At 71.8% G+C, this 57671-nt stretch carries 50 protein-coding genes and 3 tRNA genes (2 of these 53 cut by a window edge); 33 read left to right on the top strand and 20 right to left on the bottom strand.

Features of this window, described 5'->3' with window-relative positions; all coding sequences use genetic code 11:
• Window positions 1-1571 carry the 5' portion of a heterodisulfide reductase-related iron-sulfur binding cluster gene (locus ACGFWI_RS31420; RefSeq protein ID WP_393909433.1) on the bottom strand. Its footprint begins 697 nt before the window's first position, so the window shows 1571 of its 2268 coding nt (coding positions 1-1571); it begins with the start codon at window positions 1569-1571; its stop codon lies off the left edge, out of view.
• A gap of 289 nt (window positions 1572-1860) precedes the next feature.
• On the opposite strand from ACGFWI_RS31420, the gene dnaK reads away from it, so the two are divergent.
• The 4 genes from dnaK to ACGFWI_RS31400 are packed head-to-tail and all read left to right on the top strand — an operon-like array spanning window position 1861 to window position 6033.
• Window positions 1861-3720: a molecular chaperone DnaK gene (dnaK, locus tag ACGFWI_RS31415; protein ID WP_393909432.1), complete on the top strand. Its 1860-nt coding sequence runs from the start codon at window positions 1861-1863 to the stop codon at window positions 3718-3720.
• The gene (grpE, locus tag ACGFWI_RS31410) at window positions 3717-4367 is read left to right on the top strand and encodes a nucleotide exchange factor GrpE (protein ID WP_393909431.1); all 651 of its coding nucleotides are present in this window, start codon (window positions 3717-3719) and stop codon (window positions 4365-4367) included. Before dnaK ends, grpE begins: the two co-directional genes overlap by 4 nt.
• A 45-nt stretch (window positions 4368-4412) precedes the next feature.
• Window positions 4413-5579, top strand: coding sequence for a molecular chaperone DnaJ (gene dnaJ / locus ACGFWI_RS31405; RefSeq protein WP_393909430.1), 1167 nt, complete (start codon window positions 4413-4415; stop codon window positions 5577-5579).
• Window position 5580: 1 nt separating this feature from the next.
• The gene (locus tag ACGFWI_RS31400; protein ID WP_393909429.1) at window positions 5581-6033 is read left to right on the top strand and encodes a heat shock protein transcriptional repressor HspR; all 453 of its coding nucleotides are present in this window, start codon (window positions 5581-5583) and stop codon (window positions 6031-6033) included.
• A gap of 139 nt (window positions 6034-6172) precedes the next feature.
• Here the strand turns inward: ACGFWI_RS31400 and ACGFWI_RS31395 are convergent, their stop codons facing one another.
• Both ACGFWI_RS31395 and ACGFWI_RS31390 read right to left on the bottom strand, forming a co-directional pair.
• Window positions 6173-6577 (bottom strand): hypothetical protein, encoded by a 405-nt coding sequence (locus ACGFWI_RS31395; protein WP_393909428.1) that lies wholly within the window; start codon window positions 6575-6577, stop codon window positions 6173-6175.
• Between the two features lie 427 nt (window positions 6578-7004).
• Window positions 7005-7409, bottom strand: a complete 405-nt coding sequence (locus ACGFWI_RS31390) for a pyridoxamine 5'-phosphate oxidase family protein (RefSeq protein ID WP_393909427.1) — start codon at window positions 7407-7409, stop codon at window positions 7005-7007.
• Between the two features lie 314 nt (window positions 7410-7723).
• On the opposite strand from ACGFWI_RS31390, the gene clpB reads away from it, so the two are divergent.
• Both clpB and ACGFWI_RS31380 read left to right on the top strand, forming a co-directional pair.
• Window positions 7724-10354, top strand: a complete 2631-nt coding sequence (gene clpB / locus ACGFWI_RS31385; RefSeq protein WP_393909426.1) for an ATP-dependent chaperone ClpB — start codon at window positions 7724-7726, stop codon at window positions 10352-10354.
• A 150-nt stretch (window positions 10355-10504) separates the two neighbouring features.
• Window positions 10505-11041 carry a YbjN domain-containing protein gene (locus ACGFWI_RS31380; RefSeq protein ID WP_393909425.1) on the top strand — a complete coding sequence of 179 codons (537 nt, stop codon included), beginning with the start codon at window positions 10505-10507 and terminating at the stop codon, window positions 11039-11041.
• 123 nt (window positions 11042-11164) lie between these two features.
• Here ACGFWI_RS31380 and ACGFWI_RS31375 read toward each other — a convergent pair whose 3' ends face one another.
• The gene (locus tag ACGFWI_RS31375) at window positions 11165-12343 is read right to left on the bottom strand and encodes a pyridoxal phosphate-dependent aminotransferase (RefSeq protein WP_393909424.1); all 1179 of its coding nucleotides are present in this window, start codon (window positions 12341-12343) and stop codon (window positions 11165-11167) included.
• 198 nt (window positions 12344-12541) lie between these two features.
• On the opposite strand from ACGFWI_RS31375, the gene ACGFWI_RS31370 reads away from it, so the two are divergent.
• From ACGFWI_RS31370 to ACGFWI_RS31305, 14 genes are all read left to right on the top strand, one after another.
• Window positions 12542-12817: a hypothetical protein gene (locus ACGFWI_RS31370; RefSeq protein WP_393909423.1), complete on the top strand. Its 276-nt coding sequence runs from the start codon at window positions 12542-12544 to the stop codon at window positions 12815-12817.
• Window positions 12818-13139: 322 nt separating this feature from the next.
• Window positions 13140-13661, top strand: coding sequence for a DUF2617 family protein (locus ACGFWI_RS31365; protein WP_393909422.1), 522 nt, complete (start codon window positions 13140-13142; stop codon window positions 13659-13661).
• Window positions 13662-13933: 272 nt separating this feature from the next.
• Window positions 13934-15652, top strand: a complete 1719-nt coding sequence (locus tag ACGFWI_RS31360; protein ID WP_393909421.1) for a polyamine aminopropyltransferase — start codon at window positions 13934-13936, stop codon at window positions 15650-15652.
• A gap of 203 nt (window positions 15653-15855) precedes the next feature.
• The gene (locus ACGFWI_RS31355; protein WP_393909420.1) at window positions 15856-16845 is read left to right on the top strand and encodes an SRPBCC domain-containing protein; all 990 of its coding nucleotides are present in this window, start codon (window positions 15856-15858) and stop codon (window positions 16843-16845) included.
• Between the two features lie 87 nt (window positions 16846-16932).
• On the top strand, window positions 16933-17796 hold the full coding sequence (locus ACGFWI_RS31350) for an aldose 1-epimerase (RefSeq protein WP_393909419.1): 864 nt from the start codon (window positions 16933-16935) through the stop codon (window positions 17794-17796).
• Between the two features lie 10 nt (window positions 17797-17806).
• The gene (gene pyrE, locus ACGFWI_RS31345) at window positions 17807-18349 is read left to right on the top strand and encodes an orotate phosphoribosyltransferase (protein WP_393909418.1); all 543 of its coding nucleotides are present in this window, start codon (window positions 17807-17809) and stop codon (window positions 18347-18349) included.
• Between the two features lie 216 nt (window positions 18350-18565).
• Window positions 18566-19588, top strand: coding sequence for a class II fructose-bisphosphate aldolase (fbaA, locus tag ACGFWI_RS31340; RefSeq protein WP_393909417.1), 1023 nt, complete (start codon window positions 18566-18568; stop codon window positions 19586-19588).
• Between the two features lie 141 nt (window positions 19589-19729).
• Entirely contained in the window at window positions 19730-21295 is a 1566-nt protein-coding gene (locus ACGFWI_RS31335; RefSeq protein ID WP_393909416.1) for an MFS transporter, read from the top strand.
• Window positions 21296-21432: 137 nt separating this feature from the next.
• Entirely contained in the window at window positions 21433-21846 is a 414-nt protein-coding gene (locus tag ACGFWI_RS31330; protein WP_393909415.1) for a DUF3151 domain-containing protein, read from the top strand.
• A 226-nt stretch (window positions 21847-22072) separates the two neighbouring features.
• Window positions 22073-22981, top strand: a complete 909-nt coding sequence (locus ACGFWI_RS31325; RefSeq protein WP_393909414.1) for a tryptophan 2,3-dioxygenase family protein — start codon at window positions 22073-22075, stop codon at window positions 22979-22981.
• Entirely contained in the window at window positions 22974-24314 is a 1341-nt protein-coding gene (gene kynU / locus ACGFWI_RS31320) for a kynureninase (RefSeq protein ID WP_393909413.1), read from the top strand. The genes ACGFWI_RS31325 and kynU overlap by 8 nt, the downstream gene beginning before the upstream one ends.
• The gene (locus ACGFWI_RS31315) at window positions 24311-25093 is read left to right on the top strand and encodes an alpha/beta hydrolase (RefSeq protein WP_393909412.1); all 783 of its coding nucleotides are present in this window, start codon (window positions 24311-24313) and stop codon (window positions 25091-25093) included. The genes kynU and ACGFWI_RS31315 overlap by 4 nt, the downstream gene beginning before the upstream one ends.
• A gap of 115 nt (window positions 25094-25208) precedes the next feature.
• Window positions 25209-26528 carry a sensor histidine kinase gene (locus tag ACGFWI_RS31310; RefSeq protein ID WP_393909445.1) on the top strand — a complete coding sequence of 440 codons (1320 nt, stop codon included), beginning with the start codon at window positions 25209-25211 and terminating at the stop codon, window positions 26526-26528.
• Window positions 26525-27181 carry a response regulator transcription factor gene (locus tag ACGFWI_RS31305; protein ID WP_128509068.1) on the top strand — a complete coding sequence of 219 codons (657 nt, stop codon included), beginning with the start codon at window positions 26525-26527 and terminating at the stop codon, window positions 27179-27181. Before ACGFWI_RS31310 ends, ACGFWI_RS31305 begins: the two co-directional genes overlap by 4 nt.
• Window positions 27182-27256: 75 nt before the next feature.
• Here ACGFWI_RS31305 and ACGFWI_RS31300 read toward each other — a convergent pair whose 3' ends face one another.
• The 3 genes from ACGFWI_RS31300 to ACGFWI_RS31290 all read right to left on the bottom strand — a co-directional run bounded on the left by ACGFWI_RS31300 (window position 27257) and on the right by ACGFWI_RS31290 (window position 30586).
• Complete coding sequence (locus ACGFWI_RS31300; protein ID WP_393909411.1) at window positions 27257-27721, bottom strand: calmodulin-binding protein; 465 nt, start codon at window positions 27719-27721, stop codon at window positions 27257-27259.
• A 280-nt stretch (window positions 27722-28001) separates the two neighbouring features.
• On the bottom strand, window positions 28002-29642 hold the full coding sequence (locus tag ACGFWI_RS31295; protein ID WP_393909410.1) for an ABC transporter permease: 1641 nt from the start codon (window positions 29640-29642) through the stop codon (window positions 28002-28004).
• Window positions 29639-30586 (bottom strand): ATP-binding cassette domain-containing protein, encoded by a 948-nt coding sequence (locus tag ACGFWI_RS31290; RefSeq protein ID WP_393909409.1) that lies wholly within the window; start codon window positions 30584-30586, stop codon window positions 29639-29641. The genes ACGFWI_RS31295 and ACGFWI_RS31290 overlap by 4 nt, the downstream gene beginning before the upstream one ends.
• Window positions 30587-30680: 94 nt before the next feature.
• Between ACGFWI_RS31290 and ACGFWI_RS31285 the strand changes: the two genes are divergently transcribed.
• Complete coding sequence (locus tag ACGFWI_RS31285; protein WP_393909408.1) at window positions 30681-31238, top strand: GbsR/MarR family transcriptional regulator; 558 nt, start codon at window positions 30681-30683, stop codon at window positions 31236-31238.
• Between the two features lie 15 nt (window positions 31239-31253).
• Here ACGFWI_RS31285 and ACGFWI_RS31280 read toward each other — a convergent pair whose 3' ends face one another.
• Complete coding sequence (locus ACGFWI_RS31280; RefSeq protein ID WP_393909444.1) at window positions 31254-32201, bottom strand: hypothetical protein; 948 nt, start codon at window positions 32199-32201, stop codon at window positions 31254-31256.
• Between the two features lie 236 nt (window positions 32202-32437).
• Here ACGFWI_RS31280 and ACGFWI_RS31275 point away from each other — a divergent pair, with 236 nt between their 5' ends.
• A complete protein-coding gene (locus ACGFWI_RS31275; RefSeq protein ID WP_393909407.1) occupies window positions 32438-33724 on the top strand; it encodes an adenylosuccinate synthase in 1287 nt (428 codons plus the stop codon).
• A gap of 78 nt (window positions 33725-33802) precedes the next feature.
• Here the strand turns inward: ACGFWI_RS31275 and ACGFWI_RS31270 are convergent, their stop codons facing one another.
• A complete protein-coding gene (locus ACGFWI_RS31270; protein ID WP_393909406.1) occupies window positions 33803-35617 on the bottom strand; it encodes a serine/threonine-protein kinase in 1815 nt (604 codons plus the stop codon).
• Window positions 35618-35853: 236 nt separating this feature from the next.
• A complete protein-coding gene (locus tag ACGFWI_RS31265) occupies window positions 35854-37617 on the bottom strand; it encodes a serine/threonine-protein kinase (protein ID WP_393909405.1) in 1764 nt (587 codons plus the stop codon).
• A 446-nt stretch (window positions 37618-38063) separates the two neighbouring features.
• Here ACGFWI_RS31265 and ACGFWI_RS31260 point away from each other — a divergent pair, with 446 nt between their 5' ends.
• From ACGFWI_RS31260 to ACGFWI_RS31245, 4 genes are all read left to right on the top strand, one after another.
• Entirely contained in the window at window positions 38064-38858 is a 795-nt protein-coding gene (locus tag ACGFWI_RS31260; protein WP_393909404.1) for a polyphosphate polymerase domain-containing protein, read from the top strand.
• Between the two features lie 318 nt (window positions 38859-39176).
• Window positions 39177-40550, top strand: coding sequence for an aspartate aminotransferase family protein (locus tag ACGFWI_RS31255; protein ID WP_393909403.1), 1374 nt, complete (start codon window positions 39177-39179; stop codon window positions 40548-40550).
• A gap of 162 nt (window positions 40551-40712) precedes the next feature.
• Window positions 40713-41390 carry a GntR family transcriptional regulator gene (locus tag ACGFWI_RS31250; protein ID WP_393909402.1) on the top strand — a complete coding sequence of 226 codons (678 nt, stop codon included), beginning with the start codon at window positions 40713-40715 and terminating at the stop codon, window positions 41388-41390.
• Window positions 41391-41485: 95 nt separating this feature from the next.
• Window positions 41486-42136: a hypothetical protein gene (locus ACGFWI_RS31245; protein WP_393909401.1), complete on the top strand. Its 651-nt coding sequence runs from the start codon at window positions 41486-41488 to the stop codon at window positions 42134-42136.
• Between the two features lie 175 nt (window positions 42137-42311).
• On the opposite strand, the gene ACGFWI_RS31240 is transcribed toward ACGFWI_RS31245, so the two are convergent.
• Window positions 42312-43076, bottom strand: a complete 765-nt coding sequence (locus ACGFWI_RS31240) for an SLATT domain-containing protein (protein WP_393909400.1) — start codon at window positions 43074-43076, stop codon at window positions 42312-42314.
• Window positions 43077-43364: 288 nt separating this feature from the next.
• On the opposite strand from ACGFWI_RS31240, the gene purD reads away from it, so the two are divergent.
• The 3 genes from purD to ACGFWI_RS31225 all read left to right on the top strand — a co-directional run bounded on the left by purD (window position 43365) and on the right by ACGFWI_RS31225 (window position 48683).
• Window positions 43365-44639: a phosphoribosylamine--glycine ligase gene (gene purD, locus ACGFWI_RS31235; protein ID WP_393909399.1), complete on the top strand. Its 1275-nt coding sequence runs from the start codon at window positions 43365-43367 to the stop codon at window positions 44637-44639.
• Window positions 44640-45128: 489 nt separating this feature from the next.
• Window positions 45129-46955 (top strand): hypothetical protein, encoded by a 1827-nt coding sequence (locus ACGFWI_RS31230; protein ID WP_393909398.1) that lies wholly within the window; start codon window positions 45129-45131, stop codon window positions 46953-46955.
• A gap of 246 nt (window positions 46956-47201) precedes the next feature.
• A complete protein-coding gene (locus ACGFWI_RS31225; RefSeq protein WP_393909397.1) occupies window positions 47202-48683 on the top strand; it encodes a N,N-dimethylformamidase beta subunit family domain-containing protein in 1482 nt (493 codons plus the stop codon).
• Between the two features lie 49 nt (window positions 48684-48732).
• Here the strand turns inward: ACGFWI_RS31225 and ACGFWI_RS31220 are convergent, their stop codons facing one another.
• Window positions 48733-49632 (bottom strand): LysR family transcriptional regulator, encoded by a 900-nt coding sequence (locus ACGFWI_RS31220; protein WP_393909396.1) that lies wholly within the window; start codon window positions 49630-49632, stop codon window positions 48733-48735.
• A gap of 101 nt (window positions 49633-49733) precedes the next feature.
• Here ACGFWI_RS31220 and ACGFWI_RS31215 point away from each other — a divergent pair, with 101 nt between their 5' ends.
• Together ACGFWI_RS31215 and ACGFWI_RS31210 are read left to right on the top strand one after the other, a co-directional pair.
• Window positions 49734-51044 (top strand): MFS transporter, encoded by a 1311-nt coding sequence (locus tag ACGFWI_RS31215; RefSeq protein WP_393909395.1) that lies wholly within the window; start codon window positions 49734-49736, stop codon window positions 51042-51044.
• Between the two features lie 97 nt (window positions 51045-51141).
• Window positions 51142-52041 carry a phosphoribosylaminoimidazolesuccinocarboxamide synthase gene (locus tag ACGFWI_RS31210; protein WP_393909394.1) on the top strand — a complete coding sequence of 300 codons (900 nt, stop codon included), beginning with the start codon at window positions 51142-51144 and terminating at the stop codon, window positions 52039-52041.
• 134 nt (window positions 52042-52175) lie between these two features.
• On the opposite strand, the gene ACGFWI_RS31205 is transcribed toward ACGFWI_RS31210, so the two are convergent.
• The 8 genes from ACGFWI_RS31205 to ACGFWI_RS31170 all read right to left on the bottom strand — a co-directional run bounded on the left by ACGFWI_RS31205 (window position 52176) and on the right by ACGFWI_RS31170 (window position 57004).
• Window positions 52176-52248 (bottom strand) — tRNA-Gly (locus ACGFWI_RS31205).
• Window positions 52249-52301: 53 nt separating this feature from the next.
• Window positions 52302-52931, bottom strand: coding sequence for a response regulator transcription factor (locus ACGFWI_RS31200; RefSeq protein ID WP_393909393.1), 630 nt, complete (start codon window positions 52929-52931; stop codon window positions 52302-52304).
• 61 nt (window positions 52932-52992) lie between these two features.
• Window positions 52993-54249, bottom strand: a complete 1257-nt coding sequence (locus ACGFWI_RS31195) for a sensor histidine kinase (protein WP_393909392.1) — start codon at window positions 54247-54249, stop codon at window positions 52993-52995.
• Between the two features lie 38 nt (window positions 54250-54287).
• The gene (locus tag ACGFWI_RS31190; RefSeq protein WP_393909391.1) at window positions 54288-55106 is read right to left on the bottom strand and encodes an ABC transporter permease; all 819 of its coding nucleotides are present in this window, start codon (window positions 55104-55106) and stop codon (window positions 54288-54290) included.
• Entirely contained in the window at window positions 55103-56158 is a 1056-nt protein-coding gene (locus ACGFWI_RS31185) for an ABC transporter ATP-binding protein (RefSeq protein WP_393909390.1), read from the bottom strand. The genes ACGFWI_RS31190 and ACGFWI_RS31185 overlap by 4 nt, the downstream gene beginning before the upstream one ends.
• A gap of 186 nt (window positions 56159-56344) precedes the next feature.
• Window positions 56345-56417: transfer RNA gene (locus ACGFWI_RS31180), tRNA-Gly, on the bottom strand.
• Between the two features lie 74 nt (window positions 56418-56491).
• Window positions 56492-56563 (bottom strand) — tRNA-Gly (locus ACGFWI_RS31175).
• 120 nt (window positions 56564-56683) lie between these two features.
• Window positions 56684-57004: an Lsr2 family protein gene (locus ACGFWI_RS31170; RefSeq protein ID WP_030086195.1), complete on the bottom strand. Its 321-nt coding sequence runs from the start codon at window positions 57002-57004 to the stop codon at window positions 56684-56686.
• A gap of 300 nt (window positions 57005-57304) precedes the next feature.
• Here ACGFWI_RS31170 and purS point away from each other — a divergent pair, with 300 nt between their 5' ends.
• Entirely contained in the window at window positions 57305-57550 is a 246-nt protein-coding gene (gene purS / locus ACGFWI_RS31165) for a phosphoribosylformylglycinamidine synthase subunit PurS (RefSeq protein ID WP_030086196.1), read from the top strand.
• Window positions 57547-57671, top strand: the 5' end (the start) of a protein-coding gene (gene purQ / locus ACGFWI_RS31160) for a phosphoribosylformylglycinamidine synthase subunit PurQ (RefSeq protein WP_393909389.1). The gene runs 556 nt beyond the window's last position; the window shows 125 of its 681 coding nt (coding positions 1-125); the start codon lies at window positions 57547-57549; the stop codon falls past the right edge of the window. Before purS ends, purQ begins: the two co-directional genes overlap by 4 nt.

The raw sequence follows: 57671 nt of genomic DNA, 5'->3' as shown, positions 1-57671 counted from the left end.
GCCGAGTCACCGGTGCAGGCCTCGTCGCCGCCCATGATCGCGAACTTCACGCCCGCGATGTGCAGCAGCTCGGCGAAGGCCTTGGTGGTCTTCTTGGCGCGGTCCTCCAGGGCACCGGCGCAGCCGACCCAGTAGAGGTATTCGACCTCGGTGAGGTCCTCGACGTCCTTGCCGACGACCGGGATCTCGAAGTCGACCTCCTTGGTCCACGCCAGGCGCTGCTTCTTGGCCAGGCCCCAGGGGTTGCCCTTCTTCTCCAGGTTCTTGAGCATCGTGCCCGCCTCGGACGGGAACGAGGACTCGATCATCACCTGGTAGCGGCGCATGTCGACGATGTGGTCGATGTGCTCGATGTCGACCGGGCACTGCTCGACGCAGGCGCCGCAGGTGGTGCAGGACCACAGGACGTCGGGGTCGATGACACCGTTCTCTTCGAGGGTGCCGATCAGCGGGCGCTCGGCCTCGGCCAGCGCGGACGCGGGGACGTCGGCGAGCTGCTCGGCGGTCGCCTGCTCGTTGCCCTCCTCGTCCTTGCCGCCACCCGCGAGCAGGTACGGCGCCTTGGCGTGGGCGTGGTCGCGCAGCGCCATGATCAGCAGCTTGGGCGACAGCGGCTTGCCGGTGTTCCAGGCGGGGCACTGCGACTGGCAGCGGCCGCACTCGGTACAGGTGGAGAAGTCGAGCAGGCCCTTCCAGGAGAAGTGCTCGATCTGGGAGACGCCGAACTGGTCGTCCTCGCTCGGGTCCTCGAAGTCGATCGGCTTGCCCCGGCTGGTCATCGGCTGCAGCGCGCCGAGCGCCACATCGCCGTCCGCCTCACGCTTGAACCAGATGTTGGGGAAGGCCAGGAAGCGGTGCCAGGCGACACCCATGTCCGTCTTCAGCGCGACCGTGATCATCCAGATGAAGGACGTCGCGATCTTGATCCCCGCCACGAGGTACGTGAGGTTCTGGATCGTGCCGAGGCTGAGTCCCTTGAAGGCCGCGATCAGCGGGTACGAGGCGAAGAAGCCGATCTCGTAGCTGTCGACGCCGTGCTGCACACCCTCCAGCGCGCGCAGCGTCATGATGCAGAGGCCGACGATGAGGATGACGGCCTCGACGAAGTAGGCCTGGCCGAAGTTGGAGCCGGCGAAGCGGGACTTGCGGCCGGCCTTGCCGGGCTTGCTCAGCTGACGGATGACGATCAGGGTCACGATGCCCAGCGTCGTCGTCAGGCCGAGGAACTCGGTGAAGACCTCGTACGGCAGCCAGTCGCCGATGACCGGGATCAGCCAGTCGGACTGGAAGAGCTGGCCGATGGCGTTGACGATCGTCAGCAGCAGCGAGAAGAAGCCCACCGCCACGAACCAGTGCGCCACACCGACCACGCCCCAGCGATTCATCCGCGTGTGGCCGAGGAACTCCTTGGCGACGGTGAGGGTGCGCTGTGCGGGGTCGTCCGTGCGGGTACCTGCCGGTACGGGCTGGCCTAGCCGTACGAAGCGGTAGATCTGCAGGATGGCACGGCCGAACAGCGCGACGCCGACCGCGATTAGGACCAGCGACACGATGATCGCGGCGAGTTGCATTGGGGGCTCCTCGAACCTGCGAGAGCGGAAATCTGAGCGGAACTACTAAGCGGTAACTTTTCGGGTCTGCGCTGAGGTTACCCATTCTCCTCTGCGCCATGAAGCCGCCCGGCCGGTGATCTGCGTCGCGAAGGCAACCCTGATTGGACCCTCCGCGTCTTGGGGTGGAACCCTGGTGACGGTAAGCGCGACATAAAACTTGAGCGCACTAGGCTCAGGTCTGTTGACAGGATTTCTTCGGTACTGCACTGTTGAGCCTGTTCCACTCAAGTCAGCTGGAGGAATTGAAATGGCACGTGCGGTCGGCATCGACCTGGGCACGACGAACTCCGTCGTCAGTGTTCTCGAAGGCGGTGAGCCCACCGTCATCACCAACGCCGAGGGCGCCAGGACCACGCCGTCCGTTGTCGCCTTCGCCAAGAACGGCGAGGTGCTGGTCGGCGAGGTCGCGAAGCGCCAGGCGGTCACCAACGTCGACAGGACCATCCGGTCGGTCAAGCGCCACATGGGCACCGACTGGAAGATCGACATCGACAGCAAGGGCTTCAACCCGCAGCAGATGAGCGCCTTCATCCTGCAGAAGCTCAAGCGGGACGCCGAGGCGTATCTGGGCGAGAAGGTCGTCGACGCGGTCATCACCGTTCCGGCCTACTTCAACGACTCCGAGCGCCAGGCCACCAAGGAGGCCGGTGAGATCGCGGGCCTCAACGTCCTGCGTATCGTCAACGAGCCCACCGCGGCCGCCCTGGCCTACGGCCTGGAGAAGGACGACCAGACCATTCTGGTCTTCGACCTCGGTGGCGGCACCTTCGACGTCTCGCTCCTGGAGATCGGCGACGGCGTCGTCGAGGTGAAGGCCACCAACGGCGACAACCACCTCGGTGGTGACGACTGGGACCAGCGCGTCGTCGACTACCTGGTCAAGCAGTTCCAGAACGGCCACGGCGTCGACCTGGGCAAGGACAAGATGGCGCTCCAGCGCCTGCGCGAGGCCGCCGAGAAGGCGAAGATCGAGCTGTCGTCCTCCACCGAGACGACGATCAACCTTCCCTACATCACCGCCTCCGCCGAGGGCCCGCTGCACCTGGACGAGAAGCTCACGCGCTCGCAGTTCCAGCAGCTCACCTCGGACCTCCTGGACCGCTGCAAGACGCCGTTCCACAACGTGATCAAGGACGCGGGTATCAACCTGTCCGAGATCGACCACGTGGTCCTGGTCGGCGGCTCGACCCGGATGCCGGCCGTCGCCGAGATCGTCAAGGAGCTGACCGGCGGCAAGGACGCCAACAAGGGCGTCAACCCGGACGAGGTCGTCGCCATCGGCGCCACCCTCCAGGCCGGTGTCCTGAAGGGTGAGGTCAAGGACGTCCTCCTGCTGGACGTCACCCCGCTGTCCCTTGGTATCGAGACCAAGGGCGGCATCATGACCAAGCTCATCGAGCGCAACACCACGATCCCGACCAAGCGCTCCGAGATCTTCACGACGGCCGAGGACAACCAGCCGTCCGTGCAGATCCAGGTCTACCAGGGCGAGCGCGAGATCGCGGCGTACAACAAGAAGCTCGGGATGTTCGAGCTGACCGGTCTGCCGCCGGCGCCCCGTGGCGTCCCGCAGATCGAGGTCTCCTTCGACATCGACGCCAACGGCATCATGCACGTGACCGCGAAGGACCTGGGCACGGGCAAGGAGCAGAAGATGACCGTCACCGGCGGCTCCTCGCTGCCGAAGGACGAGGTCGACCGGATGCGCCAGGAGGCCGAGAAGTACGCGGACGAGGACCACGCCCGCCGCGAGGCCGCCGAGTCCCGTAACCAGGGCGAGCAGCTCGTCTACCAGACGGAGAAGTTCCTCAAGGACAACGAGGACAAGGTTCCGGGTGACGTGAAGACCGAGGTCGAGGAAGCCGTCACCGAGCTGAAGGAGAAGCTCAAGGGCGAGGACTCGGCCGAGATCCGCACCGCCACCGAGAAGGTCGCGGCCGTCTCCCAGAAGCTGGGCCAGGCCATGTATGCCGACGCCCAGGGTGCGCAGGCCGCCGAGGGTGCCGAGGGTGCCGCCGCCGGTGAGCAGGCCCAGGACGCCGCCGATGACGTCGTGGACGCCGAGATCGTCGACGACGAGAAGCCCAAGAAGGACGGTGCCGCGTGACGGAGGAGACCCCGGGCTTCGACGAGAAGCCCGACGTCCCCTCCGACGCCGCTCCCGAAGACGCGGCGCAGGCCGAGTCCGCCGACAAGGCGGGCTCGGCCCCGGCCGGGGACGTACCGGACGTAGCGCTCCAGGCGCAGCTGGACCAGGTACGTACGGCGCTCAACGAGCGCACGACGGACCTCCAGCGGCTCCAGGCGGAGTACCAGAACTACCGCCGTCGGGTGGAACGGGACCGGGTCACGGTCAAGGAGATCGCCGCGGCGAACCTCCTGTCCGAGCTCCTTCCCACCCTCGACGACGTCGGCCGTGCCCGTGAGCACGGCGAACTGGTCGGCGGCTTCAAGTCGGTGGCCGAATCGCTGGAGACCGTGGTCGCCAAGCTGGGTCTGCAGCAGTTCGGCAAGGAGGGCGAGCCCTTCGACCCGACGATCCACGAGGCGCTGATGCATTCGTACGCACCGGATGTCACCGAGACGACGTGCGTGGCGATCCTGCAGCCCGGGTATCGCATCGGTGAACGAACGATCCGCCCCGCGCGGGTCGCCGTCGCCGAGCCGCAGCCGGGCGCGCAGAGCGCCAAGTCCCCCTCCGACGAGGACGCCAAGGCTTCGGACGAGGAGAACGGTGGCCCGGACGAGGGCTGACGTGAGGGCAGACAGGAAATCCGCGCGGAAGGAGGGACGTCGGGGATGAGCACCAAGGACTTCGTCGAGAAGGACTACTACAAGGTCCTCGGCGTCCCGAAGGACGCCACCGAAGCGGAGATCAAGAAGGCGTACCGCAAGCTCGCCCGCGAGTTCCACCCGGACGCCAACAAGGGCGACGCCAAGGCCGAGGAGCGCTTCAAGGAGATCTCCGAGGCCAACGACATCCTGGGCGACAGCAAGCGCCGCAAGGAGTACGACGAGGCGCGCACGCTGTTCGGCAACGGCGGCTACCGGCCGGGTCCGGCCGGCGGCGGCTCCTTCAACTTCGACCTGGGCGACCTCTTCGGGGGCACGCAGGGTCAGGGCGGCGGGGGCTTCGGCGGCGGGCTCGGGGACGTCTTCGGCGGCCTGTTCAACCGCGGCGGCGCCGGTACGCGTACCCACGCGCGCCGCGGCCAGGACATCGAGTCCGAGGTGACGCTCAGCTTCACCGAGGCGGTGGACGGGGCCACGGTCCCGCTGCGGATGTCCAGCCAGGCGCCGTGCAAGGCGTGCTCGGGCACCGGCGACAAGAACGGGACCCCCCGGGTCTGCCCGACCTGTGTCGGCACCGGCCAGGTCAGCCGGGGCGCGGGCGGCGGCTTCTCGCTCACCGACCCGTGCGCCGACTGCAAGGGCCGGGGCCTGATCGCCCAGGACCCCTGCGAGGTCTGCAAGGGCAGCGGTCGCGCGACCAGTGCCCGCACGATGCAGGTCCGTATCCCCGCGGGCGTCTCCGACGGGCAGCGCATCCGGCTGCGCGGCAAGGGCGCTCCGGGCGAGCAGGGCGGTCCGGCCGGCGATCTGTACGTGGTCGTGCATGTCGACGCCCACCCGGTCTTCGGCCGCAAGGGCGACAACCTCACCATCTCGGTGCCGGTCACCTTCCCGGAGGCCGCCCTGGGCGGCGAGATCAAGGTGCCGACGCTGGGCGGTCCGCCGGTGACGCTGAAGCTGCCGGCCGGCACCCCCAACGGGCGCACCATGCGTGCCCGGGGCAAGGGTGCGACCCGTAAGGACGGCACGCGAGGTGATCTGCTGGTCACCATAGAGGTGCTGGTCCCCGGTGACCTCAGCGACAAGGCGAAGAAGTCGCTGGAGTCCTATCGCGAGGCGACCGCGGGCCCGGACCCGCGGGCAGAGCTGTTCCAGGCCGCGAAGGGAGCTTGAGATGGACAGCCGGGGCGGGCAGCGTCGTAACCCCTATGAACTGACCGAAGAGTCGCCGGTGTATGTCATCTCCGTCGCGGCTCAGCTCTCCGGCCTGCATCCGCAGACCCTTCGTCAGTACGACCGGCTGGGGCTGGTCTCGCCCGACCGCACGGCCGGGCGGGGCCGCCGCTATTCGGCCCGGGACATCGAACTGCTCCGTACGGTGCAGCAGTTGTCCCAGGACGAGGGCATCAACCTCGCCGGCATCAAGCGCATCATCGAGCTGGAGAACCAGGTCGCGGCCCTGCAACAGCGGGTCATCGAGCTGCAGGGCGCCCTGGAGGGCGCGGCCAGCACGATGCAGCAGCGGGAGGCGGCGGTGCACGCCTCCTATCGGCGTGATCTGGTGCCGTATCAGGATGTGCAGCAGACCAGCGCGCTGGTGGTGTGGCGGCCCAAGCGGTCGGAGTGATCCGGCCGGCCGGGGCGTGAGCACCCGGCGCGTGACATGGCAAAGGGCCGGGGAAACCCGGCCCTTGTCGCGTCAGCGGTGTGCGCCGCCCCCGCGGGTGTCTCTCCTGCGTGCGTCCGTCGTCCGCGGCCGCTCCGGCTCAGCAGCCGTTGTACCCCGCCGTCGGCATCGACAGCCTGCGGTGCACATGTGACCTCATCGCCAGGGTGTAGACCGGCTCGTCGAGGTCGGCGGTCTCCAGGCGTACCCCGGCGGCGGCGCACCGCTCGGTGAATTCGGCGGTGCCGTCGATGGCGTTCTCCAGCGCCCGGCGGTTGGGCGTCACGAACACATCCACCAGGCCCTCTTCGACATCGCGCCACAGTGCGCCGTGGTCGGCGCGCAGGTGGTGCAGGCTGAGCCGGCAGGTCAGGTGGTAGTCACGGGCTGCCGCCCACTGTTTGCACATGTCGTGCTGGCTGCGGTCATCGACCAGGAACGGATCCTCGTCCAGCTCGGACAGCGGCATCAGGCAGGCGATCGCCGTCACTCGGACCGAGTTCATCGTGTCCTCCGGGGCGTGGCGACTGTGGGGGCGACGATACCCCCGCGGGTGCCTCGTGGAGGAGGGGCTGTACCGGGCGGCGAAGCGTAACCGCAGGCGTGGCAGATCTTCCAGCCGTCCTGATTGACCGCCAGTTGGCCGCCGCAGCGCGGGCAGAGCTCGGCGTGCGGGTGCGGCCGGGCGGGGGAGGGACGGCGCGGAACGGTCGTCACGATGTGCCATGCCGACGCCATGCGGCCTCCAGCTGCCGTCTTTTGCCTGGGGCAGGCCCGATGCCGTCCGTCGTTGCACGGAGCTGTTCGGTTCCCGTCGCTCTTGAGTACCAGGTGGACGGCGTACAGCGGAGCGGGCGGGTCCGTTTTCGGCCAGGGGGCCAGGGGGCCCCGCCGGTGGGTTCGGCGGACGTTGGGGGCGGCGGGGCCGGCCCTCAGGCCCGCCCCATCGCCTTGGTCACCGCGATCTCGATCATGATGCGATCGGGGTTGGGCGCCGGCGTCCGGCCGTAGCGCTCGGCGTACCGGCCCACCGCGTCGGCCACCGACTCGCTGTCCGTACGCACTCGCGCGATGCCCTCCAGGGTCGCCCAGCGGCCCTTGTCGACCTGGCACACGGCGACGGTGGCGCCGTCCGCCCCGGCGGCGAGGATGTTCTTGACCTTGGCGCTGTCCTTGCGGGTGATGATCCGCGCGATCCGCTGCCCGGCGTCGTAGGTGACGCCTACGGGAACCACATGCGGGGTCCCGTCCGTACGCAGGGTGGTGAGCGTCGGCATCAGGTACTCGCCCCAGAAGGCGAGGTACTCCGGGCTGAGGGCACTGAGGTCATGGGCCATGGGGGCAAGGGTAGTTCGGGGCCCGGGATTCAGCGGAAGCCGGTGGTCTCCAGGTCGAAGGAGAAGGGGCGGGGAGGGGGAGGGGGTTGCCGATGGGCCTCCCCCTCGATCGGCTCGGCCCGGAAGCCCTCGGGTCTCCGGGTGAGCGAGGCTGGGGTGGGTGACCCGGTGGGCGACTCCCTGAACCAACCTTGAGTGGAATAGACTCAACTTATCGCACGCCGGCATGAGCAGGATGTGCCGGTCACCGCACGGACGGGGCCCAGACTGGGCGCAGAGGCTGTTCAGGACGAGTCGAGGAGGATCGCGAGGACGTGGACGCCGAGCTGACCAACAAGAGCCGGGAGGCGCTGAGCGCCGCCAACGAGCGGGCGGTCACCGCCGGGCATGCGGACATGACGTCCGCCCATCTCCTGCTCGCGCTGCTGGCCGGGCAGGACAACGAGAACATCATGGACCTGCTGTCCGCCGTCGAGGCGGATGCCGCCGCACTGCGGAACGGAGCCGAGCGGCAGCTCGCCGCGCTGCCCAGCGTGCAGGGCTCGACCGTCGCGCCGCCGCAGCCGGACCGCGATCTGCTCTCCGCCATCGCGGACGCCACCCAGCGCGCCAAGGAGCTCGGTGACGCCTATGTCTCCACCGAGCACCTCCTCATCGGTATCGCAGCCAAGGGCGGGCGCACCGGCGCTCTGCTGGAACAGCAGGGCGCCTCCGCCAAGAAGCTGCTGGCCGCCTTCGAGGCGAGCCGCGGCGGGCAGCGGGTGTCCAACGCCGATCCGGAGGGCACGTACAAGGCGCTGGAGAAGTTCGGTACGGACTTCACGGCGGCCGCCCGCGAGGGCAAGCTCGACCCGGTCATCGGCCGGGACCACGAGATCCGGCGCGTGGTGCAGGTGCTCTCCCGCCGTACGAAGAACAACCCGGTGCTGATCGGTGAGCCGGGCGTCGGCAAGACCGCCGTCGTCGAGGGGCTGGCGCAGCGCATCGTCAAGGGCGATGTGCCCGAGTCGCTGCGCAACAAGCGGCTGGTCGCGCTCGACCTGGGGGCGATGGTCGCAGGCGCCAAGTACCGCGGTGAGTTCGAGGAGCGGCTGAAGACCGTCCTGGCGGAGATCAAGTCCAGCGAGGGCCGGATCATCACCTTCATCGACGAGCTGCACACCGTCGTGGGCGCGGGCGCCGGCGGCGACTCCTCGATGGACGCCGGCAACATGCTCAAGCCGATGCTCGCCCGTGGTGAGCTGCGGATGGTCGGCGCGACGACGCTGGACGAGTACCGCGAGCGCATCGAGAAGGACCCGGCGCTGGAGCGGCGCTTCCAGCAGGTGCTGGTCGCCGAGCCGACCGTCGAGGACACGGTGGCGATCCTGCGCGGGCTCAAGGGCCGCTACGAGGCCCACCACAAGGTGCAGATCGCGGACTCCGCACTGGTCGCCGCCGCCTCCCTCTCCGACCGCTACATCACCTCCCGCTTCCTGCCCGACAAGGCCATCGACCTGGTCGACGAGGCCGCCTCCCGGCTCCGTATGGAGATCGACTCCTCCCCCGTGGAGATCGACGAGCTCCAGCGCGCCGTGGACCGGCTCAAGATGGAGGAGCTGGCGCTGCGGAACGAGACCGACGCCGGCTCGCTCCAGCGGCTGGAGAAGCTGCGCAAGGACCTCGCCGACAAGGAGGAGGAGCTGCGCGGTCTGACCGCCCGCTGGGAGAAGGAGAAGGAGAGCCTCAACCGGGTCGGTGCGCTCAAGGAGAAGCTCGACGAGCTGCGCGGCCAGGCCGAGCGCGCCCAGCGCGACGGCGACTTCGACACCGCTTCCAAGCTGCTCTATGGCGAGATCCCGGGCGTGGAGCAGGCGCTGGAGGAGGCGGCCGCCGCCGAGGCCGAGCAGGAGGCCTCCAAGGAGTCCATGGTCAAGGAGGAGGTCGGTCCCGACGACATCGCGGACGTGGTCGGCGCCTGGACCGGCATTCCGGCCGGCCGTCTGCTGGAGGGCGAGACCCAGAAGCTCCTGCGGATGGAGGAGGAGCTCGGCAAGCGGCTGATCGGCCAGACCGAGGCCGTCCGGTCGGTGTCGGATGCCGTACGCCGTACCCGCGCCGGCATCGCCGACCCGGACCGGCCCACCGGATCGTTCCTCTTCCTCGGCCCGACCGGTGTCGGCAAGACCGAGCTGGCCAAGGCGCTCGCTGACTTCCTCTTCGACGACGAGCGGGCGATGGTCCGTATCGACATGTCGGAGTACGGCGAGAAGCACAGCGTCGCGCGGCTGGTCGGGGCGCCGCCCGGCTATGTCGGCTACGAGGAGGGCGGCCAGCTGACGGAGGCGGTCCGCCGCCGCCCGTACTCCGTCGTCCTGCTGGACGAGGTCGAGAAGGCCCACCACGACGTCTTCGATGTCCTGCTGCAGGTCCTGGACGACGGCCGGCTCACGGACGGCCAGGGCCGCACGGTCGACTTCCGCAACACCATCCTCATCCTGACCTCCAACCTCGGCTCCACCTTCCTCATGGACCCGCTGCTCAAGGAGGACCAGAAGAAGGAGAAGGTGCTGGAGACGGTCCGGAGCTCCTTCCGGCCCGAATTCCTCAACCGGCTCGACGACGTGGTGGTCTTCCACCCGCTCGGCACGGACCAGCTCCAGCGGATCGCCCGGATCCAGCTCGACCACCTGCAGCGCCGCCTCGGCGACCGCCGTCTGACACTGGACGTCACCGACCGTGCCCTGACCTGGCTCGCCTGGCTCGGCCAGGAACCGGTCATCGACGCCCCCGCCCCGGACCTGTCCTACGGCGCCCGGCCGCTGCGCCGTCTGGTCCAGACGGCCATCGGCGACCCGCTCGCGCGGGCCATCCTGGCGGGCGAGGTGCGGGACGGGGACACCGTGCGGGTGGATGTGGACGGCGATCAGCTGTCGGTGGAGCCGGGCGGGCGGGCCGTGGCCTGACCGGTGCCGGAGGGATACGGCTGCGCGGCCCGGCCGTGTCCCTGATCATTTCCTTGACCGACACCTTGCCCGCATCCGCTCCGTCCCGGGTTGCCAGGACGGGGCGGATGTGGGGGAGGATGGCAGGGACCATACGAAGGGAATTCCACGGTGAGCATCGACCCGTCCTCGATTCCGAATTTCGGGGGCCAGCCCGAACCCGAGCCCTCGGGGCCTGAGGGTCCCGTCGTGCCTGACCAGGACCTGGTCAAGCAGCTCCTCGACCAGATGGAGCTGAAGTACGTCGTCGACGAGGAGGGTGACCTCGCCGCTCCGTGGGAGCAGTTCCGCACGTACTTCATGTTCCGGGGCGAGGAGGAGCAGCAGATCTTCTCCGTCCGTACGTTCTACGACCGTGCCCACGGCATCGACGACAAGTCGAAGCTGCTGGAGGCGATCGACGACTGGAACCGCCGGACGCTGTGGCCCAAGGCCTATACCCACACCCATGACGACGGCACGGTCCGTCTGATCGGTGAGGCATCGATGCTGATCGGCACCGGCGTCTCGCTCGAACACTTTGTGTCGAGCACGGTCAGCTGGGTCCGCGCCTCGATCGAATTCGACAAGTGGATCGTCGAGCAGCTCGGCCTGGAGGCCGAGATCGAAGGCGACTCCGACAAGAAGCAGGGTGACGACGAGGCCTGAGCCCCGTCCGTCCCCCACCCACCCCGCTGCGCGGGCCTCTGGAGCGGTTGGCTCCGGGGGCCCGCGTCTGCGTGTCACGGTCCGGGCGGTCCGGGCGGTGCGGTCTGCGGGGCGCGCGGCCCCTCAGAGCTTCTGCAGACGGCTGACCGCCTCCTCCAGAACCTCCACCTGCTTGCAGAACGCGAAGCGGACGTAGGGCGCGCCCTGGTCCTTGTGGTCGTAGAAGACGGCGTTGGGGATGGCGACGACGCCGGCGCGTTCGGGCAGGGCGCGGCAGAAGGCGAAGCCGTCGTCGTGGCCGAGGGGGCGGATGTCGGTGGTGATGAAGTAGGTGCCGGAGGGGCGGAAGACGCCGAAGCCGGCCTCGGACAGCCCGCGGGCCAGGACGTCGCGCTTCGACCGCAGATCGTCCCGCAGCCGGGTGTAGTAGCTGTCGGGGAGGGCGAGCGCCTCGGCGACGGCGTACTGGAAGGGCCCGGCGGACACATAGGTGAGGAACTGCTTGGCCGAGCGGACGGTGCTGACCAGCTCCGGAGCTGCGGTGACCCAGCCGACCTTCCATCCGGTGAAGGAGAAGGTCTTGCCGGCCGAGCCGATGGTGACGGTGCGCTCGCGCATCCCGGGGAACGACGCGAGGGGGAGGTGCTCGCCCTCGAACACGAGGTGCTCGTAGACCTCGTCGGTGATGACGAGGAGATCGCGCTCGCAGGCCAGACGGGCGATCTCGGCGAGCTCCTCGCGGGACAGCACGGTGCCGGTGGGGTTGTGCGGAGTGTTGAGCAGGATCAGGCGGGTGTCGGCGGTGATGGCGTCCCGGAGTTCGTCCAGGTCGAGGCGGTAGGCACCGGACTCGGGGTCCGCGCGCAGGGTCACCGGGACGCGGCGGCCGCCCGCCAGCGCGATGCAGGCCGCGTACGAGTCGTAGTACGGCTCCAGCGCGATGACCTCGTCGCCCGGCTCCAGCAGCGCCAGCAGGGCGGCGGCGATGGCCTCGGTGGCGCCCGCGGTGACCAGGACCTCGGTGTCGGGGTCGTAGGAGAGTCCGAGGTGTCCGTAGAAGCGCTGCTGATGGGCGGCGACGGCGGTGCGCAGCTCGGGGATGCCGGGGCCGGGTGGGTACTGATTGCCGCGGCCGTCGCGCAGGGCGCGCACCGCTGCCTCCCTGACCTCTTCCGGTCCGTCGGCGTCGGGGAAGCCCTGGCCGAGGTTGATGGAGCCGGTCCGTACGGCGAGTGCCGACATTTCGGCAAAGATCGTGGTGCCGAATTCGGCGAGGCGGCGGTTCAGCAGCGGTCGGTCCATGGGCGCCATCCTCCGTCGAACCTCTGGAATTCCTCAACTGTGCTTTGAGATCCCGAGGGTCGGGCATCAGCCCCGCACGAAAGACAGTGACGGCCGTCGACGAGGACGGTCCCGGCGCGGGACGGCGCCGGAGCGGCGCACCGGGCGCCGGACGGAGCGGGTGCCTCGCTTCGGGGGAGTGAAAGGAGTGTGAGGCAGATGGGGATCGTGATTTTCCTGGTGATCTGCGCAGCGGTGATCGGCCTGGTGGCCCTGGCTTCGCGGGGCGGCGCCGGCGGACGGGGAACCGGTGGCTCTGGCGGCAGCTGGTGGGCCGGCGGTGACGGGGGCTCCGGCCTGGGCGGCGGGCACCACGGCGGCGGGCACCACGGTGGCCACTCGTGCGGCGGCGGTTCCTCGTGCGGAGGAGGCGGCGGCTGCGGTGGCGGTGGCGGTGGTGGTGGCGGTGGCTGCGGTGGCGGCGGCGGCTCCTGAGACGACGGCCCTTCCAACTCCACTTGCACGGAAGGGTAGTTGCTTTCCGCATATGCGCCTGGCGGGTGCTGATGAATTCATCAACACCCGCCAGGCGCTTGGTTGTTGAACAACTGAACTGCAGGGCCCCCGAGCGGATGGAAACCCGGCGAAGATGGGTAAAAGCGCTGTGAGCGACAGGGCTTTCATGATTCCCTCTCCCTGGAGAATCCCCCACGTTCTCCGATCCCACGTGGGCACGAGCCGGCAGGCATTCGGACATCCCAGGCCTTCAACGGGCGGGCCGGCCCACCATTCCACTGCGTGCTTGCGGAGCCGACCCATGCTCACCACTTTGCAGACGGCGTACACCGATACCCGTGCCTCCGACCTGGCCTGGGCGCTGGGCAGGGAACCCCTGCCGGCCCTCGCCGTACTCGATCTCCAACTTCACGGCGCATCGCTGCAGTTGAGACTGCTCGGCGCCTCTCACCAGGTGCTTCTCCAGGAGGAACGCGGCACCTGTTCCGAAACGGTCGCCTGTATGCCGGGCAGCAGCACACCGCTGCCGCTGGGTGTGGCGAAGCGGCTCGGCGACTGGGAATACGAATTCGCCGCCCATGTCGAGACGCTGTCACGAGGCTCTTTCGCGGGGCGTGCACAGGAATTGCTCGCGCTGGTGGCCGAGCATCCGCACGGTCTTGCCGGTACGTTCCCCGGCTCGCCGCACGCCTTCACCGCGATGCTGGCGCAGTGCCAGCAGGGACAGGTCCGCTGGCGGACCTGGCACGCATATCCGCAGGAGGGCCGCCTGGTGGCCACCCGTACCCGCGTGGGCGTAAGGGCGGCGGTCGCGGCGGTCTAGGCCCGCGTCCTTCGTGGGTGAAAGCGGCCGGTCCGGTCGGCAGGAGGGCGTGGGGGCGTGGGCGGTGCGAGGGCGCGAGGGCTGTGCGCCGGGGGCGTGGATGTCTGGTGGGGCGCGGACGGTGTGATGTGCGCGGTCCCACCCGCCGGTGTGGTGCGGATGTGGCACGTGCGCCCCGGGCAATGAAAATGCCCCAACTGACGCGTGTAGCCCGCAGAGTGCACTCGTGTGGGTGACGGAGGGCCACAGGTTCGTCACGTAGCGTTCACTTTATGATCGACCCGCCAGAGCCCGTTCTCACCGGCGTCCCCGGGCTGCCGGAGGCCATGACGCCGGCGCGGTTGCCCGTGCCGACCGGGCTCGGCCGGCTGCTCGTCCTCGCCGTCGTCTTCGTCTGCGCCGCCTGCGGCCTGGTCTACGAACTCGAACTGGTCGCGCTGGCCACGTACTTGGTCGGCGACTCCGTCACCCAGGCGTCGGTCGTGCTGTCCGTCATGGTCTTCGCGATGGGCATCGGTGCGCTGCTCGCCAAGCGGCTGCGCTGCCGGGCCGCGGTCGGCTTCGGCGCGGTCGAGGCCGGTCTTGCGCTGGTCGGCGGCAGCTCCGCGATGGCGCTCTACGCCTGCTTCGCCTGGTTCGGCCAGTCCCGCTCCGCGCTCGTCGGCTTCTCCCTGGCCATCGGCATCCTGATCGGTGCCGAGGTGCCACTGCTGATGACGCTGATCCAGCGGGTGCGCCGGCAGGACGCGGGCGGCGCGGTCGCCGACCTGTTCGCCGCGGACTATGTCGGCGCGCTCGTCGGCGGCCTGGCCTTCCCCTTTCTGCTGCTGCCGAGCTTCGGCCAGCTGACCGGCGCGCTGCTCACCGGCGGTGTCAACGCGGTGGCCGGTGGCGTGCTGGTGCTGTGGCTCTTCCGCCACGATCTGAGCGCCCGCGCCCGCTGGGCGCTGCTCGCCGCCAACGCCCTGGTCCTCGCGCTGCTGGCCGCGGGCATGCTGCTGGCCACGCCGTTCGAACGGGCGGCCCGGCAGGCGGTGTACGGCTCCTCGGCGCGGGTCGCGGTGCAGACCGGCGTCCAGGAAGTGGTGCTGACCGGCGGCACGGGCGCCGGAGCCGGTGCGGGGCGGGGGAGGAAAGGTTCCGGCGGACCGCTGGCGCTGTATCTGGACGGCCGGCTCCGGGTCAGCGCGGAGACCGAATACCGCTACCACGAAGCGCTGGTGCATCCGGCGATGGCGGGCGGCCCGCACGGGCGGGTGCTGGTCCTCGGCGGCGGCGACGGCCTCGCGGTGCGCGAGATCCTCCGCCACCGCTCGGTCCGCTCGGTGACCGTCGTCGAACTCGACCCCGGTGTTCTGCGGCTGGCACGCACCGACCCCGGTCTCTCCCGCCTCAACCACCACTCGCTCAGCGATCCGCGGGTGCATGTGGTCACCGCCGATGCCTTCGACTGGCTGCGGCAGCAGGGCCTGTGCGGCCGGCGGCCGGCGCCGTACGACGTCATCGTCTCCGACCTTCCCGACCCCGGGATCGCCGCGAGCACCAAGCTCTACTCGCAGGAGTTCTACGGCCTGACGGCACGGCTGCTGGCGCCCGACGGGCGGCTGGTGGTGCACGCCGGGCCACCGGTCGAGCGCGCGCGCCTGTATTGGACGGTGGAGTCCACGGTCCGGTCGGTGGGCCTGGCGACCGTGCCGTACCGCCTGGCCGGCCGGCCCGCGTCGTTCTACGGCGGTCCGGACCGCACGGCCGACCCCGTCCCGCCGGTGGACGGCGAGGTGCCCGCCGCAGCGCCGGTGGCCGGCCGGGACCGGTACTGGGGCTTCGTGCTGGCCGCGCGGCACCGGCCGCGGTTCGGTCTGGCGTCCGATGCGCCGCCGCCGGCCGGCCTCACCCCCGAGGAGCTGCAGGCCGGGCGGCGCGGCGAGGCCCGCGACCGACTGCCCGGGCTGCCGGCGTCGACGCTGATGCATCCCCGGTACCTCGACTGAGCGGGTGGGACCGGGGCCGCGCGGCGCCGGTGCGGGGAGGGCGCGGTCGACGCGGGAGCGGTGCCGGGGGCGCGGCGGACGCGGGGGCGGTGCGGGGGGAGGGCGCGGCCGGCATGGGTCCGGTGCGGGGGCCGGGGCCTTTGTGCAGAAAGTTCTGTGCGGTCGGGCACGGGGTGCGGGGGTGCTGGGTAGGCTCCCATGTCATGGAGCATGAGGTGTACGTTCCGTTTCCCGTCGGGACCGTGCGGCAGGCGCTCACCGAGCCGGAGCGGGTGGCGCGCTGTGTCCCGGGAGTCCAGCTCGACGCCGATGCGGCCCCCCGGTCCCCGGTGGGCCGGCTGCGGCTGCGTATCGGAAGCTCCACCATCACCTACCGCGGCACGCTGACGGTCGGCGCCGCCGCGGACGACAGACCCGGCGAGGACGGTGTGGCCCCCACGGTGACCGTCGAGGCGAAGGGCACCGAGGCACGGGGCGACGGGTCGGTCGCGCTGACCCTGGCCGTACGGCTCTCCCCAGCCACCGAGCCCGGTCCCGGTACGACGCTGGCCTGCTCCGGCACGGTCCACGGCGACGGCCGGTTCGCCGAGGTCAGCGACCACTCCGCCGAGACCGCCGGCCGCCGGCTGCTGGACCGCTTCGCGGAGAACCTCGCGGCCGATCTGCGGCAGCGGCCGGTGGCGGGGCAGGGCGTCGACGCTCCGGCCGACGGCGACGGTCCGGCCGGGGGCGCCGCAGAGGTGGCCAAGCCGGGGGTGTTCGACACCGAGGTGCCGCCGCCGTCCCTGGATCCGGGCAGCGACGAGGACGCCATGGAAGCGGCGGACCCCGACGATGCCGCCGAGGACCTCGACGCGGGGGACACCGAGGACCTCGACGCGGGGGACACCGAGGACCTCGACGCGGGGGACGCCGAGGACGCGATCCATGCGGTGCACGATGCGCATCCCGAGCACGCCTACGGCCACGATGCGGACGGCATCGCCCCCGCCGAGGCCGCGCACGCCCGCCGGACGATGATCGGGCGCAGCGCGGAGGAGGTCGACCATGCCCCGCCGCGCGGGCGGTACGCACCGGTGCCCGCGCCCGAGCAGAGCGCCGCCTCGGCGACCCTGCGCTGGGCGGCGCCCGCCGCCGCGGTGGTGCTGGCGTCCGCCGTGGTCGTCGGCCGGGTGCTGCGCCGGCGGCGCTGACCCCGGCGTTCACGGGCGCTGCGGACCGGCTGCGAGCCCGTCCCGGCGTCCCGCGCCGGGCGCCGGGGCACCGCTAGGGTCGGTCCCGTGAGTACCGACAACACCCCGCAGAACGCAGCGTCGGCGCAGGCATCACCAGGCGTACGGCTGGCCGCGGGAGACACCGAACTGACCGTCCATCCGGACAACGGCTGCCGGATCGCCGGCCTCCGTGTCGGCGGTACGGAGCTGCTGCGGCAGGGCGCCAAGTACGGCTGCTTCCCGATGGTTCCGTGGTGCGGCCGGATCGAGCACGGGCAGTTCCGCAACGGGGCCGAACTGCACCAGATGCCGCTCAACGCCGCGCCGCACGCCATCCACGGCACCGGCCGCAACCTCCGCTGGCGGACCGCGCGTTCGAGCGCCACGGAGGCGGTCTTCACCTACGACCTCGCCGATCCGGCGGCGCCCTGGCCGTACCCGGGGCGGGTGACCCAGCTCGTCGAGCTCGCCGCGGACGGCGGCTCGCTCACCCTCACCATGGGCGTCGAGGCGACCGGCGACTCCTTCCCCGCGCAGGCCGGATGGCACCCGTGGTTCCGGCGGAATCTCGGTGAGGGAGGCGAGGACGCACGTCTCGACTTCACGCCCGGGTGGCAGGAGGAGCGGGGCGACGACCATCTCCCGACCGGCCGGCGGATCGTGCCGCAGCCGGGGCCCTGGGACGACTGCTTCGGTATGCCGCAAGGGGTCGAGGCCACCCTCACCTGGCCGGGCCGGCTGGAGCTGAAGATCAGCAGCCGCGCCGAGTGGGCCGTGGTCTACGACGAGCAGGAGGCCGCGGTCTGCGTCGAGCCGCAGTCCGGCCCGCCGAACGGTCTCAACACCCTGCCGCGCCTGGTCACGCCCATCGACCCGCTGGAGATCTCCACGACCTGGAGCTGGCGGAGCCTGTCGGGGGACACCGCCTAAGCTCATGCGCATGAGTGACGACGCGCGCGGCGAGCTGCTGCAGCAGATCAAGGACAAGGCCGTGGTGCACGGCAAGGTGACGCTTTCCTCCGGCAAGGAGGCCGACTACTACATCGACCTGCGCCGGATCACCCTGGACGGCGAGGCCGCGCCGCTGGTCGGTCAGCTGATGCTGGAGATCACCGCCGATCTGGACTACGACGCGGTCGGCGGGCTGACGCTCGGTGCCGACCCGGTCGCGACCTCGATGCTGCACGCCTCCGCCGCACGCGGCGGCCGGCTGGACGCGTTCGTCGTCCGCAAGGCGCAGAAGGCGCACGGGATGCAGCGCCGTATCGAGGGTCCGGACATCAAGGGCCGCCGGGTCCTGGTCGTCGAGGACACCTCCACCACCGGCGGCTCCCCGCTGACCGCCGTCGAGGCGGCGCGTGAGGCGGGCGCCGAGGTCGTTGCGGTGGCAACGATCGTCGACCGGGGTGCCGCGTCCGCCATCGCGGAGGCCGGACTCCCCTACATCACCGGCTACCAGCTCGGCGACCTCGGCCTGAGCTGACGTCGGCCGAGGGGCCGCGCGGAACCGGAAAAGCCGCGCTGAACTGCGGCTTTGTCGACGGGCGGCTGGTTTCACGTGAAACCGGCCGCCCACACTGCGGGACGGCCGGGCGCGGAATGTGGAGCAATTCGCCGAGTCTGGGAAGATGTGCTCGGCGAAGTCCTCGCCCCCTGGTCAGGGCCAAGAACGCAACCCGCATACACAAGGAGCGGACAGATGCCCATCGCAACTCCCGAGGTCTACAACGAGATGCTGGACCGGGCGAAGGCAGGAAAGTTCGCCTACCCGGCCATCAACGTCACGTCGACGCAGACGCTGCACGCCGCGCTGCGCGGGTTCGCCGAGGCCGAGAGCGACGGCATCATCCAGATCTCCACCGGTGGTGCGGAGTTCCTGGGCGGCCAGTACAAGAAGGACATGGTGACCGGCGCGGTCGCGCTCGCCGAGTTCGCGCACATCGTGGCCGAGAAGTACGACGTCACCGTCGCGCTGCACACCGACCACTGCCCGAAGGACAAGCTCGACGGCTACGTACGCCCGCTGCTGGACATCTCCGCGGAGCGCGTCGCCAAGGGCCAGAACCCGCTGTTCCAGTCCCACATGTGGGACGGCTCGGCCGAGAACCTGGCCGACAACCTGGCCATCGGCCAGGAGCTGCTCGCCAAGGCCGCCGCCGCCAAGATCATCCTTGAGGTCGAGATCACCCCGACCGGCGGCGAGGAGGACGGCGTCACCCACGAGATCAACGACGAGCTCTACACCACGGTCGACGACGCGCTGCGCACCGCCGAGGCGCTGGGCCTGGGAGAGAAGGGCCGCTACCTGCTCGCCGCCTCCTTCGGCAATGTCCACGGCGTCTACAAGCCGGGCAATGTGGTGCTCCGCCCCGAGCTGCTGAAGGACCTGCAGGAGGGCGTCGGCGCCAAGTACGGCAAGACCGCCCCCTTCGACTTCGTCTTCCACGGCGGCTCCGGCTCCACCCCGGAGGAGATCGCCATCGCGCTGGAGAACGGCGTGGTCAAGATGAACCTGGACACCGACACCCAGTACGCCTTCACCCGCCCGATCGCGGACCACATGTTCCGTAACTACGACGGTGTGCTGAAGGTCGACGGCGAGGTCGGCAACAAGAAGCACTACGACCCGCGCAGCTGGGGCAAGCTGGCCGAGGCCGGCATGGCCCAGCGCGTCACCCAGGCCTGCGACAACCTGCGCTCCACCGGCACCAAGATCAAGTAAGCGCGGGGCGGCCGCACGGCCGGCTCGCTGCGCACCAGGCTCCGCATCCGCCGGGATGCGGAGCCTGCTGTGTGTCCGGACGCGCTGACCGCCGTGTGCACAGGGCGGGCGAGCGGGCGCGGTTACGGGCATGCTCGCGGTATGAGCGAACCGAGCGCGCCCGGCGCGGTCCGGCTGACCACGGCACAGGGCCGATGGGTGCTGGCGACGGCCGTGCTGGGGTCCGGCATGGCGATGCTCGACAGCACCGTCGTCAATGTCGCACTGCCCAGGATCGGCGAGGACCTCAACGCGGATCTGGCGGTCCTCCAGTGGACCATCACCGCTTACATGCTCACCCTCTCCTCGCTGATCCTGCTGGGCGGAGCCCTCGGCGACCGCTTCGGCCGGCGCCGGGTGTTCGTGATCGGCGTGGTGTGGTTCGCCGCGGCCTCGCTGCTGTGCGGGCTGGCGCCGGATGCCGGGGTGCTGGTCGCGGCCCGGGCGCTGCAGGGCGTCGGCGGAGCGCTGCTCACCCCCGGCTCACTGGCCCTGATCCAGGCCGTCTTCCACCCCGACGACCGGGCGCGGGCGGTCGGCGCCTGGTCGGGGCTCGGCGGCGTGGCCGCGGCGGTCGGCCCGTTCATCGGCGGCTGGCTGGTGGACGGGGCCGGCTGGCGCTGGGTGTTCTTTCTGAACGTGCCGCTGGCGGCGGTGTGCGTACCGGTGGCGCTGCGGCACGTACCCGAGACCCGGGAGCGGGACGCCCGCGAGCGCCGCGGCTTCGATGTGCAGGGCGCGGTGCTGGGGGCGCTGTCGCTGGCCGGGGTGACGTATGCGCTGATCGCCGCGCCGGGCGGGGGCGCCGGGCCCGGCGTGATCATTCCGGCGGTGGCCGGAGTGCTGCTCGGGGTGCTCTTCGTCCATGTCGAGCGGCGGCGGGCGGATCCCATGCTGCCCCCGGCCATCTTCGGCATCCGGCTGTTCTCGGCCGTCAATGCGGTGACGGTGTGTGTCTACGCCGCGTTCGGCGGCTTCTTCTTCCTGGCCGTGCTCCAGCTCCAGGTCGTGGTGGGGTACTCGGCGCTGCAGGCCGGTACCGCGCTGCTGCCCACCACCGTGCTGATGCTGCTGCTGTCCGCCCGCTCCGGACAGCTGGGGCAGCGCATCGGGCCGCGCATTCCGCTCACCGTCGGACCGCTGCTGTGTGCGGCGGGGATGCTGCTGATGATGCGGGTGGGCCAGGGCGCCTCGTACTTCGCCGATGTGCTGCCCGCGCTGGTGGTGCTGGGCGCGGGGATGGTGACGCTGGTCGCACCGCTCACCTCGACGGTGCTGGCGTCGGTGGACGTGGACCGGGCGGGCCTGGCCAGCGGTATCAACAATGCGGCGGCGCGGGCCGCGAGCCTGATGGCGGTGGCCGCACTGCCGCTGCTGGCGGGCATCGGCCCGGAGGCCTACCGCTCGGCGGACGAATTCGGTGCGGCCTTCCAGCGCGCGATGCCGCTGTGTGCGGGCATCCTGGTGGCCGGCGGGCTGATCGGCCTGCTGACCGTGCGCACCAACGTTCTGCGCGCCGAACCGGGTGCCGCGGAGCCGTGCCGGGCGGAGACGACCTACCACTGCGGGGTGAGTGCGCCGCCGCTGGACCCGGGTGAGGTCACGGCCCGGGAGGTGAAGCGGTTGCCGGGTACCGGGGGACCGGAGCGACCGGCCGAGGGCTCTTAGGGCCTGTCCGACGGGCCAGGGCCGGGCGCCCGGAGGGCCGGTCTCCGGCCAGTATCCGCCTTCCGTCCCGTCGCACAAGCGGGGCAAGATCCTGGCCGCTCTCCACCCCGCCCCCGCAACCAGGCAGACTGGGAAGCATGGCCATTCACGAGAACCTCCTCGGGGGACCGCCCCCGACCCATCTGCCCGACGACCCGGAGCCGCGCGAGCTGCTCGCCGCGGGCACGGCACCGTCCGACGTCGCCGCGAAGTACCCGACCTCCTCCCTGGCCTGGGCCCAGCTCGCGGACGACGCCTTCGAACAAGGCCGGGTCGTCGAGTCGTACGCCTACGCCCGCACCGGCTACCACCGCGGCCTGGACTCGCTGCGCCGGGCCGGGTGGAAGGGCCACGGGCCGGTGCCCTTCGAGCACGAGCCCAACCGCGGCTTCCTGCGGGCGCTGCACGCCCTCGCCCGCGCCGCCCAGGCGATCGGCGAGCAGGAGGAGTACGAGCGCTGCTCGACCTTCCTGCGGGACTCCTCGCCGACCGCGGCCGACACCCTCACCTGAGGGCCGCCGCCGGTTCCCCCGGGGAACCACAGCTCCCCCCGCCGGGGAGCGCCGGGCAAGATCAACGGGCCGGCCGCGTGCTCGCGGTCGGCCCTTGCGCGGTCGCTGTCCAGCACGGATGATTTCCAGTGGGCCGGGTCATCCCGCGCCCGAGGGGACCGGGGCTCCCGAGCCGACGAGGAAGGGGCGGACCGCTACCCGGTAGTTCGCACTTGAGGAGTCCCTCATGTCGCAGCCGTCTCCCATCGATTCCGTGGAGAGCGCGTCGACCGCACCCGCAGCGGGTTCCGCACCGGCCGGCGCCGCCGAGTCCGACCCGCCGTTCGCCCCGGATCTCAGCATCGGCAGCAGCAGTACCACCCCGTACGAGGACTATGTCCAGGCGGATGTCCTGACCCACCTGCAGCACCCGCTCTCCGACGACCCCGGCGAGATGGTCTTCCTGGTCACCACCCAGGTCATGGAGCTGTGGTTCACGGTCATCGTCCATGAATGGCACACCGCCGCCGAGGCGCTGCGCCGCGACGATCTGCCGGTGGTGATGGAGGCGCTGCGCCGCTCCACCTACGAGCTGGAGGCGCTGAACGCCGCCTGGAAGCCGCTCGCCCGGCTGACCCCGGCGCAGTTCAACGCCTACCGCAGCGCGCTCGGCGAGGGCTCCGGCTTCCAGTCCGCCATGTACCGGCGGATGGAGTTCCTGCTCGGCGAGAAGTCCGCGTCGATGCTGGTGCCGCACCGCGGGGCCTCGCGGGAGCACGCCGAGCTGGAGAAGGCCCTCCAGGAGCCGAGCCTGTGGGACGAGGTGCTGCGGCTGCTCGCCCGCCGCGGCCACGCCGTGCCCGAGGCCGTGCTCCGGCGGGACCCCGCACTGCGCTACGAGGCGGACCCGGACGTCGAGGCCGTCTGGGCCGGGATCTACGCCGGGTCGCAGGAGTCCGACCTCGTCCGGCTCGGCGAGGCGCTCACCGATGTCGCCGAGCTGGTCTGGCGCTGGCGCAACGACCATCTGGTCGCGACCCGGCGGGCCATGGGGGCGAAGATGGGGACCGGCGGTTCCGCGGGCGTGGCCTGGCTGGAGAAGCGGGCCCGCAAGAACGTCTTCCCCGAGCTGTGGACGGCGCGCAGCCATGTCTGAGACCCCGGAACTCCGCGGCGACGACGGCCTTCACGCGCCCTCCCGTGACATGGCCGCGCGCGCCGCGGAGTGGGACGCCGCCGACCCGCTTGCCGCGGTCCGCGACCGGTTCGTCCTCGACTCCGCGCCCGATCATGCCTCCGGCGATGCCGGGGTCTACCTGGACGGCAACTCCCTCGGTGCGCTGCCCCGTACGGTGCCCGGCCGTCTCGCCGATGTCATCGCCCGCGAGTGGGGCGAGCTGCGCATCCGGTCCTGGACCGAGTCCGGCTGGTGGACCGCGCCCGAGCGGGTCGGCGACAAGATCGCGCCGCTGATCGGGGCGGCACCGGGCCGGGTGGTGGTCGGCGACTCGACCAGCGTCAACCTCTTCAAGGCCGTGGTCGGCGGTGTCCGGATGGCCGGCAAGGGCTGTACGGAGATCCTCGTCGATGCCACCACCTTCCCGACCGACGGCTATATCGCCCGGTCCGCGGCCCGGATGACCGGTCTCGCGGTGCGTCCGGTCGAGCCCGCGCGGATCGCCGACGAGGTCACCGAGCGGACCGCGCTGGCGCTGGTCAACCACGTCGACTACCGCACCGGCCGGCTCAACGACCTGCCCGGCATCACCAACGCGCTGCACTCCGCGGGCGCGCTCGCCGTCTGGGACCTGTGCCACAGCGCCGGCGCGCTGCCGGTCGGCCTCGATGCGCACCACGTCGACCTCGCCGTCGGCTGTACGTACAAGTACCTCAACGGCGGCCCGGGTTCGCCCGCCTACCTCTACGTCCGCGAAAGCCTCCAGGAGCGGTTCGAATCGCCGCTGCCGGGCTGGAACTCGCACGCCGATCCGTTCGCCATGGATCCCGCCTACACCCCCGCCGAGGGCATTTCGCGCGCCCGGGTCGGCACCCCCGACATCCTGTCGCTGCTTGCGCTGGAGGCGGCGCTGGAGGTCTGGGACGGGGTGTCCATCGAGGCCGTACGCACCAAGAGCCTCGCCCTGACCGACTTCTTCCTGGAGTGCGTGACCTCCTACGTGCCGCTGGGCCGGGCCCGCTCCGTCACGCCGTACGACCACCAGCGGCGCGGCAGCCAGGTGTCGCTGGAGTGCTTCCCCAAGCTCTCCGCTTCGGCCGAGCAGGGAGCTGTCCCCATGGCGAGAGAGGTGATGGACGAGCTGATACGGCGCGGGGTGGTCGGCGACTTCCGCCCACCCGACGTGCTGCGCTTCGGCTTCACCCCGCTCTACACCTCCTTCGCGGACGCGGAGCGGGCGGCGTGGGTGCTCGGCGAGGTGTTGCGGGCGCTGCCCGATGTCGAGTCCGGGGCGGCCGGGGCCGACGGGTGAGCGTGGCGGACGAGGAGGCGGCGCTGCTGGGGCTCGCCCCGGTGGCGCCGGACCGGACCGTGGCGTACGGGCCGCATCCGGACCAGATCGTCGACCTGTACCTGCCGCGGGCGGCCGACGGCGGGCGGGCCAGGACGGCGGGCGGCCCGCCGGTCGTCCTCCTGCACGGCGGCTTCTGGCGCGCGGCCTACGACCGCCGCCATCTGTCGCCGCTCGCCGCCGAACTCGCCGGGCGGGGGCTGCCGGTCGCGCTCGCCGAATACCGCAGGGTCGGTGCGGGCGGCGGGGCGCCGCAGACCTTCGAGGACGTCACGGCGGGCATCGCGGCGGCGGTGCGCGAGGTGCCCGGGGGCGGAGCTCCGGTCCTGGTCGGCCACTCCGCGGGCGGCCACCTCGCGCTGCTCGCCGCCGGCCGCCCGGGCACCCCCGTGTCCCGCGTCCTCGCCGTCTCACCGGTCGCCGACCTCGCCCGCGCCCATGCGCTGGGCCTGAGCAACGGCGCGGTCGCCGAGCTGCTCGGCGCCGGGCCCGGCCTCGCGGCGCGCATGGCCGCGGCCGACCCGGCGTGCCATCCGCCCGCCGGTGTCCCGGTCACGATCCTGCACGGCACCGACGACCCCGATGTCCCCCTCGACCTCTCCCGCCGCTACGCCGCCCACAGCCCCGGCACCACGGACCTGCGCGAGCTGCCCGGCGTCGGCCACTACGGCCCCGTCACCCCCGGCAGTCCCAGCTGTCACACACTTGTCGCTCTCCTGCACCGACCATGTAGTACTTGAGGCGGATCCGGGCAGATCCCCACTGGTGGGGACGCCCGGGGGCCCGTCGTTGCTTACCGTTGTCAGCGTGAACGACACGACCCAGTCGCAGAGCAGTCTGCGTTCCGAGGCCCGGATAGCCCATGGCGCACTGCACCGGCTGCGCCAGGACCTGTTCGTCGATGCCTTCGCCTTCCGCCCGATGCCGCCGCTGGAGGACGCCAAGGTGTCCCGGTGGGTGCCGTTCCTGCCGCAGCGGCTGCGGCACTGGATGCGCTGGCTGCCGCATTTCGCCGTCGGCTTCTTCTCGATGTGCGTCTTCCTGGCGAACCTGACCAGCAGCTCCGAGCCCGGGTCGGTGCACTCCGTCCTGGTCACCGGCTTCAGTGCGCTGGTCGCCGCGGGGCCGATGCTCACGCTCTTCCGCCCGGTGGGCGCCTACTGGCTGTCGCTGTCCGCCTTCGTGGTGTCGGCGTTCGTCTATGCGGGCTTCTCCTCTCCGTTCGCCAGCCTCTTCGGGGGCGCCGCCTTTGCCACCCACCTCGCGGTGATGGTCCTCGTGGTGCTGCGCACCCGGCCCCGGCTGGCCATCGAGATGTGGCTGGTCACCTTTGCCCTGTCGGCCGTGGTGACGGCGCTCGTGGGGAAGGACACCGGCGATCTGCCGCCGGTGGCGATCTTCTGCGGAGTGTTGCTGGTCTCCGCCGCCGCGATCCGCGCCTGGCGCGAGGAGCGCCGGCAGGTCGTCGAGAACCGGACCGCCACCGCGGAGGAGCGCTCCCGGCGCACGCTCCTGGAGGAGCGCGCCCTCATCGCCCGTGAGCTGCACGATGTGGTCGCCCACCACATGTCCGTGATCGCCATCCAGGCCGAGGCGGCTCCCTACCGCGTCAAGGACACCCCGCCCGAGCTCGCCACGTCCTTCGCGACGATCCGTGAGAACGCCGTTGCCGCGCTCGCCGAGCTGCGCCGCATCCTCGGTGTGGTCCGCTCCGCGGACCCGGACGCCTTCGCCGAGAGCGATCCGGAGGCCCCGCAGCCGACGCTCGGCAGCCTCGACGCGCTGCTCGCCAGCGTCCGCAGCGCCGGGCTGACCGTCGAGGCGGTGACCACCGGTGCGCCCCGGCCGCTGCCGCAGGGCGTCGAGCTGTCCGCGTACCGGATCGTGCAGGAGGGGTTGAGCAATGCGCTGCGGCACTCGCCGGGCGCCGAGGCGCGGGTGGAGGTCTCCTATGTGCTGGGCGGGCTGGGCGTGCGGATCGTCAATGGTCCGCCGAGCCGGCTGGCCAAACCGTCCCCGGGCGCGGGGCACGGTGTCCTGGGGATGCGGGAGCGGGTACAAATGCTGGGCGGCGAGATGACGGCCGACCGCACCGAGGACGGCGGCTTCGAGGTCGCCGCGTTCATTCCGGTGTCGCACACGGCGGGCGAGACCAGGGCGGGGGGCAAGGCATGATCCGGGTACTGATCGTCGACGACCAGGTGATGGTCCGAGAGGGCTTCTCCGTCCTGCTCAACGCCATGCCGGACATCGAGGTGGTCGGGGAGGCGGTCGACGGCCGCCAGGCGGTGCGCAAGGTCGCGATCCTCAAGCCCGATGTCGTCCTGATGGACATCCGGATGCCGGAGATGAACGGCCTGGAGGCGACCCGCGAGATCGTGGCCGCCGACGCGGACGCCAAGGTCCTGGTGCTGACCACCTTCGATCTGGACGAGTACGTCTACCAAGCGCTGCGCTCCGGGGCCAGCGGCTTCCTGCTCAAGGACGCCTCAGCCGGCCAGCTCGCCGAGGGCGTCCGCATCGTCGCCTCCGGCGAGGCCCTGCTCGCCCCCACCGTCACCAAGCGCCTGATCTCCGAGTTCTCCCGGCTGGGCACCCCTCGTGCCCCCGCCCAGGAGCGCATCGCCGACCTCACGGAGCGCGAGACCGAGGTCCTCGTGCTGGTCGCCCAGGGCCTTTCGAACGGCGAGATCGCCGAGCATCTCGTCGTCGCCGAATCCACGGTGAAGACCCATGTCAGCCGCATTCTGGTGAAGCTGGGGCTGCGCGACCGCACCCAGGCGGCGGTGTTCGCGTACGAGGCCCGGCTGGTGACGCCGGGGGGCTGAGGGCCGCTGCTCCCGGAGGGATGCGGGGCGGCCGCCGGCGGGCGAGGCCCGGCCGGCGGCCCCAAACCCCCGGCCTTACGGCTGGGGCACCTCCCGCACCAGCTTCGAGGTCCACGGGCACCAGATCAGCCCGGGCAGGAACGGGCCGCCGGCCTCGTCCAGATGGTCTTCGACATAGGGCGTGGTGGCGTCACAGACCTCGATGGCGAAGTCGAAGAAGTCGATCGTCTCCGGGCGGAGGTGGAAACTCCAGCGCCAGTTGTACGGGGCGGGGCGCTTGTCGATCCTGCCGATGACATGCGGCTCCGAGTGGGACGCGCCGCTCAGCAGGTCCCGGGCGTGCTGGATCTTGCGGGGGTCGGTGAGCTTGATGACGAATTCCTCGTGGGTGATGTCGGTCATCACGAAGTAGGCCGCCGTCTCGGCCTGGGTGCGGTGCGCGGCGTCGCTCGCCTGCTTGCCCTGGGCGGGCCCGGCCGCCGCGACGGCGAGCAGTGCCGCCGCCGCGAGCATGCCGATCTTGGTGGTGATACGTCGCATGAACCCCTCCGATGCCGCAGGTCGTGGTCACGACCGTGCATGCGGAAAGTAACGGGGAAGTCACCCATTGCTCCATAGTTACTGCGGGTTAACGCGCGGCCAGGTGAAATGGCGAGGAGTGACTGGCGCTCGGCGGGTTCCTGTGCTTTGTCCACAGCCTGTGGATGTCGCCGCGCCGACCCGGCGCACGGCACGGAAGTGCGCCGCCGGAGTCCGCTACAGCTCCGGCGGCGCACGTAGGGGGAGGCGGCCGGCCGCGGGAGGACCGGCCGCCGGGGGATCAGCCGATGTCGCGCCGACGCAGGCCCGCCAGGCCCACGAGGGCGAAGAGGGCGGAGAGGGCCAGCAGCCAGACGAACGGGGCGGCGGTGGCGTCCGCGCCGGGGAGCTTGGGGAGATGGCTGTACGGGGAGAGGTTCATGGCCCACCGGGGGAACTTGAGGGACGGGCCGATCCAGCCGAGGGCCAGGCAGCCGCCGACCAGGGCCCAGACGGCGCCGGTGGCCTTGGGGAGCAGGCCGAAGACGAGGACCGCCAGACCGGTGAGCGTCCAGACGGCCGGGACCTGGGAGAGGGCGGCGGCCAGCACCGGGCCGAGTCCGCCGCCGAGGTCGTCGGCCGAGAGGCCGTAGGCGAGGCCGAGGGCCAGGCCGCCGCAGGCCAGGATGACGGCGGTGCCCGCGTACGCAAGGGCCAGATGGCCGGCGGCCCAGCGGAGCCGGCTCACCGCGCCGGCCAGCACCGGCTCCGCGCGCTCGCCGGTCTCCTCACCGCGCAGCCGGAGCACCGCGCCGGCCGCGTAGATCGCCGCCACCATGCCGAGCATGCCGGTCATCGTGGCCAGGAAGGCATCGGTCAGGCCCTGCTGACCACCCATCCGCTCGACGATCTCGCGGGTCTGCCGATTGCTGCCGACCAGGTCGGAGGCGCCCTCGGCGATGCCGCCGAAGATTCCGCCGGCGCACAGGAAGCCGAGCGCCCAGCCCAGCAGGGTGGTGCGCTGCAGCCGCCAGGCCAGGCCGAAGGGGCCGCTCAGCGAGCGTGGTGCGCGGGCCGGTCCGGGGCGGGCCGGCAGAAAGCTCATGCCGAGGTCGCGGCGGGCGGTCAGGGTGTAGGAGGCGGAGACGGCCAGGGCGGCTGCCGCCAGGAAGAGCAGGACGATCCACCAGCGTTCACCGGCGTACGGCCGGAGGTTCTCCGACCAGCCGATCGGTGAGACCCAGGTGAGCGGGGACGTCGCCTCGGGGCCGGCGGCGTCGCCCGCGGCGCGCAGTGCGAAGGCGAGGCCGAGGACCGCGCCGGTCAGGCCCTTGGCCGGCCGCGCGCTCTCGGTCAGCTGGGCGGCGATGGCGGCCAGCCCGGCGAAGAGCAGTCCGGTGCAGCCGATGGCGGCGCCGAGCGCGAGGGAGCCGGCGGCCTGCTGCCCGGAGGCGGTCAGGCCGCCCGCGATCAGTGCGGCGATCCCGGCGTTGGCGGTCAGTGCCGTCAGCAGGGCCGCGGTCAGCGGTGCGCGGCGGCCGACCATGGCGGCGGAGAGCAGCTCCTGACGGCCCGTCTCCTCCTCCTCGCGGGTGTGCCGGACGACGATCAGCAGGCTCATCACCGCGGCGAGGACGGCACCCAAGCCGGCCATCCGCCAGGCGACCAGGCCGCCGATGGAGTCGCCGAAGACCGGTCCGTACAGCGCGCGCATCGAGCCGTTGCCGTTCATCGAGGCGGCCAGCTGGGCGCGTTGGGCGGCGGTGTCGTAGACCGCCTCGAAGGACGAGCCCATGGTGGCGACGGTCAGTCCGAGGGCCAGCACCCAGGCCGGGATCATCACCCGGTCGCGGCGCAGCGCGAGGCGCAACAGGGCACCGGTGCCCGCCAGATGACGGGCGCGTGCGGTGGGTGCGGGGAGGGCTGTGGTCACGGCGGTCATCGCGCGATCGCCTCTTCACCGCGGACGTCGTCCTGGTAGTGGCGCAGAAAGAGCTCTTCCAGGGTGGGCGGGGTGCTGGTGAGGCTGCGGACGCCGGAGGTGCCGAGCGAACGCAGCACGGCGTCGAGCTTGTCGGTGTCGACCTGGAGCTGGACGCGGTGGCCCTGGCTCCCCCGGATCGGCTGCGTGGCCAGGCCGTGGACGCCGGGGAGCGTGGCCAGTCCGTTGGGCGGGCCGGCGAGTTCGGCGATGACCGAGGTGCGGGTCAGATGGCGCAGCTGGCCCAGCGAGCCGGATTCGACGGTCCGCCCCTTGCGGATGATGCTGATGCGGTCGCAGAGCGCCTCGACCTCCGACAGCACATGGCTGGAGAGCAGCACCGTACGGCCGCGGTCGCGCTCCTCTTCGACGCAGCTCTGGAAGACCTCCTCCATCAGCGGGTCCAGCCCGGAGGTCGGCTCGTCGAGGATGAGCAGATCGACGTCGGAGGCGAAGGCGGCGACCAGCGCGACCTTCTGACGGTTGCCCTTGGAGTACGTCCGCCCCTTCTTGGTGGGGTCGAGTTCGAACCGCTCCAGGAGCTCGGCCCGGCGCGCGGCGTCGAGTCCCCCGCGCAGCCGTCCGTAGAGATCGATGACCTCGCCGCCGGAGAGATTGCGCCACAGGGTCACGTCACCGGGGACGTAGGCGATACGGCGGTGCAGCTCGACGGCGTCCTGCCAGGGGTCCTTGCCCAGGAGCCGGGCCGTGCCGGCGTCGGCGCGCAGCAGGCCGAGCAGGACGCGGATCGTCGTGGACTTCCCGGCGCCGTTGGGCCCGAGGAAGCCGTGTACCTCACCGGCGTCGACATGCAGATCGAGGCCGTCCAGCGCGTGGGTGCGGCCGAAGGACTTGTGGAGGCCGTCGACCCGGATCGCGGGAGCGGGAGAGATTGCCTTGGTCATGTTTTGGAAGCTACGCTAGTTTCACAAATTTGTGAAGTTAAGAAAGCGTATAAAATTGGGGTGGGTGGCTCTGATCAGGGGAGATGATGCGGATATGAGCGAGCAGCTACAGCAGAGCGCGGCCGGGACCAACGAGACACCCCAGGACACGCGCACGGACAAGCGCGACGACGAGGCGGTCTCGCAATTCGTCGAACGGTTCGCCGCCCAGCTGGTCGACGCCGGTATGCAGCGGATGTCCGCCCGGGTCTTCGCCTGTCTGCTGGCCTCCGACTCCGGCGTGCTGACGTCCGCGGAACTCGGCGAGCGCCTCCAGGTCAGCCCCGCCGCCGTCTCCGGCGCGATCCGCTATCTCTCCCAGGTCGACATGGTCAGCCGGGAGCGTGAGCCGGGCTCCCGCCGCGACCGCTACCGCGTGCACAGCGACCAGTGGTACGAGGCCCTGGCGCGCCGGGACAACGTCCTCACTCGCTGGGAGGGCACCCTGCGCGACGGTGTGGAGAGCCTCGGCGAGGACTCCCCGGCGGGCCGCAGGATCGACGAGACGCTCGTCTTCTTCGAGTTCCTGCAGAAGGAACTCACCGGGCTGCTGCAGCGCTGGCGCGAGCACCGCGACCAGATGCGGGCCGAGCGCGACGGTGCCGGCCGCTGAGGCACCCGCCGGCGCTCACCCCCGCGGCAGCTGGAGCCGCCAGGCCCCCGGCTGCAGGGTCCACGTACGGGTCCTGACCGGCCCGCCGACCACCGCGTCCGCCCGGTAATGGAAGTCCGCGCCGGACACCGTCACCGCCCGCGCCCGGGCCCGTACCGGCCGGCCTCCGCCCGGCCAGTGCACCACGACCTCCGCAAGCTCCCCGCCGTCACCGGCCCCGGGCCGCCGCCCGTCCGCCCCGGCCCGTCCGCCGGGCATCACCGACACCCCGCGCACCGGCCGGTCCAGATCCGCCAGCAGCACCCCGTCCGCCTCGATCCGCAGCCGCTGCCCCGGCACCCGCGCGCGCCGCCCGCCCAGCCCGGCGGCCGGCGCCGCCAGCAGCGCCAGCGCCGTACGGGCGGTGCGCGCGGCCGGCTTCCACCACGGCCGGTGCCCGTCGAGGCCGCCCGACAGACCGTCCCGCCCCTCCATGGCCTCCATCGGATCCGTGGGTGCCACCGCAGGGACCGCCGCCGGCACGTACACCCCGTGGCCCTGCCGGGTCGCCTCGCTGCCGCAGGGGATCCGCAGTCCGCCGAGCACGATGCCGTCGCTGTCGTCCGTGAGCAGATCCCGCGGCCGCTCCCCGCCGTCCAGGACGGCGCGCGCCGCGGCCACCGTGTCCGTGGGGATGCCCAGGGCGCGGCTCAGCGCGACGGCGGCCGGTGCGCCGACCGGGACCATCGACAGCGGCACCGCGGCCAGCTCACGTTCCTTGTGCAGCAGGCCCACCACCCGCAGCAGCGCCCGGTCGTCACCGATCACCACCGGCCGCCGGTGGCCACGCCGGGCCAGGATCCGCGCGAATTCCTCCGGCCCGTCCGGAAGGCAGATTTTCGCCCCCGCGCCCGCGCACAGGACATCCTTCGCGATTCGCACGGATTCACCGTCCGTACTGCGGGCGACCGGGTCGATGACCACGAGCAGGGGGTACCCCCGAACGGAGTCCACGGGAGAGTGCCCAGAAGGCTGCGCCGACACCTCGGTCCTTCCTCAGGTAGCATCTCGGTGCAAGAGCCCCTTGCGCTATTGCGCCAGGGGCTTCGTCTATTCCGGGGCACCGGTCCGACGGCTCTAGCGATGACGTACGCGTGAACAAGCACGCCGACGCCATCCACGCACGTTGGACATGCCCCGCCCGGAAGGGGTGTACGCCTGTGCCCGCACTTGTGCTGCTCGGTGCTCAGTGGGGTGATGAGGGCAAGGGAAAGGCCACCGATCTGCTCGGTGGGTCCGTTGACTATGTGGTGCGCTATCAGGGCGGCAACAACGCCGGCCACACGGTCGTCGTCGGCGACCAGAAGTACGCGCTGCATCTTCTCCCTTCCGGAATCCTCTCGCCGGGATGCACCCCGGTCATCGGCAACGGCGTCGTGGTCGACCCGGCGGTCCTGCTCTCCGAGCTGAGCGGACTCAACGAGCGCGGCGTCGACACGTCCAAGCTCCTGCTCAGCGGAAACGCTCACCTCATCACGCCGTACAACATCACCGTCGACAAGGTGACGGAACGATTCCTCGGCAAGCGGAAGATCGGCACCACCGGGCGCGGCATCGGCCCGACCTACGCCGACAAGATCAACCGTGTGGGCATCCGGGTGCAGGACCTCTACGACGAGTCGATCCTCACCCAGAAGGTCGAGGCGGCCCTCGAGGTCAAGAACCAGCTCCTGTCCAAGCTCTACAACCGCCGCGCCATCGAGGTCGACCAGGTCGTCGAGGAGCTGCTGGGCTACGCCGACAAGATCAAGGGCTATGTCGCCGACACCACCCTGATCCTCAACAAGGCGCTGGACGACGACAAGGTGGTCCTCTTCGAGGGCGGCCAGGGCACGCTGCTGGACATCGACCACGGCACCTACCCCTTCGTCACGTCCTCGAACCCGACCGCGGGCGGCGCCTGCACGGGTGCCGGCGTCGGTCCCACGAAGATCAACCGCGTCATCGGCATCCTCAAGGCCTATACGACGCGCGTCGGCGCCGGTCCGTTCCCGACCGAGCTGTTCGACGAGGACGGCGAGGCACTGCGCCGCATCGGCGGCGAGCGCGGTGTCACCACCGGCCGGGACCGCCGCTGCGGCTGGTTCGACGCGGTCATCGCCCGCTACGCCACCCGCGTCAACGGCCTGACGGACTTCTTCCTGACGAAGCTCGACGTGCTCACCGGCTGGGAGCAGATCCCGGTCTGCGTCGCGTACGAGATCGACGGCAAGCGCGTCGAGGAACTGCCCTACAGCCAGAGCGACTTCCACCACGCGAAGCCGGTCTACGAGACGCTGCCGGGCTGGTCCGAGGACATCACCAAGGCGAAGTCGTTCTCCGACCTGCCGAAGAACGCCCAGGCCTACGTCAAGGCGCTGGAGGAGATGTCCGGCGCCCGGATCTCCGCGATCGGCGTCGGCCCCGGCCGCGACGAGACGATCGAGATCAACTCGTTCCTGTCGTAGGGGACACCCCGCGCGTTCCCCGGGCCCGCCCTTCCCTGAGGGCGGGCCCGGGGGCACCGCAGCACAGCAGCCGCGCAGCTACTCCGCCCTGGAGTAGGTGCGCGGCTGTTTGTCGTCGCCCAGGAACTCGCGGTGCAGGGTGCCGTCGCCGTTCAGGCGCAGGACGGAGGTGCTGCTTCGCGCGCAGCCGGGAGCGGGCCGGTCGACGACCGACGGGCCGACGGTCAGCGCGCCGCCCTCCGCCGCGTAGAGGTCGGCATGCGCCGTGCAGCGGCCGCCGCGGCCCACGACGACGGTGGTGAGCACCGTGCTGCCCGCCGGGGCCTGGGTGAGGGTGAGCCGCTGGCTGCCGTAGCCGTCGGCGTTCGGCCGCTGCCAGGTGCCGAGGTAGCCGGACGGGACGGCGGCGGCGGCCGTGCGGTGCAGCGTCGCGGTGCGCCCGGCCGCCGCCCAGGTCAGGGTGTGGGCGCGGCCCGCTTCGAGGGTGTGCTCGCCCAGCGCGGCGCAGCGGCCCGCGGGGATGGACCGTACGACCTTGGTGTCCAGCCGGAGCGCCGGGTGCCCGTCGTGCGCCATGACGGACACCAGCTTGCCGTCGCTGCGGCATTCATAGGTCGCGCCGAGGCTGGTGCTGTTGGCGACCACCTCGCCGACCTTGCCGTTGGTGATCACGAACCGCCGCTGCTGCCCGGTGGGCGCCCCGTCCCGCAGCACCGGGCCCGACCAGGTGCCGACATAGCGGGCGGGGATGTCGGACGGGCTCTCGTCGGCGCCCGCGCCGCCGCTCAGCAGCGGGACCGTGACGGCGGTGGCGGCGGCCGCGATGACGGCGGTGGCGAGGACGGGAAGCCAGCGGGCGCGGCGGCGTGACTCCGTGGCGGCCGCCTCGGCACGGGGCGGCGGTGCGGGGCTGGGCGCGACCCTGGTGGAGGTGAGCGTCGGCGGCTGGCCCCCGGGCGGGGTGTCGGTGTCCAGGAGGCGTACGGCGTGCTGCCCCAGGCTCGCAATCAGCTCCGCCGGCAGCCAGGGGGCGGCCGAGGTGCCGCCGGGCACCGGCCCGATCCGGTCGATGATCTCCTCGGGGGTGGGCCGGGCCGCCGGGTCCTTGGCCAGGCAGTCCTGGATCAGACCGCGGATGCCGTCCGGCGCGGCCGCCAGCTCGGGCTCCTCCTGCGCGATCTTGAACATCACCGCGTGGACGCCCGAGGCGGCGCTGCCGAACGGCTGCCGCCCGGTCGCCGCGTACGCCAGCACCGACCCCACACAGAAGACATCGCTGGCCGGGCCGACGCGATGCCCCTGGACCTGCTCCGGCGACATGAAGCTGGGCGAGCCGAGCACCGTGCCGGCCCGGGTCTGGGTCTGGTCCCCGACCGCGTCCAGGGCCCGCGCGATACCGAAGTCGATGACCCGTGGCCCGTCGATGGTGAGCAGCACATTGGACGGCTTGAGGTCACGGTGCACCAGGCCGACGCCGTGGATGTCGAGCAGCGCGCAGGACAGCCCGTACGCCAGCCGCCGCAGCGAATGCTCCGGCAGCGGGCCGTTGCTCCCGGGGCGCCCGTACGAGCCGCCGACGACCTCGTTCAGTGTGGGGCCCGCGATGTACCCGGTGGCGACCCACGGGACCGCTGCCTCGGTGTCGGCGTCCAGCACCGCCGCGGTCCAGCGCCCGCCGACCCGCCGCGCGGCCGCGACCTCGGCGCGGAAGCGGTCCCGGAACTCTTCCTCCGCGGCCAGTTCCGCCTTCACCAGCTTCACGGCGACGGTCCTGCCACCCTCGGAGCGGGCGAGGTAGACCCGCCCCATCCCGCCGCTGCCGAGGCGGCTGAGCAGCCGGTAGTCCCCGATCCACTGCGGATCGTCGGCCGTCAGCTCCCGCAGGCCGTCCATCCGGGCGCCCTCCCCCGTCTCGTTCCGTGCCTGAGGCGCGTTCCGGCAGCAGGCGTGCTCCGAGCGTAGGCCGCTGCGGATCGCGCCATGGGCGAGGGATCGTCACGACGGGAGAACAATCGATGCCCGGCGGGAACGCGGGGTGCGACGGGGCGCGGGAAGGGGAGCGCGGCCGAGCGCCTCCCAACGGGCCGTCAGTCCCTCAGCCCCTCAGGGCCGTCAGCTCCTCGGGGCCGTCAGCTCCTCTTGCCGTTCGGCAGCTTGCGGTACGACAGCGCCTTCCCGTCGTCGAAGGCGCGGCGCAGCTTGCCGTGCACCATCTCCAGGGTGCTCGGCGAGCCCGGAAGGCAGCTGTCGGTCGGCCCGGAGACCACGGTGGAGGGGCCGAGGCGGACCGGCGGCCCCGCGTGGGCCAGGGCGGCGGCGAACTCACAGCGGTAGGTCATCCCGGTCGCCGTCATCGTCAGCACGATGTCACCGGCCCTGCCCTGAGCGAGGGTGAAGCGCCTGACCTCGTCGGAGGAGTCGCCCAGCGTCGTCTCCCACGTGCCCAGGTAGTCCGCGGGAAGCCCGGCCTTCGCGGCGGGCCCCGCCGCCCTTTGGGACCTGGTGGCGCCTGCGTCGTCGGCCGAGGCATCCGTCGACCGCAGGCCGCCGCCGTCTGCGCTCATCAGGGCGTACACAGCGACCGCACCGGCCCCGGCGAGCACCAGCGCGGCCCCGGTGACCAGGGCGGTACCGGCACCGCGGCGGCGCAGCGGGTTACGGGCCCAGGCGGAAGCCGACGCTGCGTCAGGGTGGGATGCCAGGGCGGCGGGTGGGTACGCCGCCGGGCCCCGCGGCAGCGGTGGCGGTGTCGCCGGGGTGCGGCCCGGTGCGGGCACGACGGCGGTGGGCGAAGCGGGCGGCCCAGGGTCCTCGGCGGTGGGTGACGACGGTGCGTCCGCCCGTCGCGGATGGCTCTTGGCGCCGCCCTCGCCGTGCTCCCCGTCCCGGGCGGTGTCCCGGTCCTGTGGGTTCTCCGCCGCCAGCAGTTCCACAGCGTGCCGCCCCAGCCGGGCGGTCAGTGCCCCCGGCAGCCATGGCTCGTCGTCCGCACCCGGCCCGTCCCCGTCACTGCTGCCGCCCTCCGCCTGCGCCACCAACCGCGCGGGTGTGGGCCGCTGTCCGGGGTGCTTGGCGAGAGCGCCGGCGATCAGTCCGCGCAGTCCCTCGGGCACCGCGGAGAGATCGGGCTCCTCCTCGGCGATGCGGAACATCACCGCGTGCGCGACGCTGTCGGCCGTCCCGAACGGCTGCCGCCCGGTCGCCGCGTACGCCAGCACGGCACCGAGGCTGAAGACGTCGCAGGCCGGGGTGAGCGGCGCGCCGCGCACCTGCTCCGGCGACATGAAGCCCGGCGAGCCGATGGCCCCGCCGGTATGCGTGACGCCGTTGCCGGACACCGCCTCCAGGGCCCGCGCGATGCCGAAATCGATGACCCGCGGCCCGTCGATGCTGAGCAGCACATTGGACGGCTTGAGGTCGCGGTGGATGATTCCGGCGGCATGGATCGACCCCAGCGCACGGGCCAGCCCGGCGGCCAGGATCCGTACCGTCCGCTCGGGCAGCGGGGTGCCGCTGCCGCCGACGACCTGCTGCAGGGACGGCCCCGCGATATAGCCCGTGGCGAGCCAGGGGGTCTCGGCCTCGGTGTCCGCGTCCAGTACGGGCGCGGTCCACTCCCCGGCGACCTGCTGCGCGGCCCGCACCTCCCGCCTGAAGCGCGCCCGGAATTCCTCCTCACCGGCCAGCTCCGCACGCACCAGCTTGACCGCGACCGTACGGCCGCGGTCCGAACGGGCCAGGAACACCCGCCCCATGCCGCCCTCGCCGAGCCGTCCGATCAGGCGGTAGTCCCCGATCCGCGGCGGATCCTGCGCACCCAGCGGCGTCAGCCCCGCCGGCACTTCCGCGCGCCCCTGTCGCCCCTGCCGCCCCGCATGTTTTGGCCGTTCCACGATCTGCCGCCCCTTCCCCCCGAATCCGCCCCGCGGGCGAGTGGGCGGGCCGCCTGTGCACACGGGCTGCCCGCGCCCCCTCCTCCGCGGTGAGGATAGCGAGGGCGCCTTGGCCCCCGGCAGGCCGCAGGCCCGTCATGCCCCCGCAGCCGGCGGTAGCCAGGGGCGCCGGCCAACTCTTCCGGCGCCGCCGAGAGTTCCTCCAGTGCCGCCATGACCCGCCCGACCATGGCCGGGATGCGACGGTGCCGGATGTCTGTTTCCGCGTCCCGGAACTTTCCGGGGGCGAGGAACGTCGTACGCGTACCTCAACGACCACCGCGCCTACCGCGACCACCGCGACACCGACCTCGACACCACACCCACGGAACAGCAACGGAACAGCGCGCTCCCCGGTCCCGCACGTCCCCCTCCCCCCGTCGCCATCCGACTGCCAAGGAGACCGTGTGATTCCCGCCGTACGAGCCCTCGCCCGTGCCGCCATGGCCGCGCGCCCCGTGCCGCTCGCCGACGTCCAGGCGCGGGCCGAACTCCTCGCCCGTTTCGACCGCCGCTATCTCGTCCCGGTCGAGGTCTTCGCCGCCTTCGCGGCCGAACTCACCGACCACCGGCGGCCGGGCGGCCCGTTCGCGGCGCTGTGCATCAACGGGCGGCGCTGGTTCCGCTATCGCTCCGTCCACTACGACACCCCTGACCTGCGGTCCTTCCACGACCACCGGCAGGGCAGGCCACTGCGCTACAAGATCCGCGAGCGGCTGTACGAGGACACCGGGGAGCGGCAGTTCGAGATGAAGCTCAAGGGGCGGCGCGGCGAAACGGTCAAACACCGGCAGCCGCTGCTGCCGGGCGCCCCGGCCCTCGGCGCGGCCCCGCGCGGCTTCCTCGCCGCCGTACTGGACCGCACCTACGGCATCGTCGCCCCCACCGACCTGGACCGTTCCCTGGAGACTGACTACACCCGGGCCACCCTCGTCGCGGACGGCCAGCGCATCACCTGTGACGCGGCGCTGCTCTGCCGGGACCTGGCGTCCGGCCGCACGGTACGCGCCGACGGCGGACTGGTCCTCGTGGAGACCAGGACCGCCGGCCGGCTGACCGAGGCGGACCGGCTGCTGCACGGCCACGGCGTGCCCACCGCCGCCTTCACCCGATACTGCGGCGGCCTGTCGGCGCTGCGCCCGGACCTGACCGCCGACCACTGGCGCCGGGCGGTACGGACGGCCTTTCCCACGGCCGTCTGACGGCGCCCGTCGGGCGCGGCGGGGGATCCGGCGGTTGCGGAATCGGGGACCGCGAGCGCCCCGGGCGCCAGGCCACCGCGGGCTTTCCGGCCGTCGCTTCCCGGTCGCGCGCCGCCCGCCGTCGTCCCCCGGAGATCCCTTTACCCGGCCTCGCCCGGCCCCTGGAGCTTCCTACAGCCCGTAGACATTCTGTCTGTGCGCGTGGTGAGCGACATACACAGTGTCGGTACCGCTCGGCGGACCGTGATCCCTAGGCTGAGCGCGTTCGCCGCGCCGATCCCCCGGCGGACCCGAGCGACCCGATCCGAGGTACTGACCGTGAGCACGACGCCCTCCACCTCCGCCGCCGCCGACCCCGCTGCCGGTGCGGCCGTCAAGGCCGCCGACCGCGCGCACGTCTTCCACTCCTGGTCCGCGCAGGGCCTGATCGACCCGCCGGCGATCGCCGGCGCCGAGGGCTCGTACTTCTGGGACTACGACGGCAACCGCTACCTCGACTTCTCCTCGCAGCTGGTCAACACCAACATCGGCCACCAGCACCCGAAGGTCGTCGCGGCGATCCAGGAGCAGGCCGCGAAGCTGTGCACGATCGCGCCCGGATTCGCCGTGGACGTACGGTCCGAGGCCGCCCGGCTGGTCGCCGAGCGCACCCCCGGCGACCTCGACAAGATCTTCTTCACCAACGGCGGCGCGGAGGCCGTGGAGAACGCGGTCCGGATGGCCCGGCTGCACACCGGCCGCGCCAAGGTGCTGTCCGCCTACCGCTCGTACCACGGCGCCACCGCCACCGCGATCAATCTGACCGGTGACCCGCGGCGCTGGCCCTCCGACACCGCCTCGGCCGGTGTCGTGCACTTCTGGGGCCCGTTCCGCTACCGCTCCGCCTTCCACGCCGAGAACGAGCAGCAGGAGTGCGAGCGCGCCCTCGCGCACCTGGAGCAGACCATCGCCTTCGAGGGGCCGCAGTCGATCGCGGCGATCATCCTGGAGACCATCCCCGGCACCGCCGGGATCATGGTCCCGCCGGCCGGCTACCTCGCCGGGGTCCGGGAGATCTGCGACCGCCACGGCATCGTCTTCATCCTCGACGAGGTCATGGCCGGCTTCGGCCGTACGGGCAAGTGGTTCGCCGCCGACCACTTCGGCGTCACCCCCGACCTGCTGACCTTCGCCAAGGGCGTCAACTCCGGCTATGTCCCGCTGGGCGGCGTCGCGATCAGCGCCGAGATCGCCGCGACCTTCGACCAGCGCCCCTACCCGGGCGGGCTGACCTACTCCGGCCACCCGCTGGCCTGCGCCTCCGCCGTCGCCACCATGAACGCGATGGCCGAGGAGCGGATCGTGGAGAACGCCGCCGAGATCGGCGAGCGGGTCATCGGCCCCGCGCTGCACGAGATCGCCGAGCGGCACCCGTCCGTCGGCGAGGTCCGCGGGATGGGCGTCTTCTGGGCGCTGGACCTGGTCAAGAACAAGGAGACCCGCGAGCCGCTGGTCCCCTACAACGCCTCCGGTGCCGCCAACGCCCCGATGGCCGAATTCGCCGCGGCCTGCAAGCGCGGCGGTCTGTGGCCGTTCGTGAACATGAACCGGACGCATGTCGTCCCGGCCTGCACGATCACCGAGGCCGAGGCCAAGGAGGGCCTCGCCGCCCTCGACGAAGCCCTGACGGCGGCCGACGCACACACCGTCTGAGCCTCGCGCAGGACGCCGTCGGAGGAGCGGAATCGCAGGTCACGGCGGTGGTCCGCAGCGGACCCTGGGTAACCTCGCGCGGCATCGGGGTGCGGCCCTCGCCTATCGTGGGCGGGGGCCGCACCCCTCTGCGCGGTCAGGGACGTCGAAGGAGACGCAACGATGGCCGCCGTCGGAGACAGCTCAGTCATACGACGCAGCACCCTGCGCCAGCAGATCGCCGACGCGTTGCGCGACGAGGTCCTGGCCGGCCGGCTGCCGTCCGGCCACCCCTTCACCGTCAAGGAGATCGCCGAGCAGTACGGCGTCTCCGCCACCCCGGTGCGCGAGGCGCTGCTCGATCTGTGCGCGCAGGGCCTGCTCGATGTCGAGCAGCACCGCGGCTTCAAGGTGCACGCCTTCACCGCCGACGACTTCCGCGCCATGGTCGAGGCCCGGACCCTGGTCATCGAGGGCATCTTCCGCAGCGGCGCCGACCGGGCGCTGCGGGACACCCCCGCCGAGGTGCTGATCTCCATCCGGCGCCGCGCCGACGAGGCCGAACGGGCCGCGCGGGGCGGCGACCTGGACGTCCTGATCGGCTACGACCTGCGGTTCTGGCGCGAGCTGAGCAGCATGGTGAACAACGTCTACATCAGTGACTTCCTGGACCGGATCCGCGTCCAGACCTGGATGTTCGCGGTGCCGCTGCTGCGCCGCGAGGCCGACCTCCGGGGGCATCTGTGGCAGGGCCACAGCGCGTTGGCCGAGGCACTGCTCCAGCACGACCTGCCCGCGGCCCAGCGGCTGATCGCCGAGTACAACGAGCACTCCCTCGCTCTCGTCGGAACGCGCGGCTAGCACTACGCTGTCCCGACCATCGGCCGTAATGGGCCGTACCCGTAGCTGTACGTGCGCCGGCGTCCCTGTTCCCGACCGGAAGCGAGCCCTCACTCGTGGCATGTGACCTGTGGCTGGTACCCCTCGTCGATGTGCTGTGCCACAGCCCCGACAACCCGTTCTCCGAAGAGATCGCCGCCTACGACAAGGCCCTGACGGAAGCGGGCCTGCCACCGGTCCCGGTCTTCAGCTACATGCCCGGCCTGTCCGGTGACGTCGCCCCGGTCGCCGGCTTCGACTACGACGCCCTGCACTTCCTGCGCCGCGCCTACCTGCTGCGGCTGTGCGGCCTGGAGGTGACACCGGTCGACGAACTGGGTGGTGATTACGAGCAGTTGCTGGAGATGTTCGAGGCCACCGCGCAGCAGTCCCATCTGGTGTGGCACTACGACCATGCGGGCGCCTACGTCCCGGTCGACTTCCCGCACCCGCTCGCCAACGACGAATTGCTGGAGGGCGGCGGCCCGCTGGGCTCCTCGCACGGCCTGCTGCGCGACCTCGAACTGGTTGCGCCATCCCTCGGTATCGATCCGGCCAATCCGCCGGCCGCCCCCGCACCGCCGGCCGGCCCCACCTCTCTGGAGGAGCGGGCGGGCGCGGTACCCCTGGACGACAGCCCGTTCGCCCGGGAGCGGCACGTATGGCTCGGCCTGCACGCCGCCGCCACCCGGAGCCTGGGCCAGGGCTCCATGATCGTCTTCAGCTGATACCGGGCCCGTACGGGCGGAAGCGGCAGGGGAGCACGCCCCTGGCCGCTCCTGCCCGTACCGGTCCGGTGCATCCCGGCGACTCCTGCCCTGCCGTACCGGTGCAGTCCGGCCGTTCCGCCCCGCCGTGCCGGTGAGGGCGCGCTTCCGGGGTGGCGGCTCCGGCGGCCGGCGGTCAGCGCGGTGATTCCGGCGGCCGCTGCCGCGGCATGTTCGGGCGCGTACCGGGCGGCGGCAGCGGGAACCGCGCCGGCTGCCCCGCACCCTCCTGCCGTGCCGCCGCCCACGGCACGATCGACTGGGTGGCCTGCGGCACCGGACCGGCCCGGAACTCCGCCATCCAGTCGGCCGTCTCGGCCCGCACAAGCTCCCCGAGATCCTCGTTGAACCGCCGCAGCACGCCCAGACAGCGCTCCGCCGCCTCACCCGCCGTGCCCTCGGCCGGCCCGAGCACCTCGCGCACGCTCTCCACCGCCCAGTCGAACTGCAGCGCCTCCAGCCGCCGGTGAATCGCCTGGGCGGTCGCCAGGTCCCGCATCCAGCCGACGGTCACTCCGAAATACCGGTCGCAGCCCACACACACCGCCGCCAGCAGCAGCGACAGACAGCCCCAGGGGGCCCCGCCCTCCCAGATCCCGGCCAGATCCAGCAGCGGGAGCGCCCCGCCCACCGTCACTCCGCCGGCGGCCCCCAGCCGTAGCGCCCGCGCGCCGCGGCGCTTGGCCAGCCGGCCGCGCAGATACCAGTCGGCGCTGCGCAGCGCGCCCTCCTCGGTCCAGAGATAGAGCGCGTCCAGACGGTCGGCCGGTTCCCCCCAGTCGCCGAGCGGAAAGACCCGCCCCGCAAGATCCCTCCGGCCGCGCTCCCGGCTGCCGCTCTCCCGAATGGGGCTGCCGCCCTCCCGAGGGGGCCCCTCGGGCTGCCTCTCCGGATGACTCACCCGTGCACTCCCTCTCTATAGCTCTCCACGGATACCTGCGGTGCATGCGTGACGTACGAGACGGCCGTTGCGCACAGCCCCCTTCCTACCGCCGAACGGCTGGCGTCGGCCCCACGATCACGCGCTTTCCGCCCGGAAGTGGTGCGGGATCGGATATAAGGCCACGGGGTATCTCACCCGAAAGAGTTGCCACCGCGGCGACGCACGGTTTCCAGCCGCACCGGGTCCGTTCGTCGCCCGGGCCCGGCCGACGTCCGGCCGCCCCGGGCTCTCGTCTAGGCTGCCACCGTGAAGGTCCTCGTCATCGGCGGCGGCGCCCGCGAACACGCCCTGTGCCGCTCTCTGTCCCTCGACCCCGACGTCACCGCGCTGCACTGCGCTCCCGGCAACGCCGGCATCGCCGAGGTGGCCGAATTGCACGGGGTCAACGCCCTCGACGGCGCGGCCGTCGCCGAACTCGCCGCCGGTCTGCAGGCCGACCTGGTCATCGTCGGTCCCGAGGCCCCCTTGGTCGCGGGCGTCGCGGACGCCGTGCGCGACCGCGGCATCCCGGTCTTCGGCCCCTCGGCCCAGGCCGCCCAGCTGGAGGGCTCCAAGGCCTTCGCCAAGGACGTGATGGCCACCGCGGCCGTCCCCACCGCCCGCAGCTACGTCTGCACCACCCCGGCCGAGGTCGAAGTGGCCCTCGACGCCTTCGGCGCTCCCTACGTCGTCAAGGACGACGGTCTGGCGGCCGGCAAGGGCGTCGTGGTCACCGAGGACGTCGAGGCGGCCCGTGCGCACGCCCTGGCCTGCGACCGGGTGGTCATCGAGGAGTTCCTCGACGGACCCGAGGTTTCCCTCTTCGCGGTCACCGACGGCGAGACCGTCGTCCCGCTGCAGCCCGCCCAGGACTTCAAGCGTGCCTACGACGGCGACCAGGGCCCCAACACCGGCGGCATGGGTGCCTACAGCCCGCTGCCCTGGGCCGACCCCAAGCTGGTCGACGAGGTCATGGCCACCGTCCTGCAGCCCACCGTCGACGAGCTGCGCCGCCGCGGCACCCCCTTCTCCGGGCTGCTCTACGCGGGCCTGGCGATCACCTCCCGCGGGGTGCGCGTGATCGAGTTCAACGCGCGCTTCGGCGACCCGGAGACCCAGGTCGTCCTCGCCCGCCTCAGGACCCCGCTCGCCGGTCTGCTGCACGCCGCGGCCACCGGAACCCTCGCCACCCTCCCGCCGCTGCGCTGGAGTGACGGCGCGGCGGTCACCGTCGTCATCGCCTCCCACAACTACCCGGACACCCCGCGGACCGGCGACCCGATCGACGGCCTCGCCGACGTCGCGGAGCAGGACGGCCCCAAGGCGTACGTCCTGCACGCCGGCACCCGGCGCGACGACTCCGGCGCGGTGCTCAGCGCGGGCGGCCGGGTGCTGTCCGTCACCGCCACCGGCTCCGACCTCACCACCGCCCGGCAGCGCGCCTACCGCGCCGTCGGCCGGATCTCCCTGGACGGCTCGCAGCACCGCACGGACATCGCCGCCAAGGTCGCGGACGAGGCGGCGGAGGCGCAGGGCGCCTAGGGCGTCTCCTGAGACCCGTCCGGGGGTGGTCCGCCGGGCGGGGCTCGACACGTGCGGGGCGCGCGGACGTGCTCGGCGCGCCCGCTGCGGTCTGTGACATCTCTGCTGGGGCATGTGCCGCATACCGTGACATATGCCCCAGTCCTATAGGTGCAGACCCGGCCGAAGTGCCCATGGCCCACACCCGCCCGGCACCGGTTCCCGGCTTTCCCCAAAGCCATTCCATCGAGTGACCGCACCAGGTATACGGCTGACGAGGCCCACACCCCCAACTAGGGTGCCGCGCAAGCGTCCTGTGGTCGCCGGGCCGGAATCCGGCCCGGTTGCCACGGCGACGTCCGGCAAGTGGCTCACCGGCATTGCGATGTCAGTGGCCGGTGCCACAGTGGTGGTGGAGTGCGAGCGCTCCACTCACCGCGCAATTCTCGTACGTCCGTCCCGTGTTCTCTCCGTCCGGCTCCTTCAGGACAGCAGGGGGTGTACAGGCTCGTGGCAAGTCCGGAAACAGGCGTCCTGGCGGCGCGTGCCCGCGCCCTTGCCGTGCTGCGGATCCGCAGCACGGCGCTGGCCGTTGCACTGCTGCCGGCGGCCGTGGCCGTGGTGCTGTTCGCCGGCCGGGCGACCGGCCATCTCGGCGCGGGCACCGGCTGGGATCTCGCCCGCTGGATCGCCGGCGGCCTCGCGGCGCTCAGCCTTCTGCTGGCCGCGCTGGTCACCGCCGTCGTCGCGCGCGCCAGACCCGCGCTCAGCCCGTCCGTGCCGATCTCCGAGAAGTCGGCCCCCGACCTCTACCGTCTCGTCCGCGATCTCGCCGACCGGCTGGAGGTCCCGGCGCCCTCGGCCATAGCGCTCACGCCGGACTGCGACAGCTGGCTGGAGGACCGTACCCACCGCGCCCACGGCCCGCCGCGCGGCGGGAAAGCGGCGACCGGTGAAGGACGCCGGGTCCCCGAGGCGCCCGTCCTGGTCATCGGCTCACCGTTCCTGTGGTGGATGCGGGTCGCCGAACTGCGCGCCCTGCTGGCCCCGGTCGTCGCCGGCACCGGCCCGTCCGCCCACCCCGATATAGCCGCCGCGCGCCGCTTCATCCGCGGCCTGGACGCCGCCGTTGCCGTATCGGCCCGCGCCCGGGGCCCGCTGCGCGCACTCCCGCTCCGTTTCGTCGGCAGGGTGGCGCGACTGCTGCTGCGCGCCGGCCGCGAACACGCCACGATCATGGAACGTGCCGTCGCGGCTGCCGCCTCCGAGCGCGCGCAGAACGTCGACTACGGCCTGCGGATCGTCGCCCAGGAGCAGGTCGGCCTCGCCTACGCGGGCTGGGACCGGCTGCTGACCCGGGTCGCGCTGCCCGCCTGGCGGATGGGCCGCTGGCCCTCCCGGCTGGACGCCGGTGTGGTCTCCGCGCTCACCGAACTCTCCCGCCGCGACCGCCTCGCCAACGGCTTCGCCTCCCGTCTCGGCGAGCGCCCCGCCTGCGACCTCCTGGAGGAGCCGGGCGCCATCGACCGCGCCGCCTCCCTGCTGGCCGCCCGGCTCTTCCACGGCGGTCCGGCCGAGCCCGGACCCGACTGGTCGCCGGTCGGCTGGAGCCAGTACCCGGAAGAGGTCGTGGACCGGAAGTGGCGGCTGGAGGCCGCCCGTCTCCACCGCGTCCTCGACAACCTCCCGGCGACCGCGCTCCCTGCGGCCCCGCCCACGCCGGCGGCCCCGGACCCGGCCTCCGCCCCGCCCCTCTCGTACGCCCGCTCCGCCACCCGTACGCCCGCAGGTCGCCACCCGGCGGACCGCCCCGCCGGCGGCCCGCCGTCCGCCGGCCGGCGCGACGACCGGCCGGCCGTCCCGGCCCCGGGCCCGACGCTGGCCCGCGTCATCGACCGGCTCGCCCAGGGCGAGCAGGCGGGCGATCTGGTCGCCGCCCGGCTGGGCGCGGAGGTCGAGCGCGAGGAACGCGAGGAAGCGGCCCGCCAGGTCGCCCGCGGCAGCTCGGCGCAGGACGCCACCATCGGCGTGGCCTGGGGCGACGGCATGGTCTCCGAGGGCGGCCTCCCGCTGTTCCCGCTGCAGCCGCCCCGTACGGGCCGCGAACTCCTGGCCGACCACGTCACCGCCATGGTCTGCTGCGCCGCCGTCGACACCGCCGGCGCCGCCCCCGGCCTGGACTGGCTCGACGGTCCGGCGCTGCTGGTCGACGGCGCCCGCCGCGCCGACCTCGGCCGTCCGGTGCTCAGCCTGGTCGACGACGGCGATGCGGAACCGCTCCGCGGCTGGCTGACGACGGTCGGCGTACGCCCCGAGAAGCCGGTCCGGCTGGTATGACCGGAAAGCCGTACTTATCCGCCGGGCGGGAGCCGGGCTCCTCGTCCCCGGCCTCCCGCACCACCGGCTGAATGTTCCCTTCCAGTTCGCATTTCGGGGGCGGTGCCCTCTAAATTCACGACGAAGGGTGACGAAGTGAGTGCGTAATGTGATGTGCTGGGGGATGGCCGGCCGGGTTCGCCCGGCCGGACGCAGCACCGGCTCGATCGGCCGCGGCCGATGGGGGATGCGGGAGGGGAGTGGAAGGTGGCCACGGATCAGATCAGGCGCTGGGAGTCGGGCGCGCTCGCCCACGCGGTCACGGACCCGTTCGGGCAGGGCCCGCTGCCCTGGCTGCGCGACAGCGAGAGCTACTTCGACTCCGGCCGCATCATTCCCTGGTACGTCGACCCCGCCGTCGCCCAGGGCGATCTGCGGGTGCCCGTACCCAGCAAGCACAACGGCCCGCGTACCGCCGATGACGTCCACCGTCAGATCAAGGGCTTCGCCGGCCCCGGCGCGGTGGCCCCCGGCGAGGCCATCGACTTCCGTGTCTCGGTCGATCCGCCCCAGCCGTTCAACATCGGCATCTACCGCATCGGCCATTACGCGGGCGCCGGCGCCTCCAAGATCGCCAACAGCCCCCGTCTGGCCGGCATCGTCCAGCCGCCCCCGCTGACGGCGGACCGCACGGCCTCCTGCCACCACTGGTGGCTGTCCTGGCGCCTCCAGGTCCCCACGTACTGGCAGCTCGGCGCCTATGTCGCGGTGCTGACCACCGCCGACGGCCGCTATCGCTCGCACATCCCCTTCACGGTCCGCGACAACCAGCCCGCCGACCTCCTCCTGCTGCTGCCCGACATCACCTGGCAGGCCTACAACCTCTACCCGGAGGACGGCCGGACCGGCGCCAGCCTCTATCACGCCTGGGACGAGGAGGGCGCCCTGCTCGGCGAAGGGGACGCCGCCACCACCGTCTCCTTCGACCGCCCCTACGCCGGCGCCGGGCTGCCCCTCCATGTCGGTCATGCCTACGACTTCATCCGCTGGGCCGAGCGCTACGGCTACGACCTCGCCTACGCCGACGCCCGCGATCTGCACGCCGGCCGCGTCGACCCGTCCCGCTACCGCGGCCTGGTCTTCCCCGGCCATGACGAGTACTGGTCGGTGCCCATGCGCCGTACGGTCGAGCGCGCCCGCGACGCCGGCACCTCCCTCGTCTTCCTCTCCGCCAACACCATGTACTGGCAGGTCGAACTCTCGCCGTCGCCCTCGGGCCCGGACGCCCTGCTCCACTGCCGCAAGCGCCAGGGCCCCGGACGCCCCGCGCTCTGGCGGGAGTTGGGGAACCCCGAACAACGGCTGATGGGCATCCAGTACGCCGGCCGGGTCCCCGAGCCGGCCCCCATGGTCGTCCGCAACGGTGAGCACTGGCTGTGGGATGCCACCGGCGCCCACGAGGGCGATGAGCTCCCGGGCCTGGTCGCCGGCGAGGCCGACCGCTACTTCCCGCGCACCAGCCTCCCCGAGCACACCCGCCGCATCCTGCTCTCCCACTCCCCCTACCGCGACAGCGAAGGCGCCCGCCGCCATCAGGAGACCTCGCTCTACCGCGCCCCCAGCGGCGCCTGGGTCTTCTCCTCCGGCACCTTCGCCTGGTCCCCCGCTCTCGACCGCCCCGGCCATGTCGACGAGCGCGTCCAGCGCGCCACCGCCAACCTCCTCGACCGCATCTGCAAACGCGACTGACCGCGCCCGCCGTTCGTTTCGCCGTGCCGTGCCGTGCCGTGCCCGCCCGCTAGCGCGCCGCGCGCGGCCCCAACTCCCGTGCCAGTGCGACCGTCAGCGCCCGGAAGATCCGCACCTCCTGATTCGGGTCCCCGGCGCGAGTGGCGAGCACGCTGTGCGCCCACGGCGCGTCCAGCACCGGCACATACGCCGTGCCCGGCCAGGGGTAGTAGCGCGCGAACGACTTCAGCGCCGAGCCCGCGCCCCGCCCCGCCGCCACGCTCGTCAGGCAGTCGTGCGGGGTCAGGGCGCAGTCGGGACTGCGGCGTGCGCCCTCGTCGAAGTAGAGGTAGTCGGTGAAGGGCCGGGGCGTGTGCGGAGGCAGCCGCAGATACGGCAGGTCGATGATGTCGGCCAGCCGCACCCCCTCCCGCGCCGCCGCCGCGAGCCCGGACGCCGCCGGCACCACCACGATCCGCTGCTCGGTCGTCAGCACATCGACCGCTATCCCCTCGCTCTGGAACACCGGCCGCACGAACGCCACATCCACCCGGTCCTCCCGCAGCGCACTGCAGTGCTCGGTAAAGGTCAACTGGACCAGCGACAACGGGACTTCGGGCCGCGCCCGGCGGAAGGCGCTGACCGCGGCGGGGGTCACCTCGGCCGATCCGTGCCCCATGACGCCGACCCGCAGCGGCCGGCTCGGCGCCGCCTCCCGGGCCGCTTCCGCCACATCGTCCATGGCGGCGTTGGCGGCGGCGAGCAGCGTACGGGCGTGGGAGACCAGCCGTCGCCCGGCCGCGGTCGGCACCACGGGGCTGCGCTCCAGCAGCGCGGCGCCGAACTCCCGCTCCAGCTGCTGCACATGCCCGGTCACCGCTGCGGGCGACAGAAACAGCCGGGCCGCCGCCCGCCCGAAGTGCCCCTCCTCGACCACGGCAAGGAAGGAGGAGAGCCGCCGCAGATCCATGCGGCCCACGATAATTCCGGACCCGCGCCGCCGCCGGGTCCGTTCACATTTCCTGAACGGGGGAAGCGCCACCGCCCGCGCGGCCCGTACAAACCCCTTCCATGACGACCACGGCACCCCCCACCGGCCGCCACCCGCTCCTGCACCGCCACTGGCTGCGCACCGGCTGGGTGATGACCGCCTCGGGCTGGAGCGCCAACCAGTTCTCCGCTCTCCTCGGTGCCTACCACTCCGACCTCGGTCTGACGGCGGCGACGACCACCGCCCTCTTCGGCGTCTATGTCCTGGGCCTGATCCCCGGCCTGCTGCTGGGCGGCCCGGCCGCCGACCGCCGTGGCCGCCGCCCCGTCGTCCTCGCCGCGCTCGGGCTCTCCGCGCTGGCGACCGGACTGCTGATGGCGGGTTCGGTGGTCACCGGCCTGCTGTGGCCCGGCCGTTTTCTGACCGGCATCGGCGCCGGTGCGCTGCTCGGCGCCGGCAGCGCCTGGATCAAGGAGCTGTCCTCACCTCCGTACGACACCCACTCCACGGGCGGTGCAGCGGCCCGCCGTTCGGGCCTCTTCCTCTCCGCGGGCTTCGCCACCGGCGGGCTGGTGGCGGCGCTGACAGCCCAGTGGGCCCCGGCGCCCCTGCTCACGGCGTACCTGCCCCACCTCGTCCTCTCCGTGATCGCCGCGCTCCTGGCGGCCCGCGCACCGGAGACGGCCCGCCCCGGCGGCCGGCCGGCGGCCCCGGCATCCGACGCGCCCGTGCCCGCGCCCGCGACGGCGCTGGCCCCTGCGCCCGCCGACTCGACGGAGGTACGGTCCCCCGCGCCGTACGGCCCTGCGGCGGAACCGTCCACCGCCCCCGCCACCGCCTTCCGCCGTCTGGTCGCCCCCGTCGCTCCCTGGGTGTTCGTCGCGCCGAGCATCGCCCTCGCCACCCTCCCCGGGCTCGTCGATGCCGGGCTCACCGGCTGGCAGACCGTGTACGCCGGCCTCATCACCGTCGTCACCCCCGGCACCGGCCTGCTCGTCGCGCCCCTCGCCCGGCGCCTCGCCGCCCGGCACCGCATCGCCACCGCCGTCGCCGGTCTGGCCGCCGTCATCCTCGGCCTGCTCCTCGCCGCCTTCGCCGTCGCCCGCATACGGCCCGATGCCGCGCTGCTCGCCGCCGCCGTACTCGGCGCGGGATACGGACTGTGTGTGGCGTACGGCCTCACCGAGGTCGCCGCCCTTGCGCCCCCGGACCGGCTGGCCCGCTTCACCGCCCGCTTCTGGGCCCTGTGCTACCTGGGCTTCTGCACCCCGTACGCGATCACGCTGCTCACCGGCCCGTTCGCCCCGGCCACGGTGCTGCTCGCGGCGGTCGTCCCGGCCGCAGCCACCCTCGCGCTGATCGCCCGCCGGGGCACCCGCCCCACCGTCTGACGCCCGCCTCCACGGCGTACCCGGCCCCCGTCCGTCACCTCCGGCCCGCGTAAGGGAGAATCGGTATGACTCCTGGATCAACCTACGCGGAGGAAGCGTGCCCGGTTTTGTAGAAAAGCCTGAGCCGGTGGAGGTTCCCGGGCTCACCCACCTTCACACCGGCAAGGTGCGCGACCTCTACCAGAACGCCGCCGGCGACCTGATCATGGTCGCCAGCGACCGCACCTCCGTCTACGACTGGGTGCTGCCCACCGAGATCCCCGAAAAGGGCCGCATCCTCACCCAGCTGTCCCTGTGGTGGTTCGAGCAGCTCGTCGACCTGGCCCCCCACCACGTCCTCTCCACCGACGTCCCGGCCGGCGCTCCCGCCGACTGGGAGGGCCGCACCCTGGTCTGCAAGTCGCTGCGGATGGTCCCCGTCGAGTGTGTGGCCCGCGGCTACCTCACCGGCTCCGGCCTCGCCGAATACCGGCAGACACGTACGGTCTGCGGGCTGGCCCTCCCCGAAGGCCTCGTCGACGGCTCCGAACTCCCCGCGCCGATCTTCACCCCGGCCACCAAGGCCGCCGTCGGCGACCACGACGAGAACGTCTCCTACGAGGAGGTCGTCCACGAGGTCGGTGCCGATGTGGCCGCCCAGCTGCGGCAGACGACCCTCGCCGTCTACGGCCGGGCGCGCGATATCGCCCGTGAGCGCGGCGTCATCCTGGCGGACACCAAGTTCGAGTTCGGCTTCGACGGTGAGCAGCTGACCCTGGCCGACGAGGTCCTGACGCCCGACTCCTCGCGCTTCTGGCCCGCCGACCTGTGGCAGCCGGGCCGCGCCCAGCCGTCCTTCGACAAGCAGTTCGTCCGCGACTGGCTGACCTCCCCCGCCGCGGCCTGGGACCGTACGGGCGAGCTGCCGCCGCCCGCCCTCCCGCACGAGATCGTCGAGAGCACCCGCGCCAAGTACGTCGAGGCCTACGAGCGCCTCACGGGTCTCAGCTGGTCATGAGAGCCCCCTCCGGCCCGGGTCCGCACCCGGGCCGGAGAACCGGCAGCCGGCCGCACCCGGCCCGCAGCCACCGCACCCGGGCATACGAGAAGGCCCCGTCCGGCATCGCTGCCGGACGGGGCCTTCTCCTTCTGAGCGGACGACGAGGTTCGAACTCGCGACCTCAACCTTGGCAAGGTTGCGCTCTACCAACTGAGCTACGTCCGCATGCTCCGTGCAAGGCTCCTGGGATCAGTCGCCGCCGCGCGGTGCGGGCACCACTATAGCCAACCTCGCTCGCGGGCGAGGCGCGCCGCGGCGTGACGGTTCTCCGCGCCCAGCTTCGCGGTCGCCGACGAGAGGTAGTTCCGTACCGTGCCCGGCGACAGCGACGCGCGCTCCGCGATCTCCGCGACCGGCGCCCCGTCCTCGGCGCATTCCAGCACCTCCGCCTCCCGGACCGACAGCGGCGACTCCCCGGCACTGATCGCATCCGCCGCCAACTCCGGGTCCACGTAGCGGTTTCCGGCATGGACCGTGCGTATGATCTCCGCCAGCCGCTGCGCCGACACCGTCTTCGGCACAAACCCCCGCACCCCGGCCGCCAGCGCCCGCTTCAGATGCCCCGGCCGCCCATGACTCGTCACGATCATGGAGCGGCACCCCGGCACCTCACCCCGCAAGGATGTGGCCACCGCCACACCGTCCGCCCCCGGCATCTGCAGATCCAGCACCGCCACATCCGGCCCGTGTGCCCGGGCCATCGCCCGCGCCTCCGGCCCCGACGCCGCCTCGGCCACCACCAGCAGATCGTCCTCCAGCGACAACAGCGCCGCCAGCGCCCCACGGATCAGATGCTCGTCATCCGCGAGCAACACCCGGATCACCTCGCCACGCACCCCGTCGCTCACCCGTCACCCCATCTCTCCGCTCACCACGAATCCCCGCACCGTGCCGTCCCCCCGGGGGCTCCTACCCCGCCACCGCTCCCACCGGCAGCTCGACCGTCAGACGGTAGGAACTCTTCAGGACCGGACCCGACGTCAGGGTGCCGCCCAAGGGGTGCAGTCGTTCCCGCAGCCCCTTGAGGCCGTTGCCGGGCAGCGAGCCGGCCCCGGTCGTGCCCGGCTGGTGGATGACACCGTCGTTCTCCATGGTCATCACGAGCACCGAGCGGTGCGGATCGATCCGGGTCCGCAGCGCACAGTGCCGCACCTCGGCGGCATGCCGCAGGACGTTCGTGGTGCCTTCCCTTACGACCCAGCCGAGCGCCGACTCCACCTCCGGCGGCAGCCGCGTCCCCTCCCCGCCGTCGATACGGCAGTCCACCCCGGCCGCCCGCAGGATGGAGCGGGCCCCGGCCAACTCCGCCTGCAGATCGGCCTTCCGGTAACCGCGCACCACCTCCCGTACCTCCCGCTGGGACTCCTGGGCGATCCGCTGCACCTCCACCATCTGCTCCACTGCCTCCGGCCGCTCCCGCCGGGCCAGCTGGACCGCCAGCTCGCTCTTCAGCGCGATCACCGCAAGGTTCCGCCCCATGACATCGTGCAGATCCCGGCCGAACCGCAGCCGCTCCTCGGCGACCGCGAGCCGGCTCTCGGTACTGCGCGCCGCATCCAGCTTCCGGACCACACCGAGCAGCCAGCCCGTGGGCCGCGCTATCGCCAGGCTCCACACGCCGGCGAGGACCAGCAGACACGCCAGGGCCAGCGAGCCCAGCCAGAGGCCCGTGAACAGGGCGAGCAGCAGGGTGAGTCCCATCGCGGCGCCGGTCAGCGTCGCAAGGAATCTCCGCTTGGAGACCACCAGGCAGTGCGCCATGAAGAACGGTGTGAGGCTGGCGCCGGCCGCCAGGGACATGGTGCCTAGGCTTTCCCTGTCGGCGATCCCGTTGACCGCGATCAGTGTGAACAGCGCGATTTCGGCGGCGAGCGTCAGCACACCCGAGACGAGCAGCAGGCCGCGCGGCGTCGCCCCCAGCCTCAGATAGCGGTTCAGAGCCCGGTTCAACAGCGGGACGGCCAGCACGCACTGAACCATATTCAGTCCGGTGGCGACAGCGGCCAAGGTGGCCGGCAACGGGCCGCCCGCCGGCTTGCCCATGACGGGCATCACCCCGCCGAACACGGGAAGCCAGGGCAGGGCGTACAGAGTCCAGCGGAAGTACGCCTCGACCATGCCCACCTGGCTCCGCCGTCGCCACATCGCCTGCAGCCGTCCGATCATGCGCCGCTGCCCCCCGTCGTCCCGGTCACCTTGCGTCGCTAGCGCCGCGGCTCCCAGCGGAACCACCGCTGCACAGCAAACAGCGCGAGCCCGGCCCAGGCCAAGCCGATGACCAGCTGCCCCAGCGTCTCCTGGACATCCCCGCCGCCGGTCCAGCCGGCCCGTATCAGCTCCATCGTCGGTGACAGCGGCAGGAATTCGAGGAACCCGGCGACATGCTCCGGAAGGACGTCCAAGGGGACCAGCATCCCCGAGCCCGCCATCGACAGCATCATGAAGGGCAGCACGGTCAGCTGTGCGGCCTCGGTCGACTTCGCGAAGGCCGAGGACGCCGCTGCGGCCCCGACGACCGCGACCATGCCCAGCACCACTCCGGCAATCAGGAGGTGCGGCGCGCCGGGCAGGCCGGTGCCCAGCGCCGGACTGCCGAGGACGACGAGGAGCGCGCACTGCGCCAGGCCCAGCAGTACCGAGGGAAGCGCGGTGCCCGCCAGTATTTCCAGATCCCGCAGTTCACCGGTGCGCAGGCGCTTGAGCACCAGCTCCTCGCGCCGGGCGACATAGGCGCCGGTGAGGCTGGAGTAGACGGCAAAGAGCAGAACGTATCCGAGAGTGGCGGGCAACAGCACCGTTTCGAGCGACAGCCCCGTGCCGGCCAGGTTCATCGAACCGACCGCCTGTTTCATGGCGAACGCCATGGCAATCGGGATGATCAGCGACGTGTACAGCACGGTCTTGTTACGGCCGAGAAGCGTCAACTCGGCCTGACCCAGGGAGAGTAGACGTCCGGCGGTGCGGGTTTCCGCGGGAATATTCGCCCGCTCATGGCTGACGGCTGCGCTCGTACGTGGACTCATGTGTTCTCCAGCCCCTTTGCGATGTGCAGAAATGCCTCTTCCAGCGACGCAGATCTGACGTCCAGTCCGCGCAGCGTTATCCCCTTCTCCTGCGCCCAGACCAGCACTCCGGTCGCGGCCCGCTGCAGTTCGTCCGTCCGCAGCCGGACCGTGCGCCCGGCCGTCTCATGGCCGATGACGCCCAGTTCCCCCAGCGGTGGCAGATCGCCGAGATGGAATCCGTCGGGCAGCTCGAAGGAGAGGTGCGCGGGATGCGCGGCCACGACCTCCGCGACATGTCCCGCTGCCGCTATCCGCCCGTCGTGCAAGATCGCCAGCCGGTCCGCCAATTCCTCGGCTTCTTCGAGATAGTGGGTGGTCAGCACGACCGTGGTCCCGGAGTCCCGCAGCTCGCGGACCAATTCCCAGGTGGCATGGCGCGCTTCGGTGTCCAGCCCCGTCGTCGGCTCGTCCAGGAACAGCACCTCGGGCCTCCCCAGCAGCGCGAGTGCGAGATCCAGCCGACGGCGCTCGCCCCCGGACAGCTGCTTGACCCGGACGTCCCTGCGCCGGTCCAGCCCCACGGTGCCGAGGACTTCCGCGATCTGGCGCGCCCCGCTGGTGCACCCGGCCCACATCCGCAGGGTTTCCGCGGGCGTCAGCTCGGAGGGGAAGCCGCCCTCCTGCAGCATGACGCCGATCCGGGGCCGCACCTTGCCCCGCTCACGGAACGGGTCATGGCCGAGGACCCGGACCCGTCCGGAGGTGGGCGCGGCCAGGCCCTCCAGCAGTTCGAGGGTGGAGGTCTTGCCCGCCCCATTCGTCCCCAGGAGCGCGAACAGCTCGCCTCGGTCGACGGTGAAGTCGATTCCGCTCACGGCCTCATAACTCTCCCGCGCGCCGGACCGGATCCGCCCGCCGCGCCCGCCCTGCTTCCCCTCCTTTTCCGCACGCCGCCCGGCCGCGCCGTAGCGCCTGCGGAGTTCGGTGACCTCGATCACACTCGCGCCCGAGTCGGCGCTCCTGACGCTGCCGCGGCCGGCCTCCGCGATGGTTTTCTCCCCGATGTTCATGAGTCCAGCGTTTCGCCGGATCAAGGTTCCGGGCAGTGCGACCTGTCATCGCAGCCGATGACAAATGTCAGTTGCCAACGCCGGAAGAGGAGAGGGAGGCAGAGGAGGAAGAAGCGGGAGGAAGTGACGCGATCGCCGGCAAATGAAGAAGGCCCCGGTCGCAATGACCGGGGCCTTCTCTTTCTGAGCGGACGACGAGGCTCGAACTCGCGACCTCAACCTTGGCAAGGTTGCGCTCTACCAACTGAGCTACGTCCGCAGGCATCCACTCGGCTTTCACCGAGCGGCGCGACAGCTACTGTACCTGATCCAATGACTGGTCGAGACTGTCAGAGCGGGTGACAGGGATTGCACACTGCGCCTCCCCCTTGGAAAGGGGGCGCTCTACTACTGAGCTACACCCGCGTGACTCCGTGAGGTCCGGCCCTTTCGGCCTCGCCCCTCGGCGTGCTCCAGACTCTAGCTGATCAGTAGGGGTGCTGTGCAAGTCGGCTGCGCCCGGGCCGAGGGACGCCCGTAAGTCGGTTAGTGGTTGGCGGCGTTGAAGGCCTCGTAGACCTTCTTGGGGATGCGGCCGCGCGGGGGGACGTCCATCTGGTTGGAGCGGGCCCAGGCACGGACGGCCGCGGGATCGGGGTTCACCGCGGTCCGGTGGTAGGCCTTGCCGGACTTGGCCCGCTTGCGGCCGGCCTCGACGAACGGAGCGAGGGCGCCGCGCAGTTTCTTCGCATTGGCGGGATTGAGGTCGATCTCGTACGACTTCCCGTCCAATCCGAAGGTGACCGTCTCTGCGGCTTCTCCTCCGTCGATGTCATCGGAGAGCGTTACTACTACGCGCTGCGCCACGGATATCGGTCCTTTCGTGGAGCGACCCCTTGTTGACGTGGGGTGATGCTCCGGATCCGGCTGATTGGGATCAATGCTTTTTCATTTGTACAGCGATGGGCATTGCATTGTGAAGCCCAGTTAATTTCGTCAGCGTGTCTTCCCGCAATCCGGACCCCGGATCTTTTCGAGAATTTTTCCTGAGCTGCACTCCTTCCGATACCGGACCGTGATCGGGCCCTCCGTATATCTATGCGCGTAGATTTTCGAACACGGTACTGTGAGGACACCGCCTTACGCACCACACCACCGGGAGTGCCAGTGGCACGCGTCGTAGTCGACGTCATGCTCAAGCCGGAGATCCTCGACCCGCAGGGGCAGGCGGTGCAGCGCGCACTGCCACGCCTGGGCTTCGAGGGGATCGCCGACGTCCGTCAGGGCAAGCGTTTCGAACTTGAGGTGGAGGGTCCGGTCGACGACGCCGCCCTCGCTCGCATCCAAGAGATGGCCGAGACCTTCCTTGCCAACACCGTCATCGAAGACTTCACCGTGCGGGTCGACTCATGACCTCGCGCATCGGAGTCATTACCTTCCCCGGCACGCTCGACGACCGCGACACCCAGCGCGCCGTCCGGGTGGCCGGCGCCGAAGCGGTGCCGCTGTGGCACCGCGACAAGGACCTCAAGCA

Source organism: Streptomyces sp. NPDC048434 (assembly GCF_043200375.1).
Lineage (GTDB): Bacteria > Actinomycetota > Actinomycetes > Streptomycetales > Streptomycetaceae > Streptomyces.
The sequence above is the reverse complement of the archived record's forward strand: the minus strand, read 5'-3'. Positions and strand labels throughout refer to the sequence as shown.

Bases quoted from the DNA above. Each gene is read 5' to 3' on its own strand.
- dnaK (WP_393909432.1), top strand. From the start codon at position 1,861: ATGGCACGTGCGGTCGGCATCGACCTGGGCACGACGAACTCCGTCGTC.
- dnaJ (WP_393909430.1), top strand. From the start codon at position 4,413: ATGAGCACCAAGGACTTCGTCGAGAAGGACTACTACAAGGTCCTCGGC.
- ACGFWI_RS31400 (WP_393909429.1), top strand. From the start codon at position 5,581: ATGGACAGCCGGGGCGGGCAGCGTCGTAACCCCTATGAACTGACCGAA.
- ACGFWI_RS31395 (WP_393909428.1), bottom strand. From the start codon at position 6,577: ATGAACTCGGTCCGAGTGACGGCGATCGCCTGCCTGATGCCGCTGTCC.
- ACGFWI_RS31390 (WP_393909427.1), bottom strand. From the start codon at position 7,409: ATGGCCCATGACCTCAGTGCCCTCAGCCCGGAGTACCTCGCCTTCTGG.
- ACGFWI_RS31375 (WP_393909424.1), bottom strand. From the start codon at position 12,343: ATGGACCGACCGCTGCTGAACCGCCGCCTCGCCGAATTCGGCACCACG.
- ACGFWI_RS31370 (WP_393909423.1), top strand. From the start codon at position 12,542: ATGGGGATCGTGATTTTCCTGGTGATCTGCGCAGCGGTGATCGGCCTG.
- ACGFWI_RS31365 (WP_393909422.1), top strand. From the start codon at position 13,140: ATGCTCACCACTTTGCAGACGGCGTACACCGATACCCGTGCCTCCGAC.
- ACGFWI_RS31360 (WP_393909421.1), top strand. From the start codon at position 13,934: ATGATCGACCCGCCAGAGCCCGTTCTCACCGGCGTCCCCGGGCTGCCG.
- ACGFWI_RS31355 (WP_393909420.1), top strand. From the start codon at position 15,856: ATGGAGCATGAGGTGTACGTTCCGTTTCCCGTCGGGACCGTGCGGCAG.
- pyrE (WP_393909418.1), top strand. From the start codon at position 17,807: ATGAGTGACGACGCGCGCGGCGAGCTGCTGCAGCAGATCAAGGACAAG.
- fbaA (WP_393909417.1), top strand. From the start codon at position 18,566: ATGCCCATCGCAACTCCCGAGGTCTACAACGAGATGCTGGACCGGGCG.
- ACGFWI_RS31335 (WP_393909416.1), top strand. From the start codon at position 19,730: ATGAGCGAACCGAGCGCGCCCGGCGCGGTCCGGCTGACCACGGCACAG.
- ACGFWI_RS31330 (WP_393909415.1), top strand. From the start codon at position 21,433: ATGGCCATTCACGAGAACCTCCTCGGGGGACCGCCCCCGACCCATCTG.
- ACGFWI_RS31325 (WP_393909414.1), top strand. From the start codon at position 22,073: ATGTCGCAGCCGTCTCCCATCGATTCCGTGGAGAGCGCGTCGACCGCA.
- kynU (WP_393909413.1), top strand. From the start codon at position 22,974: ATGTCTGAGACCCCGGAACTCCGCGGCGACGACGGCCTTCACGCGCCC.
- ACGFWI_RS31305 (WP_128509068.1), top strand. From the start codon at position 26,525: ATGATCCGGGTACTGATCGTCGACGACCAGGTGATGGTCCGAGAGGGC.
- ACGFWI_RS31300 (WP_393909411.1), bottom strand. From the start codon at position 27,721: ATGCGACGTATCACCACCAAGATCGGCATGCTCGCGGCGGCGGCACTG.
- ACGFWI_RS31295 (WP_393909410.1), bottom strand. From the start codon at position 29,642: ATGACCGCCGTGACCACAGCCCTCCCCGCACCCACCGCACGCGCCCGT.
- ACGFWI_RS31290 (WP_393909409.1), bottom strand. From the start codon at position 30,586: ATGACCAAGGCAATCTCTCCCGCTCCCGCGATCCGGGTCGACGGCCTC.
- ACGFWI_RS31285 (WP_393909408.1), top strand. From the start codon at position 30,681: ATGAGCGAGCAGCTACAGCAGAGCGCGGCCGGGACCAACGAGACACCC.
- ACGFWI_RS31270 (WP_393909406.1), bottom strand. From the start codon at position 35,617: ATGGACGGCCTGCGGGAGCTGACGGCCGACGATCCGCAGTGGATCGGG.
- ACGFWI_RS31250 (WP_393909402.1), top strand. From the start codon at position 40,713: ATGGCCGCCGTCGGAGACAGCTCAGTCATACGACGCAGCACCCTGCGC.
- ACGFWI_RS31220 (WP_393909396.1), bottom strand. From the start codon at position 49,632: ATGGATCTGCGGCGGCTCTCCTCCTTCCTTGCCGTGGTCGAGGAGGGG.
- ACGFWI_RS31215 (WP_393909395.1), top strand. From the start codon at position 49,734: ATGACGACCACGGCACCCCCCACCGGCCGCCACCCGCTCCTGCACCGC.
- ACGFWI_RS31195 (WP_393909392.1), bottom strand. From the start codon at position 54,249: ATGATCGGACGGCTGCAGGCGATGTGGCGACGGCGGAGCCAGGTGGGC.
- ACGFWI_RS31190 (WP_393909391.1), bottom strand. From the start codon at position 55,106: ATGAGTCCACGTACGAGCGCAGCCGTCAGCCATGAGCGGGCGAATATT.
- ACGFWI_RS31185 (WP_393909390.1), bottom strand. From the start codon at position 56,158: ATGAACATCGGGGAGAAAACCATCGCGGAGGCCGGCCGCGGCAGCGTC.